General features: G+C 71.6%; 57 protein-coding genes, 1 tRNA gene, 4 pseudogenes and 1 riboswitch (1 of these 63 cut by a window edge). Of the genes and pseudogenes, 29 read left to right on the top strand and 33 right to left on the bottom strand.

Annotated elements, in window-relative coordinates:
- Positions 1–673, bottom strand: the 5' portion of a protein-coding gene (locus ACFW6P_RS24630) for an ROK family protein (RefSeq protein ID WP_386348747.1). 416 nt of this gene lie to the left of the window's left edge; 673 of the gene's 1,089 nt are visible here — the first part of the coding sequence; the start codon lies at positions 671–673; the stop codon falls past the left edge of the window.
- A 94-nt stretch (positions 674–767) separates the two neighbouring features.
- Between ACFW6P_RS24630 and ACFW6P_RS24625 the strand changes: the two genes are divergently transcribed.
- Together ACFW6P_RS24625 and ACFW6P_RS24620 are read left to right on the top strand one after the other, a co-directional pair.
- Positions 768–1,883, top strand: coding sequence for a Gfo/Idh/MocA family oxidoreductase (locus tag ACFW6P_RS24625; RefSeq protein ID WP_386348395.1), 1,116 nt, complete (start codon positions 768–770; stop codon positions 1,881–1,883).
- On the top strand, positions 1,880–2,443 hold the full coding sequence (locus ACFW6P_RS24620) for a heme-degrading domain-containing protein (protein ID WP_386348397.1): 564 nt from the start codon (positions 1,880–1,882) through the stop codon (positions 2,441–2,443). Before ACFW6P_RS24625 ends, ACFW6P_RS24620 begins: the two co-directional genes overlap by 4 nt.
- On the opposite strand, the gene ACFW6P_RS24615 is transcribed toward ACFW6P_RS24620, so the two are convergent.
- The gene (locus tag ACFW6P_RS24615; RefSeq protein ID WP_386348400.1) at positions 2,430–3,392 is read right to left on the bottom strand and encodes an NAD(P)-dependent alcohol dehydrogenase; all 963 of its coding nucleotides are present in this window, start codon (positions 3,390–3,392) and stop codon (positions 2,430–2,432) included. The two genes, ACFW6P_RS24620 and ACFW6P_RS24615, sit on opposite strands and share 14 nt — an antisense overlap.
- 109 nt (positions 3,393–3,501) lie before the next feature.
- Between ACFW6P_RS24615 and ACFW6P_RS24610 the strand changes: the two genes are divergently transcribed.
- The 4 genes and pseudogenes from ACFW6P_RS24610 to ACFW6P_RS24595 all read left to right on the top strand — a co-directional run bounded on the left by ACFW6P_RS24610 (position 3,502) and on the right by ACFW6P_RS24595 (position 9,609).
- Positions 3,502–4,182 (top strand): TetR/AcrR family transcriptional regulator, encoded by a 681-nt coding sequence (locus ACFW6P_RS24610; RefSeq protein ID WP_386348403.1) that lies wholly within the window; start codon positions 3,502–3,504, stop codon positions 4,180–4,182.
- 36 nt (positions 4,183–4,218) lie between these two features.
- Positions 4,219–5,133, top strand: a pseudogene (locus tag ACFW6P_RS24605) (beta-1,6-galactanase); the annotation flags it as partial.
- A 115-nt stretch (positions 5,134–5,248) separates the two neighbouring features.
- On the top strand, positions 5,249–6,265 hold the full coding sequence (locus ACFW6P_RS24600; RefSeq protein WP_386424798.1) for an SEC-C metal-binding domain-containing protein: 1,017 nt from the start codon (positions 5,249–5,251) through the stop codon (positions 6,263–6,265).
- A gap of 197 nt (positions 6,266–6,462) precedes the next feature.
- Positions 6,463–9,609: a DUF3427 domain-containing protein gene (locus ACFW6P_RS24595; protein WP_386424796.1), complete on the top strand. Its 3,147-nt coding sequence runs from the start codon at positions 6,463–6,465 to the stop codon at positions 9,607–9,609.
- 12 nt (positions 9,610–9,621) lie between these two features.
- Here ACFW6P_RS24595 and ACFW6P_RS24590 read toward each other — a convergent pair whose 3' ends face one another.
- Both ACFW6P_RS24590 and ACFW6P_RS24585 read right to left on the bottom strand, forming a co-directional pair.
- Entirely contained in the window at positions 9,622–9,882 is a 261-nt protein-coding gene (locus ACFW6P_RS24590) for a hypothetical protein (RefSeq protein ID WP_386348409.1), read from the bottom strand.
- Positions 9,879–10,016: a hypothetical protein gene (locus ACFW6P_RS24585; RefSeq protein ID WP_386348412.1), complete on the bottom strand. Its 138-nt coding sequence runs from the start codon at positions 10,014–10,016 to the stop codon at positions 9,879–9,881. Before ACFW6P_RS24585 ends, ACFW6P_RS24590 begins: the two co-directional genes overlap by 4 nt.
- A gap of 296 nt (positions 10,017–10,312) precedes the next feature.
- Between ACFW6P_RS24585 and ACFW6P_RS24580 the strand changes: the two genes are divergently transcribed.
- The 4 genes and pseudogenes from ACFW6P_RS24580 (at position 10,313) to ACFW6P_RS24565 (ending at position 11,489) form a co-directional block, all read left to right on the top strand.
- Positions 10,313–10,546 (top strand): GntR family transcriptional regulator, encoded by a 234-nt coding sequence (locus ACFW6P_RS24580; RefSeq protein WP_386348415.1) that lies wholly within the window; start codon positions 10,313–10,315, stop codon positions 10,544–10,546.
- Positions 10,547–10,576: 30 nt separating this feature from the next.
- A pseudogene (locus tag ACFW6P_RS24575) lies at positions 10,577–10,906 on the top strand (DUF5753 domain-containing protein); the annotation flags it as partial.
- The gene (locus ACFW6P_RS24570) at positions 10,903–11,115 is read left to right on the top strand and encodes a DUF397 domain-containing protein (RefSeq protein ID WP_386348418.1); all 213 of its coding nucleotides are present in this window, start codon (positions 10,903–10,905) and stop codon (positions 11,113–11,115) included. The pseudogene ACFW6P_RS24575 and the gene ACFW6P_RS24570, both read left to right, overlap by 4 nt.
- Positions 11,116–11,171: 56 nt before the next feature.
- Positions 11,172–11,489, top strand: coding sequence for a VOC family protein (locus ACFW6P_RS24565; RefSeq protein ID WP_386348421.1), 318 nt, complete (start codon positions 11,172–11,174; stop codon positions 11,487–11,489).
- Between the two features lie 219 nt (positions 11,490–11,708).
- On the opposite strand, the gene ACFW6P_RS24560 is transcribed toward ACFW6P_RS24565, so the two are convergent.
- Together ACFW6P_RS24560 and ACFW6P_RS24555 are read right to left on the bottom strand one after the other, a co-directional pair.
- On the bottom strand, positions 11,709–12,215 hold the full coding sequence (locus ACFW6P_RS24560) for a DUF2267 domain-containing protein (RefSeq protein WP_386424794.1): 507 nt from the start codon (positions 12,213–12,215) through the stop codon (positions 11,709–11,711).
- A 136-nt stretch (positions 12,216–12,351) separates the two neighbouring features.
- On the bottom strand, positions 12,352–12,774 hold the full coding sequence (locus ACFW6P_RS24555) for an Hsp20/alpha crystallin family protein (protein WP_386348426.1): 423 nt from the start codon (positions 12,772–12,774) through the stop codon (positions 12,352–12,354).
- A 147-nt stretch (positions 12,775–12,921) separates the two neighbouring features.
- On the opposite strand from ACFW6P_RS24555, the gene ACFW6P_RS24550 reads away from it, so the two are divergent.
- The gene (locus ACFW6P_RS24550; protein ID WP_386348428.1) at positions 12,922–13,224 is read left to right on the top strand and encodes a hypothetical protein; all 303 of its coding nucleotides are present in this window, start codon (positions 12,922–12,924) and stop codon (positions 13,222–13,224) included.
- A gap of 285 nt (positions 13,225–13,509) precedes the next feature.
- On the opposite strand, the gene ACFW6P_RS24545 is transcribed toward ACFW6P_RS24550, so the two are convergent.
- Together ACFW6P_RS24545 and ACFW6P_RS24540 are read right to left on the bottom strand one after the other, a co-directional pair.
- On the bottom strand, positions 13,510–15,030 hold the full coding sequence (locus ACFW6P_RS24545; RefSeq protein WP_386348430.1) for an MFS transporter: 1,521 nt from the start codon (positions 15,028–15,030) through the stop codon (positions 13,510–13,512).
- 276 nt (positions 15,031–15,306) lie between these two features.
- Positions 15,307–16,647 carry a DUF445 domain-containing protein gene (locus tag ACFW6P_RS24540; RefSeq protein ID WP_386348432.1) on the bottom strand — a complete coding sequence of 447 codons (1,341 nt, stop codon included), beginning with the start codon at positions 16,645–16,647 and terminating at the stop codon, positions 15,307–15,309.
- A gap of 196 nt (positions 16,648–16,843) precedes the next feature.
- Here ACFW6P_RS24540 and ACFW6P_RS24535 point away from each other — a divergent pair, with 196 nt between their 5' ends.
- Entirely contained in the window at positions 16,844–18,232 is a 1,389-nt protein-coding gene (locus ACFW6P_RS24535; RefSeq protein ID WP_386424792.1) for an SGNH/GDSL hydrolase family protein, read from the top strand.
- Positions 18,233–18,287: 55 nt separating this feature from the next.
- Here ACFW6P_RS24535 and ACFW6P_RS24530 read toward each other — a convergent pair.
- The 4 genes and pseudogenes from ACFW6P_RS24530 to ACFW6P_RS24515 all read right to left on the bottom strand — a co-directional run.
- Positions 18,288–18,971: pseudogene (locus tag ACFW6P_RS24530) on the bottom strand (DUF1707 domain-containing protein); the annotation flags it as partial.
- A 33-nt stretch (positions 18,972–19,004) separates the two neighbouring features.
- The gene (locus tag ACFW6P_RS24525) at positions 19,005–20,021 is read right to left on the bottom strand and encodes an ATP-binding cassette domain-containing protein (protein WP_386348438.1); all 1,017 of its coding nucleotides are present in this window, start codon (positions 20,019–20,021) and stop codon (positions 19,005–19,007) included.
- Between the two features lies 1 nt (position 20,022).
- On the bottom strand, positions 20,023–20,874 hold the full coding sequence (locus tag ACFW6P_RS24520) for an ABC transporter permease (protein WP_386348441.1): 852 nt from the start codon (positions 20,872–20,874) through the stop codon (positions 20,023–20,025).
- Positions 20,867–21,673 carry an ABC transporter permease gene (locus ACFW6P_RS24515; protein WP_386348444.1) on the bottom strand — a complete coding sequence of 269 codons (807 nt, stop codon included), beginning with the start codon at positions 21,671–21,673 and terminating at the stop codon, positions 20,867–20,869. Before ACFW6P_RS24515 ends, ACFW6P_RS24520 begins: the two co-directional genes overlap by 8 nt.
- A 458-nt stretch (positions 21,674–22,131) precedes the next feature.
- On the opposite strand from ACFW6P_RS24515, the gene ACFW6P_RS24510 reads away from it, so the two are divergent.
- Positions 22,132–24,540 (top strand): transglycosylase domain-containing protein, encoded by a 2,409-nt coding sequence (locus tag ACFW6P_RS24510; protein WP_386348447.1) that lies wholly within the window; start codon positions 22,132–22,134, stop codon positions 24,538–24,540.
- A 7-nt stretch (positions 24,541–24,547) separates the two neighbouring features.
- On the opposite strand, the gene ACFW6P_RS24505 is transcribed toward ACFW6P_RS24510, so the two are convergent.
- The 3 genes from ACFW6P_RS24505 to ACFW6P_RS24495 form a co-directional block, all read right to left on the bottom strand.
- Positions 24,548–24,868: a DMT family transporter gene (locus ACFW6P_RS24505; RefSeq protein ID WP_386348450.1), complete on the bottom strand. Its 321-nt coding sequence runs from the start codon at positions 24,866–24,868 to the stop codon at positions 24,548–24,550.
- Between the two features lie 28 nt (positions 24,869–24,896).
- A riboswitch (guanidine-III (ykkC-III) riboswitch) is annotated at positions 24,897–24,968 on the bottom strand.
- 49 nt (positions 24,969–25,017) lie between these two features.
- On the bottom strand, positions 25,018–25,374 hold the full coding sequence (locus ACFW6P_RS24500) for a GroES family chaperonin (protein ID WP_386348453.1): 357 nt from the start codon (positions 25,372–25,374) through the stop codon (positions 25,018–25,020).
- A 44-nt stretch (positions 25,375–25,418) separates the two neighbouring features.
- A complete protein-coding gene (locus ACFW6P_RS24495; RefSeq protein WP_386348456.1) occupies positions 25,419–25,748 on the bottom strand; it encodes a DUF3618 domain-containing protein in 330 nt (109 codons plus the stop codon).
- 95 nt (positions 25,749–25,843) lie between these two features.
- Between ACFW6P_RS24495 and bcp the strand changes: the two genes are divergently transcribed.
- The 3 genes from bcp (at position 25,844) to ACFW6P_RS24480 (ending at position 27,100) form a co-directional block, all read left to right on the top strand.
- Positions 25,844–26,311, top strand: a complete 468-nt coding sequence (gene bcp / locus ACFW6P_RS24490) for a thioredoxin-dependent thiol peroxidase (RefSeq protein WP_386348458.1) — start codon at positions 25,844–25,846, stop codon at positions 26,309–26,311.
- A 139-nt stretch (positions 26,312–26,450) separates the two neighbouring features.
- The gene (locus tag ACFW6P_RS24485; RefSeq protein WP_386424789.1) at positions 26,451–27,017 is read left to right on the top strand and encodes an HNH endonuclease signature motif containing protein; all 567 of its coding nucleotides are present in this window, start codon (positions 26,451–26,453) and stop codon (positions 27,015–27,017) included.
- Between the two features lie 7 nt (positions 27,018–27,024).
- Positions 27,025–27,100 (top strand) — tRNA-Leu (locus ACFW6P_RS24480).
- 63 nt (positions 27,101–27,163) lie between these two features.
- Here the strand turns inward: ACFW6P_RS24480 and rdgB are convergent.
- From rdgB to rph, 3 genes are all read right to left on the bottom strand, one after another.
- Positions 27,164–27,766, bottom strand: a complete 603-nt coding sequence (gene rdgB / locus ACFW6P_RS24475) for an RdgB/HAM1 family non-canonical purine NTP pyrophosphatase (protein ID WP_386348461.1) — start codon at positions 27,764–27,766, stop codon at positions 27,164–27,166.
- Positions 27,767–27,877: 111 nt separating this feature from the next.
- Entirely contained in the window at positions 27,878–28,276 is a 399-nt protein-coding gene (locus ACFW6P_RS24470) for a hypothetical protein (RefSeq protein WP_386348464.1), read from the bottom strand.
- 140 nt (positions 28,277–28,416) lie between these two features.
- Positions 28,417–29,154 carry a ribonuclease PH gene (gene rph, locus ACFW6P_RS24465; protein WP_386348467.1) on the bottom strand — a complete coding sequence of 246 codons (738 nt, stop codon included), beginning with the start codon at positions 29,152–29,154 and terminating at the stop codon, positions 28,417–28,419.
- Positions 29,155–29,229: 75 nt separating this feature from the next.
- Between rph and ACFW6P_RS24460 the strand changes: the two are divergent.
- A pseudogene (locus tag ACFW6P_RS24460) lies at positions 29,230–29,773 on the top strand (PTS transporter subunit EIIC); the annotation flags it as partial.
- Here the strand turns inward: ACFW6P_RS24460 and ACFW6P_RS24455 are convergent.
- Complete coding sequence (locus ACFW6P_RS24455; protein ID WP_386348470.1) at positions 29,722–30,474, bottom strand: MBL fold metallo-hydrolase; 753 nt, start codon at positions 30,472–30,474, stop codon at positions 29,722–29,724. The pseudogene ACFW6P_RS24460 and the gene ACFW6P_RS24455 sit on opposite strands and share 52 nt — an antisense overlap.
- 210 nt (positions 30,475–30,684) lie before the next feature.
- Here ACFW6P_RS24455 and ACFW6P_RS24450 point away from each other — a divergent pair, with 210 nt between their 5' ends.
- Complete coding sequence (locus tag ACFW6P_RS24450; RefSeq protein ID WP_386348473.1) at positions 30,685–31,128, top strand: type II toxin-antitoxin system PemK/MazF family toxin; 444 nt, start codon at positions 30,685–30,687, stop codon at positions 31,126–31,128.
- 69 nt (positions 31,129–31,197) lie between these two features.
- Here ACFW6P_RS24450 and ACFW6P_RS24445 read toward each other — a convergent pair whose 3' ends face one another.
- The 7 genes from ACFW6P_RS24445 to clpS form a co-directional block, all read right to left on the bottom strand.
- Positions 31,198–32,148 carry a PLP-dependent cysteine synthase family protein gene (locus ACFW6P_RS24445; RefSeq protein ID WP_386348475.1) on the bottom strand — a complete coding sequence of 317 codons (951 nt, stop codon included), beginning with the start codon at positions 32,146–32,148 and terminating at the stop codon, positions 31,198–31,200.
- A 6-nt stretch (positions 32,149–32,154) separates the two neighbouring features.
- The gene (locus ACFW6P_RS24440) at positions 32,155–32,487 is read right to left on the bottom strand and encodes a MoaD/ThiS family protein (protein ID WP_386348478.1); all 333 of its coding nucleotides are present in this window, start codon (positions 32,485–32,487) and stop codon (positions 32,155–32,157) included.
- A 123-nt stretch (positions 32,488–32,610) separates the two neighbouring features.
- Positions 32,611–32,706 (bottom strand): putative leader peptide, encoded by a 96-nt coding sequence (locus tag ACFW6P_RS24435; RefSeq protein WP_312025360.1) that lies wholly within the window; start codon positions 32,704–32,706, stop codon positions 32,611–32,613.
- A gap of 110 nt (positions 32,707–32,816) precedes the next feature.
- The gene (locus tag ACFW6P_RS24430) at positions 32,817–33,239 is read right to left on the bottom strand and encodes a Mov34/MPN/PAD-1 family protein (protein ID WP_386348480.1); all 423 of its coding nucleotides are present in this window, start codon (positions 33,237–33,239) and stop codon (positions 32,817–32,819) included.
- Positions 33,240–33,380: 141 nt separating this feature from the next.
- Positions 33,381–34,805 carry an amino acid permease gene (locus tag ACFW6P_RS24425; protein WP_386348483.1) on the bottom strand — a complete coding sequence of 475 codons (1,425 nt, stop codon included), beginning with the start codon at positions 34,803–34,805 and terminating at the stop codon, positions 33,381–33,383.
- 364 nt (positions 34,806–35,169) lie between these two features.
- Positions 35,170–35,778, bottom strand: coding sequence for a DUF2017 domain-containing protein (locus tag ACFW6P_RS24420; protein ID WP_386348486.1), 609 nt, complete (start codon positions 35,776–35,778; stop codon positions 35,170–35,172).
- Positions 35,779–35,810: 32 nt separating this feature from the next.
- On the bottom strand, positions 35,811–36,128 hold the full coding sequence (gene clpS / locus ACFW6P_RS24415; protein ID WP_386348489.1) for an ATP-dependent Clp protease adapter ClpS: 318 nt from the start codon (positions 36,126–36,128) through the stop codon (positions 35,811–35,813).
- A 107-nt stretch (positions 36,129–36,235) separates the two neighbouring features.
- On the opposite strand from clpS, the gene ACFW6P_RS24410 reads away from it, so the two are divergent.
- Both ACFW6P_RS24410 and ACFW6P_RS24405 read left to right on the top strand, forming a co-directional pair.
- Complete coding sequence (locus ACFW6P_RS24410) at positions 36,236–37,582, top strand: nicotinate phosphoribosyltransferase (protein ID WP_386348492.1); 1,347 nt, start codon at positions 36,236–36,238, stop codon at positions 37,580–37,582.
- A 115-nt stretch (positions 37,583–37,697) separates the two neighbouring features.
- On the top strand, positions 37,698–38,288 hold the full coding sequence (locus ACFW6P_RS24405; protein ID WP_386348494.1) for a nicotinamidase: 591 nt from the start codon (positions 37,698–37,700) through the stop codon (positions 38,286–38,288).
- A 30-nt stretch (positions 38,289–38,318) separates the two neighbouring features.
- On the opposite strand, the gene ACFW6P_RS24400 is transcribed toward ACFW6P_RS24405, so the two are convergent.
- Both ACFW6P_RS24400 and ACFW6P_RS24395 read right to left on the bottom strand, forming a co-directional pair.
- Positions 38,319–38,663, bottom strand: a complete 345-nt coding sequence (locus ACFW6P_RS24400; RefSeq protein ID WP_386348496.1) for a hypothetical protein — start codon at positions 38,661–38,663, stop codon at positions 38,319–38,321.
- 122 nt (positions 38,664–38,785) lie between these two features.
- Positions 38,786–41,134, bottom strand: a complete 2,349-nt coding sequence (locus tag ACFW6P_RS24395; protein ID WP_386348499.1) for an immune inhibitor A domain-containing protein — start codon at positions 41,132–41,134, stop codon at positions 38,786–38,788.
- A 407-nt stretch (positions 41,135–41,541) separates the two neighbouring features.
- Between ACFW6P_RS24395 and ACFW6P_RS24390 the strand changes: the two genes are divergently transcribed.
- Positions 41,542–41,814 carry a hypothetical protein gene (locus ACFW6P_RS24390; RefSeq protein WP_386348501.1) on the top strand — a complete coding sequence of 91 codons (273 nt, stop codon included), beginning with the start codon at positions 41,542–41,544 and terminating at the stop codon, positions 41,812–41,814.
- Positions 41,815–41,856: 42 nt separating this feature from the next.
- Here ACFW6P_RS24390 and ACFW6P_RS24385 read toward each other — a convergent pair whose 3' ends face one another.
- Both ACFW6P_RS24385 and ACFW6P_RS24380 read right to left on the bottom strand, forming a co-directional pair.
- Positions 41,857–42,579, bottom strand: coding sequence for an RDD family protein (locus ACFW6P_RS24385; protein ID WP_386348504.1), 723 nt, complete (start codon positions 42,577–42,579; stop codon positions 41,857–41,859).
- Between the two features lie 123 nt (positions 42,580–42,702).
- The gene (locus ACFW6P_RS24380; RefSeq protein WP_386424786.1) at positions 42,703–44,517 is read right to left on the bottom strand and encodes an RDD family protein; all 1,815 of its coding nucleotides are present in this window, start codon (positions 44,515–44,517) and stop codon (positions 42,703–42,705) included.
- Positions 44,518–44,768: 251 nt separating this feature from the next.
- On the opposite strand from ACFW6P_RS24380, the gene ACFW6P_RS24375 reads away from it, so the two are divergent.
- On the top strand, positions 44,769–45,179 hold the full coding sequence (locus ACFW6P_RS24375; RefSeq protein ID WP_386348509.1) for an SsgA family sporulation/cell division regulator: 411 nt from the start codon (positions 44,769–44,771) through the stop codon (positions 45,177–45,179).
- Positions 45,180–45,190: 11 nt separating this feature from the next.
- Here the strand turns inward: ACFW6P_RS24375 and ACFW6P_RS24370 are convergent, their stop codons facing one another.
- Positions 45,191–46,600: an FAD-binding oxidoreductase gene (locus ACFW6P_RS24370; RefSeq protein WP_386424784.1), complete on the bottom strand. Its 1,410-nt coding sequence runs from the start codon at positions 46,598–46,600 to the stop codon at positions 45,191–45,193.
- Positions 46,601–46,783: 183 nt separating this feature from the next.
- The gene (gene hppD / locus ACFW6P_RS24365; protein ID WP_386348515.1) at positions 46,784–47,929 is read right to left on the bottom strand and encodes a 4-hydroxyphenylpyruvate dioxygenase; all 1,146 of its coding nucleotides are present in this window, start codon (positions 47,927–47,929) and stop codon (positions 46,784–46,786) included.
- 123 nt (positions 47,930–48,052) lie between these two features.
- Between hppD and ACFW6P_RS24360 the strand changes: the two genes are divergently transcribed.
- The 7 genes from ACFW6P_RS24360 to ACFW6P_RS24330 are packed head-to-tail and all read left to right on the top strand — an operon-like array spanning position 48,053 to position 53,014.
- The gene (locus ACFW6P_RS24360; RefSeq protein ID WP_386348517.1) at positions 48,053–48,523 is read left to right on the top strand and encodes an Lrp/AsnC family transcriptional regulator; all 471 of its coding nucleotides are present in this window, start codon (positions 48,053–48,055) and stop codon (positions 48,521–48,523) included.
- A 17-nt stretch (positions 48,524–48,540) separates the two neighbouring features.
- Positions 48,541–49,188 (top strand): ABC transporter permease, encoded by a 648-nt coding sequence (locus ACFW6P_RS24355; protein ID WP_386348519.1) that lies wholly within the window; start codon positions 48,541–48,543, stop codon positions 49,186–49,188.
- Positions 49,181–50,443 (top strand): betaine/proline/choline family ABC transporter ATP-binding protein, encoded by a 1,263-nt coding sequence (locus tag ACFW6P_RS24350; RefSeq protein WP_386424781.1) that lies wholly within the window; start codon positions 49,181–49,183, stop codon positions 50,441–50,443. The genes ACFW6P_RS24355 and ACFW6P_RS24350 overlap by 8 nt, the downstream gene beginning before the upstream one ends.
- A complete protein-coding gene (locus ACFW6P_RS24345; protein ID WP_386424778.1) occupies positions 50,440–51,240 on the top strand; it encodes an ABC transporter permease in 801 nt (266 codons plus the stop codon). The genes ACFW6P_RS24350 and ACFW6P_RS24345 overlap by 4 nt, the downstream gene beginning before the upstream one ends.
- The gene (locus tag ACFW6P_RS24340; RefSeq protein ID WP_386424776.1) at positions 51,237–52,202 is read left to right on the top strand and encodes a glycine betaine ABC transporter substrate-binding protein; all 966 of its coding nucleotides are present in this window, start codon (positions 51,237–51,239) and stop codon (positions 52,200–52,202) included. Before ACFW6P_RS24345 ends, ACFW6P_RS24340 begins: the two co-directional genes overlap by 4 nt.
- Before the next feature lie 55 nt (positions 52,203–52,257).
- Positions 52,258–52,842, top strand: a complete 585-nt coding sequence (locus ACFW6P_RS24335) for an ArsR/SmtB family transcription factor (protein ID WP_386424773.1) — start codon at positions 52,258–52,260, stop codon at positions 52,840–52,842.
- Between the two features lies 1 nt (position 52,843).
- Positions 52,844–53,014: a hypothetical protein gene (locus ACFW6P_RS24330; protein ID WP_386424771.1), complete on the top strand. Its 171-nt coding sequence runs from the start codon at positions 52,844–52,846 to the stop codon at positions 53,012–53,014.
- Here the strand turns inward: ACFW6P_RS24330 and ACFW6P_RS24325 are convergent.
- The gene (locus tag ACFW6P_RS24325) at positions 53,011–53,802 is read right to left on the bottom strand and encodes a S16 family serine protease (protein WP_386424769.1); all 792 of its coding nucleotides are present in this window, start codon (positions 53,800–53,802) and stop codon (positions 53,011–53,013) included. The two genes, ACFW6P_RS24330 and ACFW6P_RS24325, sit on opposite strands and share 4 nt — an antisense overlap.
- Positions 53,803–54,010: the final 208 nt, after the last annotated feature.

Here is a 54,010-nt window from a genome sequence, read left to right as displayed (position 1 = left end):
GTCCGGCCCCCAGCCCCGTGCCGAGGTGCAGGTAGGCGAAGGAGCCGCCCTCACCCCCGGCGGCCAGGCCCAGCGCGGCGGCGTTGGTGTCCTTGTCGACGACGACCGGCACCCCCAGCCGCCCCGCCAGGGCCTCGCGCAGCGGAAAGCCGTCCCACTCGGGGAAACCGGTCACCCGGTGCAGCACACCGCGGGCGTGGTCGAGCGGACCGGGCAGGGCGACCCCCACGCCGAGCAGCGCACCGGCGCCGGCGCCGGGCAGCACCCGGCCCACCTCAGCGGTCACCGCGCCCAGCACGGCCTCCGCCCCCGCTCCCAGGTCCACCCCGGTCCGCCGCTCCGCCACCACGGCTCCGTGCAGGTCCGCGAGCACGACCCGCAGCTCGTCCCGGTCCAGGTGGACGCCCACCGCGTGCCGGGCCTCGGGGACCAGCCGCAGCACCGTCCGGGGCTTGCCGCCCGTGGAGGCCCGGCGTCCCGCCTCCGCCGCGAGACCGTCCTCCCGCAGCCGGGTGGTGATCTTGCTGACGGCCTGCGGGGTGAGCCCGGTCCGCTCGGCGAGTTCGAGCCGGCTGATGCCGTCGGCCCCGGCCGTGCGCAGCAGGTCGAGGACCAGCGCGGTGTTGTGGCTGCGCAGGGCGAGCAGGTTCGCCCCGGCCCCCGTACCGCGCATGCCCGCCCCTGTGCCCGTACCATCGTTCGCCCTGTTCACGCCGCCATTGTCCCCGGCGCTTGCACTTTGGCAACAGCGTTGCGAAAGTGGGGCCATGACTGGCACACCCCTCGGCACGCCCGGCACGCCGGGCACGTCCGGCACCCCCGGCTCGTCCCTCCGCGTCGGCCTCGTCGGCTACGGCCTGGCCGGCTCCGTCTTCCACGCCCCGCTGATCGCCGCCACCGAGGGCCTCGTCCTCGACACGGTGGTCACCTCGAACCCGGAACGGCGGCAGCAGGCCCGTGCCGAGTTCCCGGACGTACGTCTCGCCGGCACACCGGACGAGCTGTTCGAGCGGGCCGGCGAGCTGGACCTGATCGTCGTGGCGTCGCCGAACAGGACGCACGTGCCGCTCGCGACCACCGCCCTCGAGGCCGGTCTGCCGGTCGTGGTCGACAAGCCCGTGGCGGGCACGGCCGCCGAGGCCCGCGAGCTCGCCGCCCTCGCCGAGGAGCGCGAACTGCTGCTGTCGGTCTTCCAGAACCGCCGCTGGGACAACGACTTCCTCACCCTGCGCAAGCTGCTGTCCGAGGGCGAGCTGGGCGACGTCCTGCGCTTCGAGTCCCGCTTCGAGCGGTGGCGCCCCCGGCCCAAGGGCGGCTGGCGGGAGTCCGGCGACCCCGCGGAGATCGGAGGCCTGCTCTACGATCTCGGCAGCCATGTCGTCGACCAGGCGCTGGTCCTGTTCGGCCCGGCGGCCTCCGTGTACGCGGAGACGGACATCCGGCGCCCGGGCGCCGCGACGGACGACGACACCTTCATCGCGATCACCCACACGGGCGGCGTCCGCTCCCACCTCTACGTCTCCGCGACCACCGCCCAGCTCGGCCCCCGCTTCCGCGTCCTCGGCTCGCGCGCGGGCTACGTCAAGCACGGCCTCGACCCGCAGGAGGCGGCGCTGCGGGAGGGCGCGCGCCCCGGACCCGGCTGGGGCGTGGAGCCCGAGTCGCTGTGGGGCCGCGTGGGCTCCGGCGAGTCCCCGGTGACGGGTGGCGGCCGCGCCGAACCGACCCTCCCGGGCGACTATCCGGCCTACTATGCGGCCGTGGCGAGGGCCCTGCTGGAGGGCGCCCCGAACCCGGTGACCGCACGCGAGGCGGCCGCCGCCCTGGACGTCCTGGAAGCCGCCCGCCGCTCCGCCCGCGAGAAGACGACGGTGACCCTGTGACCCCCGAGAGCAACCCCTCCCACAGCCAGGAACCCACCCCGAAGTTCCACCCGGAGCTCACCCCGAGCCTGGAGGAGCTGGAACGGCAGGAACGGCGGCTGGTGTTCCGCCGGTTCACCCACGACGACGCCTGGGCGCTCGGCTCGCTGCTCGTCGAGATGGCCCGGGAGCGGCAGGCCCCGGTCGCCGTCGACATCCACCGCGCCGGCCAGCAGCTGTTCCACGCGGCGCTGCCCGGCTCCTCCCCGGACAACGACGCCTGGATCACGCGCAAGCGCCGGGTCGTCGAACGCTACGGCTCCGCCTCCTACCTGGTCGGCGCCCGCTTCCGCGCCAAGGGCACGACGTTCGAGGACTCCTCGCGGCTCGACCCCGGCACGTACGCGGCGCACGGCGGCTCCTTCCCGGTCACCGTCGAGGGCGTGGGCGTGATCGGCGCGGTGACGGTGTCCGGGCTGCCGCAACTGCAGGACCACCGGCTCGTGGTGGAGGCGCTGGAGCGGTTCCTGAACGGCCAGAAGGCTCGTGAAGATCTTGGTGAGCCTTCTAGCCGACCCTGACCACGCACTTGCCCCGCACCCCGCCCGCCTCCAGCGCCCGGTGTGCGGCCGCCGTCTCTTCCAGCGGGAAGACCGTGTCCACTGCCGGCCGCAGCTTCCCCTCCGTCACCTGGCGGGCGAGGTCGTCGAAGAGCGCACGTTTGGGGTTGAGACTGAAGAAGCGCACCCGGCCGCGTCCGTGGACGGCGCTGGCCGCGATGTAGCCCAGCGAGGCGGCGGGGCGCGTCAGATCGAAGGTGATGGTGACCATTCGTCCGCCGGGCTTCAGCATCCGCCGTACGGTACGCAGGTCGGTGCCCGCCGTGTCGAGGACCACGTCGAACAATCCAAGTTCCGCAGGGGACACGGTCCGGTGGTCGGCGGCGTGGTGGGCACCGAGCGTACGGACGAAGTCGAGGTTGGCAGCGCGGGCCAGGGCCGTGACCTCGGCGCCGTACGCCTGTCCGAGCTGGACGGCGGCATTGCCGACACCGCCGGCCGCGCCCCGTACGAGCAGCCGTTCGCCGGGGCTCAGTGCGGCCTTGTCGCGGAGAGCCGTGATGGCCGTGGTGGCCACCGGCAGCGCGGCGGCGGCCACGAGGTCGAGCCCGTCCGGGACCCGGCCGAGCCGCTCGGGCCGTACCGTCACGTACTCTGCGGCACTACCGAATCCGGAGCGGCCCAGGACGCCCCACACCCGGTCGCCGACCGCTACGCCAGTCGCGCCGGTGCCGAGTGCGGCGATTTCGCCAGTGAAGTCCAGCCCGATGCGCTGCGGGAACCTCCGGCCGGTGATGAGGCGGAACCGACCGGAACGGGCGGCCAGTTCGGCGCCGTTCACGCTGAACGCGTGCACCCGCACGAGGACCTCGCCGGGTGCCGGCCCGGGGCGTGGCACCCGGCCCACGTACAGCACCTCGGGGCCGCCGAAGCGGTCGAACAGTACGGCTCTCATCGTGCGGTCGTCCATCGTCTGCGTTCTCACCTTCGCCAGCAGTGGCCTTGCGGGGGATCGTGGCGCCGAGCGTAGGCTGGCAAACGGACGAGATCGTCCAGTTGACCGGAGGTGAGAGACAGCGGTGGGGGAATCCTCTCGGATCGCGGGGCAGGACAGTCTGCGGGCGGACGCCCGGCGCAACCGGCGGCGCATCCTCTCGGCTGCCCGCCTGGTTTTCGCCGAGCACGGCATCGACGCGCCCATGGCGGCCGTGGCCCGGCGGGCGGGGGTCGGCGTGGCGACGCTGTACCGGCGTTTCCCGACGCGGGACGCCCTGGTGCGGGCCACGTTCGCGCACCAGATGGACACCTGTGCTCGGGCGCTCACCGAGGCGCTGGCCGACCCCGATCCGTGGCGGGGCTTCCAGCGGCTGGTCGAGACGGTCTGCGAACTGCAACGGGAGGAACGCGGCTTCCCGGCCGCGTTCGTCGCGGCCTTTCCGGACAGCACGCGAGAGCACGCGCGAGTACAGGAACAGGCCGAGCGGGACTTCATGGCCCTGGTCCGCAGGGCTCAGGCGGCGGGCGCGCTGCGGGCCGACTTCCACCCCTCCGACCTTGCCGTAGCCCTGTTGTCCCACTGCGGTCTGGTCACGGCACTGCCGGATGACCGTGCGGCGTCCCGGCGTCTGGTCGCGTATCTGCTGCAGTCGTTCCGCGCCGATGCGGCCCATGGAACGCTGCCGGCGCCGAGCGCGCTGTCGCTGCGCAGTCTTCCGCTCGCGGCCCACGGCTCCCAGGGACAGCGGTCCCCCGGAGCCTGATACGAAGCGGCGCCAGAGCATCTGGCCCGCGCTGCTCGCCGGCACGCCTCCCACCTCGCGGCGACGGCCCTGTACGCGCGGAACGACTGGGGCGTGGACTTCGCGACGGTCGACCCCTTCAACGAGCCGGCCTCCACGTGGTGGACGGCCACCGGCACCCAGGAAGGCTGGCACATGGACCCGCCGGTCCAGGCGGCCGTACTGCCGCACCTGCGCGACGAACTGGACAAGCGCGGCCTGACCGGCATCCGGATCTCCGCCCCGGACGAGACGAACTACGACACGGCCCGCCCGACCTGGGCGTCCTTCGACGCGTCCACCAAGGCCCTGGTGTCCCAGGTCAACGTGCACGGCTACCAGGGCTCGGGCGGCCGCCGCGACCTCCTGTACGCGGACGTCGTGACGCCCTCCCGCAAGAAGCTGTGGAACTCCGAGACCGGCGACCGCGACGGCACGGGCCTGACCACGGCGTCCAACCTCTGCTACGACTTCCGCTGGCTGCACCCCCCGGCCTGGTGCTACTGGCAGGTCATGGACCCGTCGACGGGCTACGCGATGATCGCCTACGACGCGGGCACCCTCCAGCCGACCACCGTCCAGACCAAGCACTACGTACTGGCCCAGTTCAGCCGCCACATCCGCCCCGGCATGACGATCCTGGACACCGGGGCGAGCCACACGGTGGCGGCGTACGAGGCGTCGACGCGCCGCCTGGTGATCGTGGCGGTCAACACGTCCGCCTCCCCCCGGACCCTCACCCTCGACCTCTCCCGCTTCCCGACGGCGACGGGCGGCTCCGGGGGCGTCGTGCCGCGCTGGAACACGGTGACGACAGGAGGCGGCGGCCTCTGCACGGCCCACACCGACATCCGCCTGTCCGGCACGTCGGTGAGCGTCCCGTTCGCGGCGAAGTCGGTCCAGACTCTCCAGGTGGACGGCGTGACGATCTGAGACTGCGGTGATCGCGGACGGATCGCGAAGCCCTGGTGACGAGCGTGGGAACGGGCGGGTGGTCCGGCCCGCGCATCTCTCACGCTCGTCACCTCCCGGCAGTACGGTGTCACCCATGCGCCCCGACACGCCTGCCGAAAACGTCGACCACACCGCCGAGGCGGCACGCCTGGAGCGGACCGCCGGCCTGTACCCCGAGGACGCCGAGGCCCTGCTGCTGCGGGCGGCGGCCCATCTGGAACTCTCCGGCGACCGCCCCACCGCGACCAAGCTCTACGACCGCCTCCTGTCCTCCCCCGAAGGCCTCGACCACCCCCACCTGGTACGGGCCCTCAAGGCCTCGAACCTCTGGGAGTACGGCCACGAGGCCGAGGCCAGGGCGATCATCGACGGCGTCCGGGCGGCGGCCCCGCGGGACCCGGCCCCCTGGGTGATCGTGGCCGAGTCCCTGGAGTCGCACGACGAGCTGGAAGCGGCGCACGACACCTTCACGGAGGCCGTACGCCACCTCCTGACCGACGTGCCGCGGCCCCCGCAGCCGACCCACCCCCTCCTCTTGGGCCGCCACCGGGTCCGCCGCATGCTGGGCCGCGCCCACGACGAGTGGGACGCCCTGGCCGACTCGGTCCACCACCTGCCGGTCTCCCTGGACGAGCTCCACGACCCGAAGCGCGTCTGGTCCCTCGGCTCGGAGAACCCGGCGGAACTGGAAGCGGAGATCCTCCGCCTCCGCGCGGAACTGGGCGCCTACCGCGAGGCCCTCTCCCGCCCGTTCCCGGTGGCGATGCTCCACTGGCCGGCACAGGAGCTGACGGAACTCCTGGAGGCGTACCCGGCCCTCTCCGAGGAGTACCCGTCCCACGCCGACCACCTGGCCTCGATAGAGCGTTCCCTGCGCGAACTCTCCGCCTCGGGCACACCCAACCTCGGCATCGTCACCGGCACGGTCCCGTCCTACGAGGCCTTCGCGGCCTCGGAGGGTTCCTCCCCGGGCGACCCGACGCTCCTTCCGCAGTACGCGACGACGCTGGCGGCGAGGGGCCGGGCAGTGGCGTGGCCGCCGCAGGAGGGGGCGGGGTGCTGGTGCGGGTCGGGGCGGGCTTATGGGGAGTGTCACGGGGGCAGCGCCTGAGCCTGGACGACCAGCCTCAGGCGCCATCCGCCTCCGCCACGCTTCACCGGGCCGCTCACTTCGTGGGCGGCCCCCCGGCAGCCACCGGGCCACGTCTTCCCGTACCGCCCTCGCGTGTCAGCGGTTGCTGTTACAACTGATCCCTGTCGCCGAAGGCGATCGTGCGCGCACGAAACCGCAAAGCAGGGGGAGCAGGCGTGGCGGAAGCAAGGGACGGGTCGCAGCCGATCGCGGGTCTCTACGAGAAGCTGATCACCAGCGACGTCCAGCGGGACTTGGAGGCGCTCACGGCCGCCGGCTGGAAGGCCGTCGACGCCGAGGTCACCCCGCAGTCCGCCCCGCACGTACTGGCCCGCCACATCAGCGAAGCCGTCAGCCGGAGACTGAGCGAGCTGCGTCCCGAAGATCGAGTCGCGGTGGCGAACCGTGTCCTCGCGTCCCTGGCGGCCGACGCACCCGATCGCAGCGAGACGGCGACCGCGAGCACCGTCGTCGAAGGCCCTCGACAACTTCTGGCACTCGCCCGGCAGGAAGCCCCGGGGGTTTACGCACTGCGCCCCCTCACTCCGCTGTCCGAGACGTCACTGATCACGAACTCCCCGGAAGACGTCAGCCTCGGAGCAGAACTCAGGGCGGAGCTTGCCACCGCCGACCGCATCGACCTGCTCTGCGCGTTCGTGAAGTGGCACGGCATACGCGTCCTCGATGACGCACTGCGCGCCGCGAAGGAACGGGGGGTGCCGATCCGTGTCATCACGACCACCTACATCGGCGCGACCGACCGCCACGCTCTCGACCGCCTCGTTCGCGACTTCGGCGCCACGGTCAAAGTCAACTACGAGATCCGCTCCACTCGGCTGCACGCGAAAGCCTGGCTCTTCAGGCGCCACTCCGGCTTCGACACGGCGTACGTCGGCAGTTCCAACCTCTCGAAGGCCGCCCTGCTCGACGGCTTGGAGTGGAACGTCCGTCTCTCCTCCGTCGCCACACCGGCCGTACTGAACAAGTTCGAGGCGACCTTCGACGCGTACTGGAGTGACTCCACGTTCGAGACGTACGACCCCGACCGCCACAGCGAGCGCTTGGATCAAGCGCTGGCTCAGGCGAGCGGCAGCACCTCCACCACCGACTTGAAGATCAGCCTCTCGGGGCTGGAGGTACGTCCCTTCCCCTACCAGCAGGACATGCTGGACCGCCTCCGGGTGGAGCGCGAGCTGCGGGGGCGCGACCGCAACCTGCTGGTCGCAGCCACCGGCACGGGCAAGACCGTCATGGCGGCCCTGGACTACAAGAGCCTGTCCAAGAACTACGACGACCGCCGGCCGACGTTGCTGTTCGTCGCACACCGCAAGGAGATTCTCAAGCAGTCCCTGCGCACGTACCGGGAGGTGCTAGACGACCCCTCGTTCGGTGAGCTGCTCCACGGCGGCGCGGACCCGCACGCCTGGAGCCACGTCTTCGCCAGCGTCCAGTCACTCAACGTCCGGCGTCTTGAGGAACTGGCTCCCGACCACTTCGACATCGTCGTCATCGACGAGTTCCACCATGCCACGGCGACCACTTATCGCCGGGTCATCGACCACTTCGAGCCCAGGCAACTGCTCGGCCTGACCGCGACGCCCGAGCGGATGGACGGGCTCAATGTCCAAGACGAGTTCTTCGACGGCCGTATAGCCGCCGAGATGCGCCTGTGGGAGGCGCTTGAGAACGACCTGCTGTGCCCCTTCCACTACTTCGGCATTCCTGACGGCACGGACCTGACGAACCTCACCTGGCAGCGGGGCGCCTACGCAGACCAGGAGCTCGGGAATCTCTACACGGGCAACGAGGCACGCGCGCGCATCGTCGTGAAGCAGATCCGCGACAAGGTCTCCCGGCCCGGGGCGATGCGCGCCCTGGGCTTCTGTGTGGACAAGAGGCACGCCCGCTTCATGGCGGACTTCTTCCGAAGGGCCGGCTTCCAGGCCACCGCGCTCACCAGCGACTCCCCTGCCCCGGAACGGGCTCAAGCCCTCACCGACCTGAAGAGGGGCAAGCTGCAGGTCATCTTCTCCGTGGACCTCTTCAACGAAGGCCTGGACATCCCCGAGGTCGACACGCTCCTTCTCCTGCGTCCCACCAGCAGCGCCACGGTCTTCCTCCAGCAACTCGGGCGCGGGCTGAGGCGTACGGAGACCAAGCCCGTGCTCACCGTCCTCGACTTCATCGGGCAGCACCGAGCGGAGTTCCGCTTCGAGGAGCAGTTCCGGGCCATAACGAACCTCTCCAGGAACCGGCTCGTCGATCACATGGAGCGTGACTTTCCCCTTCTGCCCCCGGGGTGCCAGATCATCCTGGAGGGCAAGGCCAAGAACCTGGTGCTCGACAACGTCCGCACCCAGCTGAGCGCGAACGTCAGGTCCCTGGCCGCCGAGGTCAAGGCCTACGCCACACCGCAACTTACGGCCTACCTGCGCGAGAGCCGCAGGGAGATCAAAGAGCTGTACAGGAGCGGCCACTCCTGGACGTCTGTCCTGCGGCGAGCCGGGTTCATCACAGCGGCCGCTCCCCCCGGGGAATCGGACCTCCTCAAGCGGGTCCACGCGTTCCTGCACGTCGATGATCCCGGCCGGGCGAACGCGTACCTGGGTCTCCTGGCCGACGACGCACCCCGCTACGAGGACCTGGATCCCACGGAACAGGGCTACGCGCGGATGCTCTTCTTCAACCTGTGGGACAACGCAGGCGGCTTCACCAGCTACCAGCAAGGCCTCGACGCGCTCAGAGAGCAGCCCGCCGTCCGCGACGAGCTCCGCCAAGTGCTGTCCTATGTCATCGACCAGGCGGATCACTTCCCGCTTCCTCTCTCCGGCCCGCACAGCCAGCTCCCACTGAAGGTGCACTGCTCCTACAACCGCTCCGAGGTCCTGGCAGCCCTCGGTGTGGCGCGCTTCGGCGGTCAGATGCCCAGAACCTTCGCGCAGGGCGTCCAGTGGGTAGAGGACCTCCGGACTGACGCCCTCCTGATCACCCAGGAGAAGAACGAGAAGGACTTCTCGCCCACCGTCCGGTACAAGGACTACGCGCTGAGCCCCACGCTCCTGCACTGGGAGTCGCAGAGCGGAACGGCGGCGGACTCCCCAACGGGCTTGCGCTACCGGCACCACGCTGAGCGGGGCAGCCACGTCCTGCTCTTCATGCGCCGTTACAAGTACACCGACATCGGCAGGTCCCAGCCGTGGATGCTGCTGGGACCTGCCACCTACAAGGACCACACCGGCAGCAGGCCGATGGCGATCACCTGGCGCCTGCAGCACGCGCTACCGGCCGATGTGTGGTCGTATGCGGCCATCGCTGCCGGATGACGCCCGGGGCCTCTACGCCAGCCGTTCGCCGCGAAGCTCAGCGACGTTCAGCGCGTCCGTCAGGCATTCCGCCGTCCGGCGCAGCATGAACCAACACTCGTCCGCCGTGAGTTGGGGGCCGTCAAGCATGGCGCGCACAAGCCCCAGGACGACGGTGCCCGACTCAAGCAATTCGTTCTCGATTGCATCGCTCATCGCGGCGACCAGTCCGCCCGGCTGGCAATAACCCGTTCGTCCCTCGGCGCTGAGCGGCATACGGCGAAGCCCGGTCATGCCGACACCCCCAGGGAGTCGACGCCCATGGTGACGACTGCTGCCGCCGCTCGTCGGTCGAGCTGCCGTTCCCGCTGCCGCTCGAAGGCGACGAGATGGGGCCGGACGAGGGGAAGTAGGTCAGCTTCGATCACGTCGGCCGGGTGGGGCGCCCTGGGGGCATGCAGCGGACGGAGGGCACGGTGGGCGTCGAGGGCAGACGCAGGGCGGCGCTTCCCCCGGGCAGGCAGGAAGTAGCTCAGAAGTGCGGCCAGTAGGCTTCGCATTGGGTCGACTCCTGTTCAGTCGGCTCAGCCCCAGGTGTCGACCCTTGCCCGGTCGCCCTGGGGCGTTTTCGTTTCCGGCGGGTGCCGGGTGAGCCAGACTAGCCTACCTTGCTATAGCTCGCTATCACTAGCCGCACCTCACCACAGCGCGCAGCATTGATCTTGTGGACTTGGACCCGACCCGCGCGAAGTGGGTGCAGATCAGCGCTGAGCTTGAGCGGCGCATCGCCGCCGGGGCGTATCCGGCGGGGTCGAAGCTGCCCGGCATCCTGGCGTTGTGCGCCGAGTTCGGCGTCGCCCAGGTGACGGCGCGGAAGGCGCTGGCTGATCTGCGTGAGCGCGGCCTGATCCGCACCGAGAACGGCATTGGGTCGTTCGTCACGGACGGCGCCAACTAGCCTGCCTAATGGGCTAGATGGAGGACTAGGCTGCGCCATGCCATCGGCGACCGGACTCTGATGCGTGAGCAACTGGAACGGCTCCGGGACACTGCCGATCTGCCGAGTGTGACCTTGCAGGTCCTCCCCTTCGACTCAGGGACCTGCCCGACCACGGGTTCGTTCACCATGCTGGGCTTCCCGGCACCGGAGGATCCGGACATCGTGTATCGGGACGGCATCACCGATGTCGTGTACCTGGAAGGCGAGCATCATGTGCGTGAGTACACGAGGGCGTTCGACGGTCTGCGAGCGGCAGCCCTGAGTCCTCAACGCTCGGCCCTGTTGATCGAGTCGATCTCGAAGGATTACGCCCGGTGATATCTCCTGAGTCCGGCGGCAGCCGTCCGCTGTGGTTCACGTCGTCCTACAGCAACGGCGCGGGGGGTGAGTGCGTCGAGTGTGCGCTCGCCGACGACAGCGCTCTCGTCCGCGACTCGAAGGCGGCGGAGACGGAGGGGCAGGTGATGGCGGTGAGCGGCGATGCGTGGCGCTCCTTCGTCCAGACCGTCAAGCACGTCGGTGCGTAGAGGCCACACAGGCGAGGCTCGGCGTGTGCGCCCGCGCCCACGGTGGACAGGGATTCATGTACAGCTGCCCGCGTGCCACACCTTCGTTCCAGGAGCCTGCGCCAGACCGTCGCGGCCTTGGGAGTCCGGGCACGACCTCCACCCTTCACACCGCCTCAGGGGCCGCTCACCATCGACTCGGCCGGTCAGCCAAGAACGGCCTCCAGTTCGACGTGAGCGACACAGGCCGCACCCGCTTGGCGGAAGTCGAACGAGCCGTATCCCTGAGCGCCCGCATCCTGACCGACCGCACCCGCCCGGACGGCAGGGGGTGGGTGGGGAGGGCTGACCCGGAGGGGAACGAGATCTGTGTGGAGCGGGGGAAGCGGGGCTGAACGCCGGTTGTGCAAGCCGGGGTCTTCTTTCCTCATCGCCGATTCCCGATTCCTCGGAGAATCCGGGGGACGCGGGTGTCCTGTCGACCGACTTCCCGGTCTCGGGCTGGCGCGGGTCCTGGAGTCAACGCCCCGGGCGACGGTGCGACGGCCACCAGCGGTTCACACGTGTGCTTCACCGTGCTCACCGCGGGTGGCCGCCGTACGCCGGGGAGGGAGCTACGACCCCGGGCTCAGGTCCGCCCGGCCGAACAGGAGGGCGTAGCCGGGCGGGAGTTGGGCGAGGACGCGGGTCACCAGGTCGTCGCCGACGAGGGGCGGCAGCACGCTGAGGACGGAGCTGACGTCCCAGCGGGCCGTGGCGGGGGTGGCTCCCTCGATGCGGGCCGCGACGGAGTCGACGAACTCCGCGGCGGTCAGCCGGCGCGTGGCCGGGATCTGGGAGGCGACCACCTGGGCGGCCTCCTCGGGCAGGGCGCGGGCCAGGTCGACCCGTTCGTCGCCGATGACGTGACCGCCCAGGGCGGACAGGACGGTACGGGTGATCCGCTCGGCCTCGGCCCTGGTGGGGTACCGGCCCGATTCCCGTACCGCGTCGACCAGCCGGGTCCAGGCGCCGTCGTGGCCGTCGTGGCCGTCGTCGCCTGGGTGGGGTGGCGGGGTGGGGATCAGGGTCTTCGGGGCCGTGGGTGTCGTCGTCACACCGGGCTCCGTCGTCACGCTCATCTGCGGGTCTTCCTCCGATCCGGTCCTGCCTCGCGCCGCCGGGCTCCTGCTCCGGGGGCGCGAGGCGCGGGTGGGTGCTGCGGGCCGTCCCGCGCGGGGACGTCGCCGGGACGGCCGTGGTGCGTGGGCGGGCGGGTCAGTCGCTGATCTGCTGGCGCGTGTCGCCGCCCGAGATCCGGATGCGGCGCGGCTTGGCCTGCTCGGCCACCGGGATGCGCAGGGTCAGGACGCCGGCCTCGTAGGAGGCGTGGATGCGCTCGGCGTCCAGGGTGTCAGCGAGGAAGAGCTGGCGGGTGAAGGTGCCGGTGGGGCGCTCGGCGACCAGCGATTCCGCGCCCTCGGGGGCGGGGGACCTGCGCTCGGCCCGCACGTTCAGGACGTTGCGCTCGACGTCCAGCTCGATCGACTCGGGGTCGATGCCGGGGAGGTCGAAGTGCACGAAGAAGTCGTCACCGGAGCGGTAGGCGTCCATCGGCATGGCCGAGGGGCGGCCGTCGGGGCCGAAGACCTGCCGGGTGGGTCGGTCGAGTTCACGGAAGGCGTCCGTGCGCATGAGCATCACGGGTCACTCCTCTCCTCGGACGCTGTGTGCGATGCCCTACGGTCTGCGTCTTCTTATATAGCTCGGGGGAGGAAAGTTGACAAGCTCGGGCTCAGGTTGGGTGGGTTAGCCTCGTGCTCTCGTCGGCGTGCTCAGGAGGCAGAGATGGCTAAGGTTCCCAGCGCGGTGGTGGCCGCGAGCGGGCTCGTGGGCGGGTACGGTGTGGCCCGCTGGACCAGGCAGCGGCCGCTCGGCGGGGCCGTGCTCGCCGTGGCAGGGGTGGCGGCCGCCCGGCAGTGGCGGGAGCGGGCCGGTGGGGTGGCGGCGGGGGCGCTGTCGGCCGCGTACGTCGCCGCGTTCGCCGGGTCGCATCCGCTGGCGAAGAAGGTGGGGGCCTGGCCCGCCGTGTTCGGGGTGGCCGGGGCCGTGGGGCTCGTCTCGTGGGTGGTGGCCGACCGGCGGGGCTGACCCGGGCGCCGGGTTCCCGCGTCCTCTCACGTCCCCCGAACGCGAGAACCCGGCCCTGTCATCAGGGCCGGGTTCTTGATCGGAGCGCCGGGCAGGCCTTGCACCTGCATTTCCCCACAGGAAGTGGGGCGTCTTTCCTTGGACCACCAACGCATCGTCCGTCTGCCGGAGTTCGGCGTGTGGGCGCAGATCGACTATAGCGCAGGTTCCGGGGCCGTCGGCCACCCGGCCGAGGAGCGGGTGGGCGGCCGCCCCGCCGCCCACCCGCTCGGCCGGTGCCGGCTCTCAGGCCGTCGCCTCGCCGGTCCCGGGCCCCTGGGAACCGCTGCCGCGGACGCCGGCCTTGGCCTTGCTCGCGGCCGCCGTGAGCGGCTTGGCGATGTCCTCCAGGGAGCGGCGTTCCGCCTTGACCGCGAGGAGCGCCGCGACCAGGCCGGCCAGGCACATCAGGGCCGCGCCGATCTGGAAGGCGAGGGCCGTGTCGCCGGCCTTGCCGGTGCCCGTGAGGTCGGCGAAGAGCAGCGGGCCGCTGATGCCGCCTGCCGCGGTGCCGATGGCGTAGAAGAAGGCGATGGACATGGCGCGGGTCTCCATCGGGAAGACCTCGGAGACCGTCAGGTAGGCGCTGGAGGCGCCGGCCGAGGCGAAGAAGAGGACCACGCACCAGCACGCCGTCAGGGTGGTGGCGGTGAGCGAGCCCTGGTCGAAGAGCCAGGCCGTGCCGAACAGGAGCAGACCGGACAGCAGGTAGGTGCCGGAGATCATGATGCGGCGGCCGACCGTGTCGAAGAGCTTGCCCAGCAGCAGCGGGCCGAAGAAGTTGCCCAGGGCGATGACGGCGAAGTAGTAGCCGGTGCTGCCGCTCGGGACGTCGTAGAACGTCGTGAGGATGGCGCCGAAGCCGAAGGTGATCGCGTTGTAGAGGAAGGCCTGGCCGATGAAGAGCGAGAAGCCGAGGATCGCGCGCCTGCGGTAGTCGGAGAAGACCGTGCGGCCGATCTCCAGGAAGGACACGCTGCGGCGCTGCCTGATGGTGATCTCGCCCTCGGCGGGCGGCAGCGGCTTGCCGCTCTGCCGCTCGATCTGCTGTTCGATCCCGGAGACGATGCGTTCGGCCTCGTCGTCCCGGCCGTGGATGAGCAGCCAGCGGGGGCTCTCCGGGACGTGCCGCCGGACCAGGAGGATCACGAAGGACAGGACGGCGCCCAGGGCGAAGGTCAGGCGCCAGCCGACGTTCGCCGCGAAGAGGTCGGTGTCCAGGGCGACGATCGACAGCAGCGAGCCGCCCACGGCGCCCAGCCAGAAGCTGCCGTTGATCATGAGGTCGACGCGGCCGCGGTACTCCTTGGGGATCAGTTCGTCGATCGCGGAGTTGATGGCCGCGTACTCGCCGCCGATGCCGAAGCCGGTGAGGAAGCGGAAGAGGAGGAACCACCAGGTGTCGAAGGCGACCGCGGTGAGGGCGGTGGCGCCGAGGTACACCGCGAGGGTGATCATGAAGAGTTTTTTGCGCCCCCATGTGTCGGTGAGGCGGCCCCAGAACAGGGCTCCGGCGCAGGCCCCCGCCACGTAGAGGGCGGCTGCCAGGCCGGTGACCTCATCGGAGGTGATGGGCAGCCCGCTGCCGGGTTCCGACAGGCGGCTGGCGATGTTGCCGACGACGGTCACTTCGAGACCGTCGAGGATCCACACGGTGCCGAGACCGATGACGATCGTCCAGTGCCAGCGCGACCACGGGAGGCGGTCGAGGCGTGCGGGGATGTCGGTCGTCACGGTTCGGCCGGTCTCGGCGTGGGCGGTGGTCATGGGCTCCCTCCTCAGCGAGCGGAACCCGAGTCGGGTGCCCTGGACCGGCTAGTTCACGCCCCGCGCGCGCCCGGCCGGCGCGAGGGTCCCAGCACCGCCCGCACACCCTCCCCGCCCGGCCCGCGCGAGGATCCCGGCACCACCCACACACCCTCCCCGCGCACTCCCCGCCCGGCCCGCGCGAGGGTCCCGGCACCGCCCGCACACCCTCCCCGCGCACTCCGCACACTCCGTGCGGCCCCGGCGCCGCTCCCGGGCCGTTGCGGCGCCCGCCCGTCACGCGCCGAGCGCGTGCGACAGCGTGTAGATCAGCAGGCCGGCCAGCGAGCCGACCACCGTGCCGTTGATGCGGATGAACTGCAGGTCGCGGCCGATGTTGGCCTCGATCTTCCGGGTGGTGTGCTCGGCGTCCCAGCTCGCCACCGTGTCCGTGATCAGGGAGGTGATCTCCTTGCGGTAGGTGGTGACGACGTAGACGGCCGCGCCCTCCACCCACCGGTCGACCTTGTCCTGCACCTTGCGCTCGGCCGCCATCCGGGAGCCCAGGGACAGCAGGGAGGCCCGCACGCGCAGCCGCAGCTCGCTGCGCTCGTCCTCCGCCGCGGCGACGATCATGGACCGTACGGCCGTCCAGGCGCTGGCGATCAGGTCCTGGACCTCGCCGCGGCCCAGTACGTCGCCCTTGAGCCGCTCGACACGGGCGCGGGTGTCGGTGTCGGACTGCAGGTCGGAGGCGAAGTCGGTGAGGAAGCGGTCGAGGGCGCCGCGCGCGGGGTGGGCGGGCATGTCGCGCATCTCGGTGACGAAGCGCAGCAGCTCTTTGTAGACCCGTTCGCCGACCTTCTTGTCGACGAACCTCGGCGTCCAGCCGGGGGCGCCGCCCTGGACGGCGTCCATCACGGAGTCGCCGTGCAGTACCAGCCAGTCGTGGGCGCGGGCGACGACGAGGTCGACGACCCGTTTGTGGCCGCCGTCGGCGACGACCTTCTCCAGCATCTTGCCGATGCCGGGGCCGATCTCCTGGGTGTTGGCCCGGCGGGTGATGGCCTCGCCCACGACCGCTTGGACGTCGGAGTCGCGCAGGACGGTCAGGGCGCCGCGCAGGGCGGTGGACAGCTCGGCGGTCACCCGGTCGGCGTGCTCGGGCACGGCGAGCCAGGCGCCGAGCCGGGAGGCGATGCCGACGGCGCGCAGCCGCTGGCGCACGACGTCCTCGGAGAGGAAGTTCTCGCCGACGAACTCGCCCAGGGAGACGCCGAGCTGGTCCTTCTTGGTCGGGATGATCGCGGTGTGCGGGATGGGGATGCCGAGGGGATGGCGGAAGAGGGCGGTGACGGCGAACCAGTCGGCGAGCGCGCCGACCATGCCGGCCTCGGAGGCGGCGGCCACATAGCCCGCCCAGGCGCCCGCGCCGGAGTTCTGGGCCACCTTGGCGAGCACGTAGACCAGGGCCACGAACAGCAGCAGGCCCGTGGCGGTGAGCTTCATACGGCGTACGCCGCGCTGCTTCTCCTCGTCCGCCGGGCTGAAGGTCGTCATCGCGCGGTTCACCGCGGCGCCCGGGCGGGCATACTGGCCGCCGGCGCCGGTCTTCTGTTCCACTTTCGTCCGTTCCATCCGCTCCACCCGTTCGGTGATCCCGCACACATTGTCCCTTCCTGACCGACTCCTGGAACGGATCAGGAGTTCCCGGCGTCTGTCGGGAGGGAGTGTGTGCCACGGCGTCGTGTGAGCTCCCCCCCGGTCCATGACGCATCATGGGCACATCAGATCGGAGCCTTGGGCTCCCATCGCCCGAGGAGAACCGAACAGCATGACCCGAGGACGTGACGGGGGTGTCGGGCCCGCCGCGCAGCAGCAGGAGTCCACCGCCCCCCTCAGGCACCGCGCCCTCCTGGCCGTGGCCGTCGCAGCGATCGTGGCCCTTTCCACCGTCCTGTACATCGGCGTGGCGCCCGAGCACGGCGTCCGGGCGCGCGGCACCGCCGGCGACGGCCGCGCTCCCCACAACCCGGCCGCCCCCGCCTCCACCGGCACATGGGTCGGCACCTGGTCCACCTCCCCTTCGGGCGGCGAGCCCGGCACCGAGACGACCGGCATGGCGGACCGCTCGGTACGCAACGTCGTCCACACCAGCGTCGGGGGGACGAGTGCCCGCGTGACGCTGTCCAATCTCTACGGCCGGTCGCCGCTGAGCATCACGGGCGCGTCCATCGCCGTCGCCGCGGGCGGCGGCACGCCGGCCGCCGTTCCGGACACCCTGCGGCAGCTGACCTTCAACGGCGGCCCCGCGGTCGTGATCCCTCCGGGGCGCCAGGTGATGAGCGACGCCGTGCGCATCGCCGTCCCGCACGACGCGGACGTCCTGATCACCACGTACACGCCGGCCGGCAGCGGCGCGGTGACCTACCACCGGCACGCCCGGCAGACCTCCTACGCCGCCCAGGGCGACCACACGCGGGACACGACGGGCGCGCCGTACACCGAGCGCAGCGGGGCCTGGCGCTACCTGACCGCGCTGGACGTGCTGAGCAACGAGTCCGAGGGGACCGTCGTCGTCCTCGGCGACTCGCTGACCGACGGCATCACCTCGACCTCGGGCGCCAACGCCCGCTGGACCGACGTGCTCTCCGCCCGGCTGCGCTCGGAGATCGCCGCCGGGCGGGACCTGCCGCGCTACAGCGTCGTCAACCAGGGCATCAGCGGCAACCAGGTCCTGGCGGACGGGCTGGGCCGCCCCGCGGACAACCCCAGCGGGCTGAACCGCTTCGGGCGGGACGTGCTGGAACGCACGAACGTCAAGGTCGTCGTCATCGACCTCGGTGTGAACGACATCCTGCGCAACCCGCGCCTGGCCGACCCGCAGGCGATCCTGACAGGCCTGCGCACGATGGTCGGGCAGGCCCACGCGCGGGGCCTGAAGGTGGTCGGCGCGACCCTGATGCCGTTCCACGGCCACCGCGGCTACACCGACGCGCGCGAGTCGGTCCGCCAGACGATCAACGCCGAGATCAGGGCGGGCCGGGTCTTCGACGCGGTGGCCGACTTCGACCGGGCGCTGCGCGACCCCTACGACCCGCGGCGGCTGCGGCCCGACTACGACTCCGGCGACCACCTGCACCCCAGTGACAAGGGATACGCCCGGATGGCGGAGTCCTTCGACCTGGAGACGCTGAAGGGGTCGGCGCCGGCGAAGCTGTAGGGCGCCGCCACCGGACGGCACGCCTGCCGGCAGGCAGGGGGCGTCCTCAGTCGGTCTCCGGCCGCTCGGCCCCCCGCTCCAGCTTCTGCCGGCGGCGCTCCTCGCGGATCCGCTGCTTCTGCGCCCGCGTCAGCTTGCGCTGGACCCCGACGCCGCCCCAGAACGCGAAGCCCTTCACGATCACCCGGGGAGCGCCCGGATCCCCCGGCACGCCCTCCTCACGGTGGTCGAAGCCGCCCATGATCCCGATGCCGCGCACGACGACCTCGACGCCCGGCGGGACGATCACGTCCACCCCGCCCATGATCGCGACGGCGTTGATCCGGACCTCGCGGTCCGCGAAGTTCGCCTCGCGCAGGTCGATCTCCCCGCCGCCCCAGAAGGCGAAGCAGGTGAACCGCCGCGGCATCGTCCAGCGCCCCTTGCGCTGGAAGCCGGACATCACGGCCACGGCCCACGTCGAGGAGCCCTCGCCGCCGACGATCCGGTCCGGCCAGTCCGGCCCGGCGGACGGGTCCTTGCGCAGCGAGACCACCGGGGCGGTGACGCCCTCGGCGGGCAGGTCCCGGGTGAGCGGCGCCAGTTCCCCGTACGTCCGCGCCCTGTACGTCGCGTCCAGCCGCTCCTCGAACTCCGCCATGTCGAGACGGCCCTCCGCGAGCGCGTCCCGCAGGACCCCCGCGACCCGTTCACGATCGGCGTCGGAGGCACGGAGGTCCGGGACTGCGTCGTCGGTCATACACAGCAGCCTACGAGTTCACCCCGCCGCGGGCTACGAGATAGGCCGTTCGGCCCGCCCCGGCGGGGGTTCGGGGGCGTCCGCGAGGGAGTGCAGCATGTTCGCGATCACGGCCTCGATGTCCGGCTCCCGCACCGACAGGTCCACCAGCGGGTACCGGGCCGCGATCCGCGCCACCAGCGGCGCCGCCGACTGCGCCGCCGGGAACGCCAGCCACTGCCGGGGCCCCTCCACCCGGACGACCCGCGCGGGCGCCGGCGCCTCGATGGGCGGCAGCTCCCGCTCCAGGTCCACGACCAGGGTGCGCTCGCCCTCCCCCGCCTCGTGCAGCCCGGCGAGCGCCCCGTCGTAGACCAGGCGCCCGTGGTCGATGACCATCACCCGCGAGCACAACTGCTCGATGTCCTGCAGGTCGTGCGTGGTCAGCAGCACCGTCGTGCCGTGCTCGGCGTTCAACTCCCTCAGGAACGACCGCACCTTGGACTTCGAGACGACGTCCAGCCCGATGGTCGGCTCGTCCAGGTACAGCACCTCCGGGTCGTGCAGCAGCGCCGCCACGATGTCGCCGCGCATCCGCTGCCCGAGGGAGAGCTGACGGACCGGCACGTCCAGCAGGGGCCCCAGGTCGAGGAGTTGGACCAGCCGGTCCAGGTTCTCGCGGTAGCGGGCGTCCGGGATGCGGTACATGCGGTGCATCAGCCGGTAGGAGTCGACCAGCGGCAGGTCCCACCACAGGGTCGTGCGCTGCCCGAACACCACCCCGATGCGGTGCGCGAGGCGGGTCCGCTCACGGGAGGGGTCGATGCCCGCCACCCGCACCCGGCCCGCGCTCGGCGTGAGGATGCCGGTCAGCATCTTGATCGTGGTGGACTTGCCGGCGCCGTTCGGGCCGATGTAGCCGACCATCTCGCCGCGCTCCACCCGGAACGAGATCGCGTCGACGGCCCGCACCCGGCGCCGCTCCCGCCGCATGAAGCCCGTCCTGCGGCGCACGTCGAAGACCTTCTCGACCCCGTCGAGCTCGATGAACCCGCTCTCCGAACCGGTCAACTCAACTCCCCGTACTCCGATACGAACGAAGTCCCGCCCGCCACGCGACCCCCGCCAGCGCGCAGCAGACCACCGCCACCGCCGGCGACGCGAACGCCACCCACCCGGGCAGGTCCAGCGGATACGGCCGCCCCAGCACATAGGACGCCGGCAGCCAGTTGACGAAGGCCAGCGGCAGTACGAACGTCACCCCGCGCACCAGGTCCCGCCCGAACACGGCCGGCGGGTACTGCAGCAGCGTCGTCCCGCCGTAGGTGAACGCGTTCTGCACCTCCGAGGCGTCCTGCGCCACGAACTGGAACGCCGCCCCCGCCACGAACACCGAGCAGAAGATCGCCCCACCGGCCAGCACCATCACCGGCATCAGCAGCAGCTTCGGCGCCGTCCAGTCGATGTCCAGCGCCAGCAGCGCGTACCCCAGCACCAGCGAGCCCTGCGTGACCCGGCCCAGGCGGCGCAGGGCGAAACGGTCGGCGGCCACCTGAGCCAGCACCGGCGCGGGCCGCACCAGCAGCGTGTCCAGCGTGCCGTCGCGCACCCGCCGCCCCAGCCGCTCCATCGACCCCAGCAGCAGGTCGGCCAGCCCGAACGCCACACTCGACAGGCCGTACAGGAAGGCGATCTCCGGCAGCGAGAAGCCGCCGAGCGCGTCGACGCCGGAGAACATCAGGAGGATCGCGGCGAAGTCCAGCCCCGCCACCGCGAAGTTGGTGAACGTCGTCAGCGCGAAGGAGGTCCGGTAGGCCATCGTGGAGCGGATCCACATCGCGGCGATCAGCCCGTAGGCCCGCAGCCCCTCCCGCACGCCGCCGGGCCGGACGGTCCCGGCCCGCTCCCACCGGGTGTCAGCCACCCTGCACCACCACCCGCCGCGTCGCCGCCGACTGCAGCAGCCGCCCGGCCGCCAGCAGCGCCACCGCCCAGGCCGCCTGGAAGGCGTACGTGCCCAGCGGGTCGGCCTCACCGAGCAGGACGTCGGCCGGGGCCTGCAGCACCGACGACCAGGGCAGCACCCGCACGACGTCGCCGAAGGCGCCCGGGAAGACGTTCAGCGGCAGCATCATCCCCGAGCAGAACCAGCCGACGAACCACGAGATCTGGACCATCCCGGTGCCGTCGATCAGCCAGAACGCCGACAGCGCCACCAGGTACCGCAGGGCGAACCCGACCACCCAGGCCAGCGTCACCGCCACCAGGAACGCCGCCCACGCCGTCACCTCCCCGGGCAGCGCCAGCGGGAAGAGCAGCGCCCCGAACACGAAGGGCGGCACCCCCCGCGCGAACAGCTCGAACAGCGCCCGGCCCCCGTCGGCCGCCATCCACCACAGCTGCGGATCGGCGGGCCGGTACAGATCGACGGCGACATCACCCGTACGGATGCGCTCCATCAACTCGTCCTCGAAACCGCCGCCGCTGATGCCGAGCGTCTTGAACAGCCCCTGGCAGATCCACACATAGGTGATCGCCTGCGCCTGGTCGTACCCCCCGAGGTCCGGTCTCTCGTCCCACAGCGCGAGGTACGTGTACGCCAGGATCAGGCCGAAGACCGTGTTGGTGAACACCCCCGCCAGCACGGCCGCCCGATAGGTCGCGTACCGCCGGAAGCCCCCCGCCGCGACGGCCGCGTACAACCGTCCGGAACCCACATCCACCGCCCTTCCCGCCGCCTGCACCGAAGCGCAGGAGCGTAGTGGCCCAGCGATCGCGCCCGCCACGGGATTTCGCGCCGTTCCGGGACGCCGCGGGGCGAGCCCGCACCGGGCCAGACGGTACGATCCGAGGGGTCCGCGCGGGCCGAGGCGCCCGCGGCCGGGCGAGCGGCGTGGCGGCGGAACCGGCCGGGACGGCGGTGAGGGAGCCCTCGCGTCGGACCGGGTCCCCCTCCGTGCGCATGCCGCGCGGGCGAGATCGTGAGGCGGGCGGAGGTGTACGGCAGCGCGCTTCACCCCGCGCCCGCGTGCCCGCCCGCGCCGCCCGCCCCACGCCTCACGACACGGCCCTCGATCAGGGAACTGATCACCGGATGGGACAGTCTTCATCTCCGGGGCACACGAGCGAGCAGAGCCGTACGGGAACGACGTACGACGCGAAACAGGAGTCCGTGCACGACATGAGTGACGAGCCTCAGCCGCAGCAGCCGCAACCGCGCTGGGCGCCGAGTACACCGCAGGCGGACGCCGACGGCGACCCGGGCACGCCCGAGGGCACGACGGCCGGCACACCGAAGCGGACCGGCTGGCGCCGGATCATCCCGACGTGGCGCATGACGCTGGGCGGATTCCTCGTCGTCCTCCTGCTGCTGGCCGGCGGCCTCGTCCTGGGCTACTCGCTGGTGAAGATCCCGCCCGCCAACGCGCTCGCCACCCAGCAGGCCAACGTCTACCTGTACGCGGACGGCTCCGTCATCGCCCGCGACGGCGAGGTCAACCGGGAGAACGTCACCCTGCCGCAGATCTCCAAGGACGCCCAGCACGCGATCCTGGCCGCCGAGGACCGCGACTTCTACGGCGAGTCCGCCGTCGACCCCAAGGCCATGGTCCGCGCCGCCTGGAACACCGCCCTCGGCAGGGGCAAGCAGTCCGGCTCCACCATCACCCAGCAGTACGTGAAGAACTACTACCTGCGCCAGGAGCAGACGGTCACCCGCAAGGCCAAGGAGTTCTTCATCGCGATCAAGCTGGACCGCGAGGTGAGCAAGGACCACATCCTCGAGGGCTACCTCAACACCAGCTACTTCGGCCGCAACGCCTACGGCATCCAGGCCGCCGCCCAGGCCTACTACGGCATGGACGCCAAGGACCTCGACCCGGCCCGCGCCGCCTACCTCGCCGCCCTCGTCAACGCGCCCAGCCAGTACGACGTCGTCGCCCACCCCGAGAACCGCAAGGCCGCCGAGTCCCGCTGGAACTACGTCCTGGACGGCATGGTCACCAAGGGCTGGCTCAGCGAGTCGAAGCGGGCCGGCATGACGTTCCCCATGCCGAAGGAGTCCACCCTCTCCACGGGCATGTCCGGGCAGCGCGGCTACATCGTGCGGATCGTCAGGGACTACCTCACCGACAACAAGATCATCGACGGGAGCGAGCTCGACGCCGGCGGCTACCGCATCACGACCACCCTGCAGAAGGGCAAGCAGGACGCGTTCGTGAAGGCCGTGAACGACAAGCTGATGTCCAGGCTCGACAAGAAGAAGAACAAGGTCGACACCTACGTCCGCGCGGGCGGCGCCGCCGTCGACCCGAAGACCGGCAAGGTCGTCGCGATGTACAACGGCATCGACTACGTCAAGCAGTACACCCCCAACGCCACCCGCCGGGACTTCCAGGTCGGCTCCACCTTCAAGCCGTTCGTCTTCACCGCGGCCGTCGAGAACCACTCGGAGACCCAGGACGGCCGCGTCATCACCCCGAGCACGATCTACGACGGCACCAACAAGCGCCCGGTCCAGGGCTGGAGCGGCCAGCCCTACGCCCCCGAGAACGAGGACCAGCGCTCCTACGGCGACATCACCGTCACCGAGGCCACCGACAGCTCCGTGAACTCGGTGTACGCGCAGATGGCCGCCGACGTCGGCCCGCAGAAGGTCAAGGAGACCGCGATCGACCTCGGCGTCCCGGCCTCCACGCCCGACCTCGCCGACGGCCCCGCCATCGCGCTCGGCACGGCCACCGCCAGCGTCCTGGACATGGCCGAGGCCTACGCCACCCTCGCCAACCACGGCCGGCACGGCACCTACACGATCGTCGAGAAGGTCTCCAAGGCCGGCACCCCGGTCGACCTGCCCGAGCGGCGCACCCGGCAGGCCGTGAGCCGCGAGGCCGCCGACACCACCACCTCGATGCTGCAGAGCGTCGTCCGGAACGGCACCGCCTCCGCCGCGCAGGCCGCCGGCCGCCCCGTCGCCGGCAAGACCGGCACCGCCGAGGAGGACACCGCCGCCTGGTTCGCCGGCTACACCCCCGACCTCGCCACGGTCGTCTCCGTCATGGGCCAGGACCCCGTCACCGCCGCGCACAAGTCGCTGTACGGCGCGATGGGCCTGCCGCGCATCAACGGCGGCGGCGCGCCCGCGGAGATCTGGACGCAGTTCACCCAGGACGCGCTCAAGGGCAAGCCCGCCGAGGAGTTCGACCTGCGCATCCAGCCGGGCGCCGGCGCCTCGCAGGCCCCCGCCACCGAGAACCCGGCCGAACCGACCACCGGCGCCACGGACGACGGCGACGACACCACCGGCGGCGAGGAGACCGGCACCCAGACGCCCGAGCAGACCCCGAGCGCCCCCGAGGGACAGACCGGGGGGCAGACCGTCGGCGGCACCACCACCGGGGGCACCACCGGCGGCGAGCCCCCCACCGGCGGCAGCACGACGGACGGCGGCACCACCGACGGCGGCACGACGGACGGGGGCACCACCGACGGCGGCACGACCACGGGCGGCGACACCACCGACGGCGGCACGACCGGCGGACCGACCGGCCCCGGCTGGGGCGTCGTCCCGCAGGGCGCGCGCCGCGAGTAGACCGGCGTCAGTGACCCGAGGTCGCCTTCAGCCCCACCACGGCGACCAACAGCAGGCACACGAAGAAGATCCGGGCGGCGGTCGCCGGCTCCCCCAGCACCGCCATGCCGAACACCGCCGCCCCGGCCGCGCCGATCCCCACCCACACGCCGTACGCGGTACCGATGGGCAGGCTCTTGGCGGCCTGCGACAGCAGCAGCATGCTGGCGACGATGCCGGCGCCGGTGAGCACACTGGGAAGCGGGCGGGTGAAGCCGTCGGTGTACTTCATGCCGACGGACCAGCCGACCTCGAGCAGACCGGCGACGACGAGCAGAACCCAGGCCATGGCACCTCCGGGAAACGGGCTGACGGTGGGTGCGTCGTCTTTGCCTTGGTCCCGGTACGGCGCGTCTCGTCGGGATCCTCCACGCTGGCCAGAGGACGGCGAAGGGGCGGGTGACGCTGGTCACCGGCCCCTTCGCCTGCCCTGAGGACCTACAGATACAGGCCCGTGGAGTCCTCCGACCCCTCGAACCGGTCGGCGGCCACGGCGTGCAGGTCGCGCTCGCGCATGAGCACGTACGCGGTGCCCCGCACCTCCACCTCGGCGCGGTCCTCCGGGTCGAACAGAACCCGGTCGCCCGGCTCCACCGTCCGCACGTTCTGCCCCACCGCGACGACCTCGGCCCAGGCGAGCCGCCGGCCGACCGCCGCCGTGGCGGGGATCAGGATGCCGCCGCCGGAACGCCGCTCGCCCTCGCTGGTGTCCTGCCGCACGAGGACGCGGTCGTGGAGCATCCGGATGGGGAGCTTGTCGGGATGGTTGCTGTTCTCGTTTCTCTTGGCGCTCACGCCCTGAAACCTACCTGTCTTCCCCGCGAACGTGACCGGCCGGGTCAGCGCTTGCGCCGCCGCGTACCGACCGCGAGCAGCCCGACCAGACCGACCACGACGAGCGCGACCGGCACGACCCGCTCCAGCCGGGGCGAGCCGTCCTCGTCCACGAACCGGGCGCGTACGTCGGTGACCGCCCGGTTGACCCCTACGTACGCCCGCCCGAGCGTGTGGTCGATGTTCGACGCGACCCTGGCCTTCGCGTCCCCGACGATGGTCTTCGGGTGCACCCGCACCCCGATCTCGTCGAGGGTCTCGGCCAGGGTCGCGCGGCGGCGCTTGATGTCCGCCTCGATCTGCGCCGGGGTCCTGGTGTCCGCCGTGTCCGCCACCGTGTCGCCTCCGAAGTCGGTGTGAAGCCTGTGCCGGACAGTCTGTCAGCTCCACCGCTCATCGCACGGTCAGGACCCCCGGTTACGCTGTGACGATGAGCGAGCGACTCCAGCCGGGGGACGTGGCCCCCGCCTTCACCCTGCCCGACGCCGACGGCCATGAGGTGTCCCTCTCGGACCACAAGGGCCGCAAGGTCATCGTCTACTTCTACCCGGCCGCCCTCACCCCCGGGTGCACGAAGCAGGCCTGCGACTTCACGGACAACCTGGAGGTGCTGGCGGGCGCGGGCTACGACGTCATCGGCATCTCCCCCGACAAGCCGGAGAAGCTGGCCAGATTCCGCGACAAGGAATCCCTCGAGGTCACCCTCCTCGCCGACCCGGACAAGCAGGTCCTGGAGTCGTACGGCGCGTTCGGCGAGAAGAAGCTCTACGGCAAGACGGTCGTGGGCGTCATCCGCTCCACGGTGATCGTCGACGAGGAGGGCAAGGTCGAACGGGCCCTGTACAACGTCAAGGCGACGGGGCACGTCGCGAAGATCATCAAGGACCTGGGGATCTGAGGCCCTTCTCCGCGCCCCCTCGAACGGCTCGCACCGGAACGCCCCCGGCGCGGGCCGTTCCGCATTCCCTGCGTGACGGTCCGATAAGCGGTTCGTTACTCCGTACGAGATCGCGAACGGGTGGTCGAGAACGGGGGCGATGATGAGGGCCAGGTACACGCGCGAGGTGCTGGAAGAAGCAGCACGGGTGACAGCGAACTGGGACGACGCCGCTCGATGGTGCGGGGGTACACCCACACCTGGCAGCAGACGCCATCTGCGCCGGAGGACGGCCGAAGCCGGGGTGGACGTCTCCCACTTCCCGACCCGGTGGTCACGCCGGGCGAAGGTCAGAGGCAGCATCGAGTTCTACGGCTTGTCGGCCGACCACTTCACCGGGCAGGGCCATTTCCGGGGCACGACCTCCCCGCGTCGTAGGTCCGCGGCCGAGATCCTGGTGAGGCGCCCTCCTGGTTCTCCGCGCACGCCGACGATGCTCCTCAGGCGGGCACTCGACGACCTCGGCGTGCCCCATGTCTGCGGCGCGTGCGGCACTGGGGAAAGCTGGCAGGGCAGGAGACTCGTGCTGGAGATCGACCACATCGACGGCGATCGGCTGGACAACCGGATCGAGAACCTGCGGTACCTCTGCCCCTCCTGTCACGGTCAGACGCGGACCCACTCGCGACCTCGCCGCGCCGCCACCGCTCTCGGCCCAGTACAGTAACCGCGACGGGTCCGTACCCCAGCTGGCCAAGAGGGCGCCGGTTTAGGTCCGGTGTGTCGTGGGTTCGAGTCCCACCGGGCCCACGCCGACGGGGGCGCGGCACCGTCGCGGTGCCGCGCCCCTCGTCGTACGCGGGTTCACTCCCCTCAGCCCAACAGCTCCCGCACCACCGGCACCAGTGCCCGGAACGCCTGGCCCCGGTGGCTGATCGCGTTCTTCTCCTGGGGGGTCAGTTCCGCGCAGGTGCGGGTTTCGCCGTCCGGCTGGAGGATCGGGTCATAGCCGAAGCCGCCCGTCCCGGCGGGCTTGTGGCGCAGGGTGCCCCGGAGTTGGCCCTCGACCACGCGCTCCGTGCCGTCGGGCAGGGCCAGGGCCGCGGCGCAGGCGAAGTGGGCGCCTCGGTGCTCCTCCGCGATGTCGGCGAGCTGCGCGAGGAGGAGGTCGAGGTTGGCCTTGTCGTCGCCGTGGCGGCCGGCCCAGCGGGCGGAGAAGATGCCGGGGGCGCCGTTGAGGACGTCCACGCAGAGGCCGGAGTCGTCGGCGACGGCCGGCAGGCCCGTCGCCCGGGCGAGGGCGTGGGCCTTCAGCAGGGCGTTCTCCGCGAAGGTGACGCCGGTTTCCCTGACGTCGGGGATGTCCGGGCGGGCGTCGGCGCCGATGAGCTCGTGGGGCAGTCCGGCTTCGGCGATGATCGCGCGGAGTTCGGTGATCTTCCCGGCGTTGCGGGTGGCGAGGATCAGGCGGGTCATGGCCACCAGAGTATGGCCCTCGTGCCGCCGGGTCCGCGCCCCCTCGAGGGGGCGCGGGGATCCGGGCGGGACGAGCCGGACGGGCCGGCCGTCGGTCCCGCGCGCGCCGCGTTACGGCGTGCAGACCTTCGTCAGTTCGCCCGCCGCGTCCGTGACGGGGCTGATGTCGGGCGTCTCGTCGCCGTTCTCGATGGCCGTGCGGACGTTGCCGACGGCCTTGCCGAGGTCGTCGACGGCCTTGCTGACGTCCGCGTTGTCGGTCCTGTCGCCGATGTCGGTGAGGTTCTTGTCGATGGAGTCGAGGGACTCGTCGAGCCGGGTCGGGTCGCCGGCGGCGTTGTCCACGGCTTGCTGGAGTTCCGTCACGCTGTCGGCGATGGCGTCGGCGGTCTGGACACAGTCCAGCGCCTTGTCGACGGCGGCGCAGCCGGTGGTGAGTCCGGCGGTGAGCGCGACGGCCGCCAGGGTGGCGGCGACGGCTGCGGTGCGGCGTCGGCGGCTCGCGGCCATGGAGCGGTCCCTCTCGTTCGGTGGGCCGGTCGGGCCCGTGGCTGGCCGGGCGCACAGGGATGAGCCGTGCGCCCGTACTCCTTCAGACGCGTGGGTGCTCGGCACGGTTGCCCTGGCCGAGCACGTGTCTCGGGCGTCCTTTACCGGTCGAGGACGAAGTCGAGCGCGGTGCGCTGGTGGGCGGCGAGTTCGGTGCAGCCGGCGACGGCGAGGTCGAGCAGGGAGTTGAGCTCGTCGCGGGCGAAGGGCTCGGCCTCGGCCGTGCCCTGGACCTCGACGAAGCGGCCGTCGCCGGTGCAGACGACGTTCATGTCGGTGTCGGCCTTGACGTCCTCCTCGTAGCAGAGGTCGAGGAGGGGGACGCCGCCGACGATGCCGACGGAGACGGCCGAGACGGTGCCGGTCAGGGGCTGGCGGCCGGCCTTGACGAGCTTCTTGCGCTGGGCCCAGGCGACGGCGTCGGCGAGGGCGACGTAGGCGCCGGTGATGGCCGCGGTGCGGGTGCCGCCGTCGGCCTGGAGGACGTCGCAGTCGAGGACGATGGTGTTCTCGCCGAGGGCCTTGTAGTCGATGACGGCGCGCAGCGAGCGGCCGATGAGGCGGCTGATCTCGTGGGTGCGGCCGCCGATGCGGCCCCGGACGGATTCGCGGTCGCCGCGGGTGTTGGTGGAGCGGGGCAGCATGGAGTACTCGGCGGTGACCCAGCCTTCGCCGCTGCCCTTGCGCCAGCGCGGGACGCCTTCGGTGACGGAGGCGGTGCAGAAGACCTTGGTGTCGCCGAAGGAGACGAGGACGGAGCCCTCGGCGTGCTTGCTCCAGCCGCGCTCGATGGTGATGGGGCGGAGCTGCTGGGGGGTGCGGCCGTCGATTCGAGACATGCCGCTGAGCCTATCCGCACCTGCGGAAGGGGCCCCTCTCCGGTGGGGAAAGGGGTCTCAGAGGGTGAAGCAGCCGGCTTCCTCCCGATCATGATGGTCGCCCTGCCGGCCGCCTGCCTGGCGATCGTCCACTGCGCCCGCCCCGAGCGCCGCAAGGTCGTCGGCGGCATGATGTTCTCCCTCGCGCTGGCCTCGTTCGTCACCGGTGTCACCGAGCCGATCGAGTTCACGTTCATGTGCGTCGCGCCGGTGCTGCACGCGATCCACGCGCTGCTCACGGGTGTGTCGATGGCGTTGACGTGGGCCCTGGGGATGAAGGACGGCTTCGGCTTCTCGGCCGGCGCGGTGGACTTCTTGGGGTCTGGCCCTGGTGGGCCTGTGCTTCGCGGCGGTCTACAACGCGGTGTTCCGCTTCGCGATCACCGGGTTCGACCTGCCGACGCCGGGCCGCGAGTCCGACGAGGAACTCGCCGAGCTGCGGAAGGCGGAGGCGAAGCAGCCCGCTGATGCGCGAGGGCCCCGGAACCGGTCCTCGGGTTCAAGGGGTCGTCGCGCATCAGCGCCCGGTCAGATCTCGTACGTGCGGCGCGGCGCGGCGAGCTCGACCGGACCGTCGTAGACCGCGCGGGCGTCGTCCAGGTTGACCTGGGGGTCCGTCCACGGCGGGATGTGGGTGAGCAACAGGCGCCGGGCGCCGGCCCGGGCGGCGGTCTCTCCCGCCTCGCGGCCGTTGAGGTGCAGGTCGGGGATGTTCTCCTTGCCGTGCGTGAAGGCCGCCTCGCACAGGAACAGGTCGGCGTCCCGGGCGAGTTCGTCCAGGACGGGGCTCACGCCGGTGTCACCGGAGTACGTCAGGACCTTGCCGTCGTGCTCGATGCGGATGCCGTACGCCTCCACGGGGTGGGCCACCCGCTCGGTGTGCACCGTGAAGGGGCCGATGTCGAACGTGGACGGCTTGACCGTGTGGAAGTCGAAGACCTCGCTCATGGAGGAGGCGGTGGGGGTGTCCGCGTAGGCGGTGGTCAGCCGGTGTTCCGTGCCTTCGGGTCCGTGGACGGGCAGCGGAGCGCAGCGGCCGCCGTCGTGGCGGTAGTAGCGCGCGACGAAGTACGCGCACATGTCGATGCAGTGGTCGGCGTGCAGGTGGCTGAGGAAGATCGCGTCGAGGTCGTAGAGACCGCAGTGGCGCTGCAGCTCGCCCAGGGCACCGTTGCCCATGTCGAGAAGCAGCCGGAAGCCGTCGGCCTCGACGAGGTAGCTCGAGCAGGCCGATTCCGCGGACGGGAACGACCCCGAGCAGCCGACGACGGTGAGCTTCATGAAGCAGAAACCTCCGCTGGCGGGAATGTCTGTGAGGGGCGTCGGGGGTCGTGCGGTCCGTCGAGCGTAAGGCGCAAAACCTCCGGTAGCTCCTCCGCCAAGGCCCGTTGTGGGCGAACTCACCTGTGGTGTCACCGGTTCGGCTGGCAGGCCGGGCGCGATCCTCGCGGGGACGGCGCGTGGGGGTCGGTGCGCCGGTACCGTCTCAGTATGGACACGTCCTGGTGGCTGGCGCTCGCCGCGGTGGTACTGCTCGCGCTCGTGGCCACGCTCGTCGACGGCTGGGGCCGGGGGCACCGCCCTCTGGAGCGGCGCGGCCGTGCGCCGGCGGCCGCGGTGGCGGGGCGGCCGGAGCCCGCGGAGATCTGGTGGGCGGACGTGCCCCACGAGGATTCCCCCCGGACGAAGGACCGGCCGTGCCTGGTGCTGGCGGTGCGCGGGGAGCGCGCGACGGTCGCCAGGATCACGACCCGGTTCCGGCACGGGCGCACGGGTGTGATCCCGCTGCCCCCGGGCTCGGTCGGGGACGCGCGGGGCCGTGCGAGCTTCCTGGAGACGGACGAGTTGCGCGAGGTCCCGGTGTGGGGCCTCCGCCGGCGGGTCGGGGTGGTGGATCCGGCGCTGTGGGACCAGGTGCGCTACCTGGCGGGCTGAGGCGGTCGACGCGAAGGGCCGGAGTCGTGGCTCCGGCCCTTCGGTGTGTCCTTGCGTCCTTGCGGCCCCTCACGCCCAGAGCTGGCCCTGGAGCGTGTCGATGGCCTCTTCCGTCGTGGCCGCCGTGTAGACGCCCGTCGACAGGTACTTCCAGCCGCCGTCGGCGACGACGAAGACGATGTCGGCCGTCTCGCCGGCCTTCACGGCCTTCTTGCCGACGCCGATCGCGGCGTGCAGCGCGGCGCCGGTGGAGACGCCGGCGAAGATGCCCTCCTGCTGGAGCAGCTCGCGGGTGCGGGTGACCGCGTCCGCGGAGCCCACCGAGAAGCGGGTGGTGAGCACGGAGGCGTCGTACAGCTCGGGCACGAACCCCTCGTCGAGGTTGCGCAGGCCGTAGACCAGGTCGTCGTAGCGGGGTTCGGCGGCGACGATCTTCACGTGCGGCTTGTGCTCGCGCAGGTAGCGGCCGACGCCCATGAGGGTGCCGGTGGTGCCGAGGCCGGCCACGAAGTGGGTGATTGACGGCAGGTCGGCGAGGATCTCCGGGCCGGTGGTGGCGTAGTGGGCGCCCGCGTTGTCCGGGTTGCCGTACTGGTAGAGCATCACCCAGTCCGGGTGCTCGGCCGAGAGCTCCTTGGCGACCCGTACGGCGGTGTTGGAGCCGCCGGCGGCCGGGGAGGAGATGATCTCGGCGCCCCACATGGCCAGCAGGTCCCGGCGTTCCTGCGAGGTGTTCTCCGGCATCACGCACACGATGCGGTAGCCCTTGAGCCTGGCCGCCATCGCCAGGGAGATGCCGGTGTTGCCGGAGGTCGGCTCCAGGATCGTGCAGCCCGGGGTGAGGCGGCCGTCCTTCTCCGCCTGCTCGATCATGTGCAGGGCCGGGCGGTCCTTGACCGAGCCGGTGGGGTTGCGGTCCTCCAGCTTCGCCCAGATCCGGACGTCGGCGGACGGCGACAGCCGCGGCAGGCGCACCAGAGGGGTGTTGCCCACCGCGGCCAGGGGTGAGTCGTAGCGCATGGGTGATCAGACCATTCCCGCCCGCCGCCCGACCGCCACCCCGGCCGGACGCGGCTTCGCCGCGGCAGAACCTCCTGCCACGGCCGGCAGGATCGTGACGTTGTCGCCGTCCGACAGCTTGGTGTCGATGCCGTCGAGGAAGCGCACGTCCTCGTCGTTCAGGTAGACGTTGACGAAGCGGCGCAGCTGCCCGCCGTCCACGATGCGCGCCTCGATGCCCGCGTGCCGGGTCTCGAGGTCGCTGAAGAGCTCGGCGAGGGTGTCCCCCTTGCCCTCCACCGTCTTCTGGCCGTCGGTGTAGGTGCGGAGGATGGTCGGGATGCGGACCTCGATGGCCATGGCTCGGGGCTCCTGTCGGAAGGTGTCGTCGGGTGGCGGCGTGCGGCGGCGCGGGCGTGCGTGGTGGTACGCAGGTGAAGCGGTTCGCCGCGGCTCACGGCCGTACGGCGGCAGGGTGCCGCGTCAACAGATGGCGCTGGCGAGCCTGCACAGGTCGACGTGCAGCCGCGCCACGAGCAGCATGCCCGGCGTCTTTTCGCTCACGTCATGGAGAACCATGCGGTCATCGTATCGATTCCCGGCCGGGCTCCCCGAATGTGATCCCATATACCGGACGCATTTCATCCGCATGGCGAGATGTTCACGGAGAGGACGAGTTCAGGCCGTGGTCAGTACGCCTCCACGATCCGGACCTCCTCCTCCGTGACCTCGCCCTCGACGATGCGGAAGGAGCGGAACTGGAACAGGCCGGCGCCGTCGGTGTCGGCGGTGGAGACCAGGACGTAGTGGGCGCCGGGCTCGTTGGCGTAGGAGATGTCGGTGCGCGAGGGGTAGGCCTCGGTGGCCGTGTGGGAGTGGTAGATCACCACCGGCTCCTCGTCCCGGTCGTCCATCTCGCGGTAGAGCTTGAGCAGGTCGCCGGAGTCGAACTCGTAGAACGTGGGCGACATGGCCGCGTTCAGCATGGGGATGAAGCGCTCGGGGCGGTCCGAGCCCGCCGGGCCGGCGATGACGCCGCACGCCTCGTCGGGATGGTCCTTGCGCGCGTGGACGACGATCTGGTCGACGAGGGCCTGGGTGATGGTCAGCATGCTCGTCAGGATAAGCAGAGGGCCGTTCCGTACCGTCTGCTGGTACGGAACGGCCCACATGCCGGACGCCCTGAGCGGCAGCCGCGGGGCGTGCCACGAGTACTCCCCGCGGCCGGGCGTCCTGGTGGGGCGGCGGGCCGGTCAGCCGACCTTCTCGAGCTCCGCGTCGCGGCGCTCGGCGATCCGCGGGTTGCGGCTCTTGAGGACCGTCCAGCCGACGCCGAGGGCGACGGCCCAGCCGGCCGCGACGTACAGGCAGACCCGCGCGTCCTTGTCGTAGGCGATCATGCAGGTCACGCCGATGAGGAAGAGGAGCGCGACCCGGCTGGAGAGCGCTCCGCCGGGAGCGGGGAAGGACGAGGCGCGCAGCCGGCCGGCGTCGACCGCGGCGCGGTAGCGGATGTGGCTGACGAGGATCATCATCCAGGTCCAGATGCCGGCCGCGGTGGCGACGGAGGTGACGTAGAGGAACGCCTTCTCCGGGACGACGTAGTTGAGGACGACGCCGATGCCCATGAGCGCCACGGACACCGTGATGCCGACGGCCGGGGTCTTGCGGGCGTTGAGCTTGCCGAAGGCCTGCGGGGCCTCGCTGTTGGCGGCCAGGCCGCGCAGCATCCGCCCGGTCGAGTACATGCCCGAGTTGCAGGACGACAGGGCCGCGGTGAGCACCACGAAGTTGACGATGCCCGCGGCGAGCGGGATGCCGATCTCGCCGAAGGCGTGGACGAAGGGGCTCTCGCCGGCGGAGAACTCGGTCCACTTGACGACGGAGAGGATGACCAGCAGCGCGCCGACGTAGAAGACGATGATGCGCCAGGGCAGGGTGTTGATGGCCTTGGGCAGGGTCTTCTCGGGGTTCTCGGACTCGCCCGCGGTGACGCCGACGAGCTCGACGGCGAGGTAGGCGAACATGACGCCCTGGAGCGTCATCAGGCTGGAGCCGATGCCGTTCGGGAAGAAGCCGTCGTGCGACCAGAGGTGGGAGACGGCGGCGGTGTCACCGGCGTCGGAGAAACCGAGGGTGAGCACGCCGAGGCCGATGACGATCATGCCGATGATGGCCGTGACCTTGACCATCGAGAACCAGAACTCGACCTCGCCGAAGAGCTTGACGGAGATCAGGTTGACGCCGAAGAGCACCACCAGGAAGACCAGGGCGCTGACCCACTGGGGGATCTCCGGGAACCAGAAGTGGATGTAGATCGCGGCGGCCGTGAGCTCGGCCATGCCGGTGACCACCCACATGAGCCAGTACGTCCAGCCCGTGACGAAGCCGAAGAACGGGCCGAGGAACTCGCGGGCGTACTCGGCGAAGGAGCCGGAGACGGGGCGGTAGAGGAGCAGTTCGCCCAGGGCCCGCATGATGAGGAAGATGACGACGCCCGCGAGGGCGTACATGAGGATGATGCTGGGGCCGGCCTTGGCGATGTTCGCCCCGGCCCCCATGAACAGGCCGACGCCGATGGCGCCGCCGATGGCGATCATCTGGACCTGGCGGCTGCCGAGTCCGCGCTCGTACCCCTCTTCGGGGACGGTTTCCGATTCGACCTGCGCTGAGGTCATGTGTGGTGCGCCTTTCTCCATGCCGACCCGGACCTTTCGTCGGCCTCGGACCGGGTCTCGATCCCCCCGGATGATGGAGTTGAGCGAACTGCACGAGCCCGCTCGTGCCTGGCCGGCGGTTGCCGGCTCGGTGGCGCACCCGGCCGAACATTCGGGTGGTGTTCGCCGGGCGGTCGTGAAGATCTATCACGGCCGCACGGCGGATCGGGACGCAAAATGTGGCGCACCGCACAGGAAGAAGCAGACAAAGCGCAATCGGAGTACCCATAGGACACGGGCACTCTTGGGGGGATCGTTACCCGGATTTGAGCGTCCGCTGAGCGAACACGAACCGGTCATGAGGCGGGTACGGAACCTGCACAGATCACGGCATAAGGGTTGCGACCAGGGTCTCCTGCAGTCCGCCGAGCCAGAGGTAGGCCATCACCATCGGCTTGCGCGGGTCCTCGTCCGGCAGGCGGTACAGCAGGTCGCCGTCCTCCTCGTCGGTGATCTCCAGACGCGCGCCGATCGCGAGCCGCAGGTCGTTCAGGGCGCCCAGCCACTGCTGCGACTCCTGCGGCGACAGCTTCAGCACGGCCCCGCCCTCACCGGCCGAGGCGGAGGAGAGGGCGTCCAGGGAGCGGACCACCGCGACGGCGTTGCCGCGCTTGCCGGCGCGCAGGTCGTTCTCGGTGTAGCGGCGGAACTCGGCGGAGTGCGCCCGCTGTTCCTCGGCGTCCCGGGGCGAGGCGGGCTGCCCGGGGCCACCGTAGGCGTCCGGGAACAGGCGCCGCAGGACCGGGTCGGCGGGCGGCTCGCTCGGGCCCTCCGCGAACAGCTCGGCGAGCGGGTCCTCGGGGGCGTCCGCGGCCGGGCCCGGTCCGATGAGCTCCAGGAGCTGGACGGCCAGCGACCGGATGATGGAGATCTCGACGTCGTCGAGGGCGACGGCCGCGCCGCCGCCGGGAAGCGGTTCGAAGGTTCCGGGCATGAACGCCTTTTCGCTGCTGGGCGGGGTGCTGGCTACTTGCGGTCCTGCTGGAGGGTGGCCCACAGGCCGTAGCCGTGCATGGCCTGCACGTCGCGTTCCATCTCCTCGCGGGTGCCGCTGGAGACGACCGCCCGGCCCTTGTGGTGGACGTCGAGCATGAGCTCGGTGGCCTTGTCCTTGGAGTAGCCGAAGTACGTCTGGAAGACGTACGTCACGTAGCTCATGAGGTTGACCGGGTCGTTGTGGACGATGGTGACCCAGGGGACGTCGGGCTCGGGTACGGCGAAGACCTCCTCCGCCGACTCGGTGCGTTCGATCTCCAGGGGCGCGGGTGACGTCACAGTGCCCATGCTGCCACCCGAGGGGGGTGGTCGCACAAACGGGCCTGGCCACAGGACGATCTCGCGCCGCGGGACTGCAATCGTCAGATTGACGAAATGGGGGTAGGCTCACCGTCATGAACACAGCGGACCTTGGGCTGCCGGTGGATGTCCCCTCGACGGCGCTCTTCACGGACCAGTACGAGCTGACGATGCTGCGGGGCGCGCTGACGTCGGGCACGGCCGAGCGGCGGAGCGTGTTCGAGGTCTTCACCCGGCGGCTGCCGGACGGGCGTCGCTACGGCGTCGTGGCGGGCACCGGGCGGGTGCTGGACGCGGTGGAGAACTTCCGCTTCGACGCGGACGTCCTCGGCTTCCTGCGCGAGCGGGAGATCGTCGACGAGGAGACCCTCCAGTGGCTCGCCGGCTACCGGTTCACCGGTGACGTCTGGGGCTACCCCGAGGGCGAGGTGTACTTCCCGGGCTCGCCGATCATGCGGGTCGAGGGCACCTTCGCCGAGTGCGTGCTGCTGGAGACGGTGATCCTGTCGATCCTCAACCACGACTCGGCGATCGCCGCGGCCGCCTCCCGCATGTCCGCGGCCGCCGGCGACCGGCCGCTGATCGAGATGGGCGCCCGGCGCACCCACGAGCTGGCGGCGGTGGCGGCCTCCCGCGCCGCCTACGTCGGCGGCTTCTCGACCACCTCCGACCTGGCCGCCGGCTTCCGCTACGGCATCCCCACCGTCGGCACCTCCGCGCACGCCTTCACCCTGCTGCACGACAGCGAGCGGGACGCCTTCCAGGCGCAGGTGAACACGCTGGGCCGGGGCACGACGCTGCTGGTGGACACCTATGACGTCGCCGAGGCGGTCCGCACGGCCGTGGAGGTCGCCGGCCCGGAGCTGGGCGCGGTGCGGATCGACTCCGGCGACCTGCTGCTGGTCGCGCACCGGGTGCGGCAGCAGCTGGACGAGCTGGGGGCGCGGGACACGAAGATCGTCGTGACCTCCGACCTGGACGAGTACGCCATCGCCTCGCTGGCGGCGGCGCCCGTGGACGCGTACGGCGTCGGCACGCAGCTGGTGACGGGCTCCGGCCACCCCACCTCCTCGATGGTCTACAAGCTGGTCGCCCGGGCCGATTCCACCGATCCGAAGGCGCCGCTGGTGCCGGTGGCGAAGAAGGCCACCGGCGGCAAGACGTCCGTCGGCGGCCGCAAGTGGGCCGCGCGGCGGCTGGACTCCCACGGGGTCGCCGAGGCCGAGGTGATCGGCACCGGGCCGGTGCCGGCTCGGCTCGCCGACCGGCAGCTGCCGGTGGAGCTGGTCAAGGGCGGCGAGGTGGTGGCGCGCGAACCCCTGGACGCGGCGCGGGACCGGCACGCGGCGGCGCGCGCCGGGCTGCCGATGTCGGCGACCCAGCTCTCGCGCGGCGAGCCGGTCCTTCCCACGGAGTACCTGCACCCGGCCTCGGGTAGCTAATGGCGGTGTGCCGCGATGCCCCGACCCGTGCCCCCTCCCGCCCGCAGCTCCCCGTCCCCGGGCTCGGTCGCACCACGGCCGGGCTCGCCGACCTCATAGCCGAAGGACACCGACCATGCGCCGCGCCTTGATCGTCGTAGACGTGCAGAACGACTTCTGTGAGGGGGGCAGCCTCGCGGTGACCGGTGGTGCCGACGTGGCGGCCGCCGTCACCGAGCTGATCGGGCAGGCCGCCGGGTCCGGCTACCAGCACGTGGTGGCCACCCGCGACCACCACATCGCGCCCGGCGGCCACTTCTCCACCCACCCCGACTTCGTCCGCTCCTGGCCCGCGCACTGCGTCGCCGGCACGGAGGGCGTCGGCTTCCACCCGAACTTCGCCCCCGCGGTCGCCTCGGGGTCGATCGATGCGGTGTTCGACAAGGGGGCCTACGCGGCGGCGTACAGCGGCTTCGAGGGGACCGACGAGAACAGCACGCCCCTCGCCGAGTGGCTGCGCGCCCGCGAGGTCACCGAGGTGGACGTGGTCGGCATCGCCACCGACCACTGCGTCCGGGCGACGGCCCTGGACGCCGCCCGGGAGGGTTTCCGCACACGGGTCCTGCTGGACCTGACCGCGGGAGTGGCCGCCGAGACCACCGAGCGGGCCCTGGAGGAGTTGCGGGAGGGGGGCGTGGAGCTCACCGGCGAGCCGGTCGTCCGTTAGGTCGGCCGGCAGCCCGGCCGCGTCCCGCGGTCAGGTCCGGGCCGCGGGGCGTCCGAGGAGGGCTCTGATCGGGCGCCACAGTTCCTGGGGGAGGTCCGGGGCGCCCGCGACAGCGTTGTCGGGGGCCGTGCGCCATATCAGGCCGTCGGGGTGGTGCAGGACGGCCGTGACCTCGTCGGGGGTCGGCGGGGAGGCGTTGCCGCGTAGGTAGACCGACCGCAGACCGAGGTTGCGGAGCCTGGTCAGGGCCCGGGCGCGGTTCACGGAGTGGACGAGGACGCGGACGGCGCCGGGGCCGTGGGCGGCGGGGCTGGGCAGGTTCAGTGCCACCACCACCCTGCCGTTCGGCAGCTTGCAGAAGCCTCCTGCGGCCATGCGCTCAACCCCCCGTGTCGGTCGGTGTCAATAAGAGAGCCACAGGACGCACCTAAACACGGATCGGCGGTGACCCGCCAGTGGGTCACCGCCGATCACGTTCTGACCTGGAAGGATGCGGATTACCTACCCGCGGGGCCGACCTCCAGCTCGATCGTCGAGCCGTCCTTGGCCTCCTTGAGGATCTTGATCTTCGTGTTGGTGTCAGTGATCTTGACGCCCGCGGTGGGGTTCGACTCGTCGTAGTAGTCGTTCGTGCGGTCGTTGAAGACCGACACGCCCTTCGACCCCGGGATGTACTTCGCCACGTCGCCCTTGTGCAGTGTCATGCCGTCGGTGCGGTAGCGGCTGAAGGGCGAGTCGTAGGACTGGATGCGGTTGCGCATCAGCGTGCCGTCGGCCCACTTCAGCGCGTCCGGGTGCGAATCGATCGGCAGGACCAGACCGGTGCCCTGGTGCTGGCTGGTGTTGTTGTCCGCCTGGGAGGTGTCCCACTTCCAGATCAACAGGCCGTTCTGGTACGCGTAGTGCTCGACCCAGTCCGGGCGCTCGGTGAAGCCGAAGTTGTACGGGCCGACCTTGAGCGTCTTGTCGTACGACACGTACTGCCGGTTCTCGGCGATGTAGTACTGCGCGTAGTCCTTGGTGAAGGACGCGCCGATGCGGGAGAAGCCGGTGGCCTTCCACGCGTCGTCCGCGGTCTCGGCGTCGTCCGTGAAGACGGGCGCGCCGTCGGCGGTCACCGTGATGGCGTCGGCCGCGAAGCCCTTCTGGGCCACGCCGCCGTCGGTCTGGTAGCGGAAACGCAGGTCGATCTTCTTGCCGGCGTAGGCGTCGAGCGAGAAGGCGAGCTTCTCGTAGCCGTCGATCGTGCCGGTGAGGGCCGGCTTGTCGCTGCCGTCGCGCGGGATCGGCCGGCCGTCCACCGTGCCGTCGAGGGCGGTCCAGTTGGCGCCGCCGTCGGTCGAGACCTCGGTGTAGAGGTAGTCGTAGTTGGCCTCGATGTCGTACCAGCCGTCGAGGGTCAGCTCGGCCTTCGCCTTGCCGGTGAGGTCCACCGAACGCGTCAGCGTGTTCTTGAGGTTGTCACCGCTGCCGCTCCACCACTGCGTCGCGCCCTCGGCGGGCGTGACGATCTCGGTGGTGACCGCCTTCTTGGGCAGATCGACGACCAGGGCCTGCTTGTGCTTGGTGTTGTACTCGGCGACGCCCAGCTTGTGCCAGGAGTTCACGCCGGCCTTGGCCCGGTCGTAGTTCAGCCAGCCCAGCTGCAGCTTGTCCCAGGCGGTCATGTCGCCGGGCAGGTCGCCGATCTCGTTCCTGCCTGTGCCCAGCCAGGAGCCGGACGACATCAGCGTCCAGAAACCGGTGGAGTTCTCGCCGTCGTTGGTGTCGTAGTGGTCCGGCAGGCCGAGGTCGTGGCCGTACTCGTGGGCGTAGACGCCGAGACCGCCGTTCTCCGGCTGAATGGTGTAGTCGCCGACCCAGATGCCGGTGTCGCCGATCTTCGCACCGCCGAGCTTGTTGTTCTCGGGGCCGGTGGCGCCGGCGTCGGTGCCGAAGGCGTACCAGCGGTGCGCCCAGATCGCGTCCTCACCCTGCGCGCCGCCGCCCGCGGACTCGTCCTCGCCGGCGTGCACGATCTGGAAGTGGTCGATGTAGCCGTCGGGCTCGTCGAAGTCGCCGTCGCCGTCGTGGTCGTAGCGGTCCCACTGGTCGTACTCGGCGAGCTCGGTCCTGATTCGCGCGTCGGTCTTCCCAGCCGCCTTCTGCTGGGCGACCCAGGCGCTCACGCCGTCCGCGACCGCGTACCAGGCGCAGTTGTCGGGTTCGCACTTGTTGGAGCCGTAACGGGCTTCGTTGTAGGGCACCTTGACCCAGTCGGAGACCTCACCCTCGACCGAGTAGCGGCCCGAGGACTGCTTCTCGAAGTACGTCTTGACCGAGTCGACGCCCTTGCCCGAGCCGAAGTACAGATCCCGGAAGTAGTCCCGGTCGTAGTCGGCGCGCCAGGCGGTGGAGTTGTCCTTCTTGCGGTCCGGCTTGGGTATCTGGTTGTGCAGCGGGCCCGCGGTGCCGCCGTAGCGGGTGTCGATCTTGTCGCCGAACTCGACCAGGATGGTGAAGATCTTGTCGGTCTTCTCGCGGCCGAGTTCGACGTACTTGCTGTCGCCCTTCTTGCTCTTGAGCTGGACGACCTTCGAACCGTCACGATTCTTGATCTTGGTCTTGCCGGACAGGACCTGCTGCAGGGCCTCCTGACGCTGCGCCTCCTGCGTCTTGGACAGCGGGCCTGCGAGGTTGTGCTCGTCACCGTGGCGGTCCGCCGGGTCGTGCCGGTCCACGGTGGTCGACCGGGGGGCCGAGGTGTCGTCGGCCACCGCGTAGGTGGAGGCGGTGGCGGTGGCGGTGGCCGCCGCGAGCGCCACACCGATGGCGGCCGCTCTGAACGTCCGGGTTCTACTGGTCACTTGAGGTCCTCCCCCGCGTTCGAGCGCGCGGGAGGAAGGGATCCTGGGCCAGGTGCGGTCCGCGCGCGTGATCAACGCGTGTAGTCAAGTGACGTCATTTGACTAGAGGTTCATCAGAAAAGACAGATCTTGACTTGGACAGGTCAATTGCACTATGCGGAGTCGGCGTTCGTTTTGCGGACAACCACCGAAATGCCCGTCCGGCAGTGGGCGCGTGCACATGTCCACTCCGTGGACACCGTGAATCCGTGCGCCCCCCGTGCACCGCCCTTGTCGGTTAGGTCACGCTTACCGCTCGTTCCGCTCGGGCACGCTGCCGGTTAGAGTCGCTTGGCGGAACGCCCGGAAGCCGGCGGAACGCCAGGCCGACGCCCCCCGTGGACCCCCACTTCGAGGACATGATGGCCATGCCCCGTCCGACCGCCGCACAGCTCGCCTACGGTTCGTGCACCGTGATCTTCTCGGCCCTCGCCATGCTGCTGCTGTCCGGGACGAGTTCGGGTCCGGCCATCGCCGTCGTCGCCGTCGCGGCGCTCGCCCTCGGGCTGCTGGTCGCCATGACGGTCCCCCGGCCCGGCATGCGCCCGGCGCCGGTGGAGCGGCCCGCTCCCCTGGAGCCGGTGCGGGCGCCCGTCGCCGCTTCGGCCCCCGAGCAGGTGCGGGAGCGGGCGGCCTCCTGACCGCCCTTCGGCCGTGCGAGGGCCGCTCGCCCCTCGTGCCCCTCAGTTCGTGCTGACGACGACCGTCTTGGCCGCCTTGTCGTGCAGGCCCTGCTTGTAGGGGCGGTCGAAGAAGCTCCAGCCGCCCGCGATCGCGGTCCAGACGCAGGCGCAGCAGAAGGCGAACGGGATCCAGAGCACCGCCGCACGCGCCAGCGCGGTCGGCACGGAGGGTGTGGCGCCGTTGTCCAGGTTGGCCACGCGCAGGTTCAGCAGCCTCTTGCCGAGGGTCTGGCCGGAGGTGGCGATCAGGGCGGTGTCGTAGGCGATGTAGAGCACGGCGGCGACCGTCGACTGCCAGAAGGACTTGCTGATCTGGATGCGGTCGGTGTTGACGCTGTACTCGCTGACGCCGACGCCCCAGGTCAGCAGCCAGACGACGACACCGACCAGGATCATGTCGATGATGCGGGCGAGCGTGCGTTTGCCGCTGTCGGCGAGCGGCGGCATGCCGGCGAGGGGGTCGGCGGGGGAGGACCCACCGCCGTAGGGGCCACCGCCCGGGGGCTCGCCGTACGGGCCGCCGCCGCCCGGGGGCCCGTAGGGGCCGCCTCCCGGACCCGAGGGGCCGCCCGGACCGCCCTGGCCACCGCCCGGGTACGGCGGCGGCTCGTTGCCGTGGGGCGCGCCCGCTCCCTCGTGCGGTGGTCCGTCCGGGGGGCGCTTCCTGAACGGGTCGTCCTCGGGCGGCTGCTGACCGGAGCCGGGGGGCGGTTCACTGCTCATGGCCCGAGTCGACCGCGAAGCCCCGGGCTCCGCATCCGGCAGACGCCCGTCCGAGGTACGCGTCTCACCCGTCCCGCGGCGCGATACGCCGTCGCCCCGCGGCAGGCGTACGGCGCCTGCCGCTCAGCCCGCCACGAAGGTGTGCGCGGCCTTGTCGTGCCAGCACTGGCGCCACGGCCGGTCGAAGAGGCACCAGGCGACGCCGACGACCCCGACGACGAGGAGTCCGGGCACGCTGTAGACCAGCCAGCGCCGCAGGGCCGCGCCGAAGCCGGGGGCATCGTGGCCCTCGATGTCCCGCACGTCGAGCCCCATCAGCTTCTTGCCGAGGGTGCGGCCCCACTTGGCGGTGGGCAGCACCTCAGACACGACGCCGACGAGCAGCAGGACGGCCAGCACGATGCCCAGGTACGTCGACGTGGTCCCGTCGAGCAGCCAGACCGTGACGGTCTCGCCCGACAGCCTGGCCGCCTCGATCTTCTCGTTGACGTGGTCGACGGCCCTGGTGCCGAGAGGGACGGCCGCCGCGGCGGTGACGCCCAGCACGACGACGGTGTCCACGAGCCGGGCCGCCAGCCGCTTGCCGAGCCCGGCGGGACGGGCCGCGGCCTGGCGCCGGGCGGCCGCCTGGAACACGTCGTCGACCGGCGGCTTCCAGGGGGCGACGGGCTGCTCGTCGCCCCCGCCCGCCCCGGCGAGCCGGTGCACCTGCTGCGCCCAGGACGACTGGCCGCCGCCGGGGCCGGGGCTGAGGGGGGTGGAGGCGGGGGCGGCGGGCTGGGAGGTGCCGGGCCCCGGCCCGGCCGACTGCGGCGGGACGGCCGGGGACGACGGGGGTCCGGACAAGGCCGTCGAAGCGGCTGCGGCGGCCTGGGCGGACGCCTGGACACCGGCTGCCGCGGCCCCGGCCTGCCCGGCTGCGGCGCGTGCGGCGGCGGCCTTCCCGGCGCCGAAGCCGGGCCGGTTCACGCCGTCGGCGGAGCCCGTCGCACCGCCCTGTGCGCTGAACGCGGGCCCTGACGGAGGGCTTCCGGGTCCGCCCGCCGCGGCCTGACCGCCGAAGGCGGGCCCCGCCGGGGCGCTGACCGGGCCGGCCGCGTCCGCCGCGCCGAAGGCCGGGGCGCCGGGGTGGGGTGCGGAGGCCGCGGAACCGCCCTGCGCCGCGGGCCCGGACGCTCCCGGCCCGCCGCCCTGACCCGCCGCCGCGGTGCCCGGGCCTGCTGCGGCACCGGAGGTACGCGGCGGCACCGCACGGAACGTCATCGTGCCGTCGTCGGGAGCGTCGGCCGCGGGTGCCTTCCCGGCCCCGGGCGTCCCGGCCGGGCGGCGGAACACGAAGGTGCCGCCCTCCGGCGCCGCTCCCGCCTGCTGGCCGGCCGGAGGCGCCGACGCCGCCGTGCCGTCGGTACGGGCGGACTCGCCGGCCGGCCCCCGGTCCGTGAGCGGAACCCTCGGGTCGGCACCCGGCAGCGCCGCGCCCCGGTCGCCCTGCGCGCCCTGCGGCACGCCCCACGACACGCGGCGGTCCTGGTCGCCGCCGAAGCCCGACTGGCGGGAACGGTCGACGCCCCAGGCGGCGGCCGGTTCGGGACGGCTGCCGTGCTGGGCGCCGGCGGCGGCCGGCTCTCCGGCCGAGTCCCCGGCCGGGTCCTCGACCGGGTCCTCGTCGAAGAAGTGCGGGCCGGTCGCCTCGACCGAGGCGACCGAGGCGCCGGAGGCCGGGCCGGAGGAGCCGGCGGGGGCGGCGGGGGCGGCGGGCCGCTCCGTCCCCGCCCCGGGCGGTGGCGCGAGCGACTCGCCGTCCTTGGGCGCCGGACGGCTCGTGCCCGGTACCCAGGCGGCACCGTTCCAGTACCGGACGTATCCAGGAATGGACGGGTCCGGGTAATACCCTTCGCGGGGCCTGTCGTCACCGGGTGCCGGGGTTGGGGCGCTCATGTCCGTCGTCCCGTATCTGCTCGGGGGCCAAATGGGGGCCTCCACATCTATCAGACGAGGGCACGCCGTACCGCAGCTCCCGCCGGACCCGCCCCTTTCGAGCACCGATGTGCTACAGCCCCGCGGCGCGCCAGGTCCCGCCTCCGGCCGCGAAAAAAGTGGGTGAAGGCGCGTAATGGCGCCGCCCGCGCACGGTCTCTTCTTCTGACCGGCCCTCACAGGGCCGGCGGACAGGGGAAGGAAGGACCGCCATGCACACCGTCGTGGAGCGCGAACTGGAGTTGATGCTCGTCCTGTCGCCGGAGCACAGGGTCCCGGTGCCGGCCCGGCTCGGGTACGTCACCGCCGATCCGTACGCCGTGCACGTCACCTTCCACATCACCTCGGAGCAGCCGGTGCACTGGACGTTCGCACGGGACCTGCTCGTGGAGGGCGTGTTCCGGCCGTGCGGGCAGGGGGACGTGCGGGTGTGGCCGGCGAAGACCGGGGGACGCGGTGTCGTGCTGATGGAGCTGAGCTCACCGGACGGGAACGCCCTGCTGGAGGCTCGGGCGGCGCAGGTGTCGGCCTGGCTGGAGCGCACGCTGCGCGTGGTCCCGCCGGGGACGGAGGGTGAGCAGCTCGGGCTGGACGACGCGCTGGCCCAGCTGTTCGCCCGGTGAGGGCGCCGGCGTCAGAAGAGCTTGCCGGGGTTGAGGATGTTCAGCGGGTCGAAGGCCTGCTTCACGGCCCGCTGCATCTCCATCCCGACGGGCCCGATCTCGCGTGCCAGCCACTCCTTCTTCAGGACGCCGACGCCGTGCTCGCCGGTGATGGTGCCGCCGAGTTCCAGACCGAGGGCCATGATCTCGTCGAAGGACTCGCGGGCGCGCCGGGACTCGTCCGCGTCCGCGGGGTCGAAGCAGACCGTCGGGTGGGTGTTGCCGTCCCCCGCGTGGGCGACGACCCCGATGGTGAGCCCGTACTTCCCGGCGATCCGGTCGACGCCGTCGAGCATGTCGGCGAGCCGGGAGCGCGGCACGCACACGTCGTCGATCATCGTCACGCCCGTGACCGCCTCCAGCGCGGTGAGCGACAGGCGCCGCGCCTGGAGGAGCAGTTCGGACTCGGCCGGGTCCTCGGCGGGGACGACCCGGGTGGCGCCGGCGGCCTCGCACAGCGCGCCGACGGCGGCGAGGTCGGCGGCCGGGGCGGTGGTGTCGAACGCGGCCAGGAGCAGCGCCTCGGTGGTCTCGGGCAGGCCCATCCGCGCCATGGCGTTCACGGCCCTGACCGTCGTGCGGTCCATGAGTTCCAGGAGTGAGGGGACGTGGCCGTCCTCCATGATCCGGCACACCGCGTCGCAGGCGGCGGCGGAGGAGGCGAACTCGGCGGCCAGCACCAGCTGTCCGGGCGGCTTGGGGCGCAGCGCGAGCACGGCCCGTACGACGATGCCGAGGGAGCCCTCGGAGCCGACGAACAGCCGGGTCAGGTCGTAGCCGGCGACGCCCTTGGCGGTGCGGCGGCCGGTGGACATGAGCCGCCCGTCGGCGAGCACCACGTCCAGTCCGAGGACGTACTCGGCGGTGACCCCGTACTTCACGCAGCACAGGCCGCCGGAGGCCGTGCCGATGTTGCCGCCGACGGTGCACGTCTCCCAGCTGGAGGGGTCCGGCGGGTAGGACAGGCCGTGGGCGCCGACGGCCCGTGACAGGGCGGCGTTGACGACGCCGGGTTCGACGACGGCGATGCGGTCGACGGGGTCGATCTCCAGGATGCGGTCCATCCTGGTCAGGGAGAGCACGATGCAGCCGTCGGAGGCGTTGGCGGCGCCGGACAGTCCGGTGCGGGCGCCCTGGGGGACGACGGGGACGCGCAGCGCGGTGGCGGTGCGCATCACGTGCTGGACCTGTTCGGTCGTACGGGGCAGCACGACGGCGGCGGGGGCCCCGGCCGGGCAGAAGCTGGCCATGTCGTGGGCGTAGGAGGCGGTGACGTCGGGGTCGGTGAGGACCGCCTCGGCGGGGAGGCCGCCGAGCAGCAGGTCGACGAGGTCGCCGGTCGTCGCGGTGTCCTCGGAGCGGGGCGCTTCGCTACGGCTCATGATCACAGGGTCGCACCCGGGACCACCGGTGTGAACCCCGCCGGAGGCGGCCTTCGTCCACCCGGGCGGGGCGTCGGCACGGGGTGAGCCGCCGGGCACGGGCGTGCCGGGGACGGGCGCGTGGGAGGTCGTGCGGGTGCCCCGTGACACCCGCACGGCCTGATGGGGGGCGGCCCCTTCGCGTCAGAGGTTGCCGCGGCGCTCCTGCTCGCGCTCGATCGCCTCGAACAGGGCCTTGAAGTTGCCCTTGCCGAAGCCCATCGAGCCGTGGCGCTCGATGATCTCGAAGAAGACGGTCGGGCGGTCCTGGACCGGCTTGGTGAAGATCTGCAGCAGGTAGCCGTCCTCGTCGCGGTCGGCGAGGATCCTCAGCTCGCGCAGGGTGTCGATCGGGACGCGGGTCTCACCGACCCACTCCCCCAGCGTGTCGTAGTAGGAGTCGGGCGTGTCGAGGAACTCGACACCGGCCGCGCGCATCGTGCGGACCGTCTGCACGATGTCGTTGGTGTTGAGCGCGATGTGCTGGACACCGGCCCCGCCGTAGAACTCCAGGTACTCGTCGATCTGGGACTTCTTCTTGGCGACGGCCGGTTCGTTGATCGGGAACTTGACCTTGAGGGTGCCGTCCGCGACGACCTTCGACATCAGCGCGCTGTACTCGGTGGCGATGTCGTCGCCCACGAACTCCTTCATGTTCGTGAAGCCCATGACCTTGTTGTAGAAGCCGACCCACTCGTTCATGCGCCCGAGCTCGACGTTGCCGACGCAGTGGTCGATCGCCTGGAAGGTGCGCTTCGCGGGCGGTGCGACGATCGGCTGGGCGGCGACGTAGCCGGGCAGGTACGGGCCGTCGTAGCCGGAGCGGTCCACGAGGGTGTGGCGGGTCTCGCCGTAGGTGGCGACGGCGGCCAGCACGACCGTGCCGTGCTCGTCCTTGACCTCGTACGGCTCGGCGACCGAGCGGGCGCCGTGCTCCAGGGCGTAGGCGTACGCGGCGCGCGCGTCCGGCACCTCGATGGCGAGGTCGACGACACCGTCGCCGTGTTCGGCCACGTGCCGGGCGAGGAAGCGGCCCCAGTCGGTGGCGGGCTTGATGACCGAGGTGAGGACGAACCGCGCGGAGCCGTTCTCCAGTACGTAGCTCGCGGTCTCGCGGCTGCCGTTCTCCGGTCCGGAGTAGGCGACCAGCTGCATGCCGAAGGCGGTGGAGTAGTAGTGCGCCGCCTGCTTGGCGTTGCCCACGGCGAAGACGACCGCGTCCATTCCCTTGACCGGGAAGGGGTCGGCCTGCCGTGCGGTGTCGGGAGTGTGGTGTGTGGTCTGCGTCATGGCCGCAGGGTCTCCCCGCTCTGCAAGATGTGCAATAGTTCGCGTTTCCGCTGGGCAATATGTTCAGCAATACGGTCGCACCATCGGCCTTTCTGTACATGATGACCACCTCGGGAGGCCACTGTGGCGATCGATCATCTGGACGGCCGGATCATCCTGCTGCTGGCGCGGGAGCCGCGGATCGGGGTGCTGGAGATGTCGCGGCGGCTGGGCGTGGCCCGGGGCACCGCGCAGGCCCGGCTGGACCGGCTTCAGTCGAACGGAGTCATCCGCGGATTCGGTCCCCAGGTGGACCCGGCGGCGCTCGGCTACCCGGTCACGGCGTTCGCCACGCTGCAGATCCGGCAGGGGCAAGGGGCCGACGTACGGGCGCACTTGGCGTCCGTGCCCGAGGTGCTGGAGCTGCACACCACCACCGGCAGCGGGGACATGCTGTGCCGGCTGGTGGCCCGCTCGAACGCCGATCTCCAGCGTGTGATCGACCGGGTCGTCGGTTTTGATGGCATCGTCCGGGCCTCCACGGCGATCGTCATGGAGAACCCCGTTCCGCTGCGGATCATCCCGCTCGTGGAGCAGGCCGCGGAGGAGACGTGACGTAGGGGTGAGCGCGTGTGAACTTCTGGGAGTACCTGGTCAACCGGCACCAGCAACTGCTCACGGACGCCTACCAGCACGCCAGCGCCGTGTTCCAGTGCATGGTCGTGGCGACCGTGATCGGGGTGCTGATCGGGGTGGCCACGTACCGCAGCGAGTGGGCGGGGAACCTCGCCACCACCACGACCGCCACCGTCCTGACCGTGCCGGCGCTCGCGCTGGTCGGCCTGCTCATCCCGATCGTGGGTCTGGGCTTGCCCCCGACGGTGATCGCGCTGACCCTGTACGGGCTGCTGCCGGTCGTCCGCAACGCGATCGTGGGCCTGCGCGGGGTCGATCCTTCGCTGGTGGACGCGGCCGACGGCATCGGGATGTCCCGGCCGGCCCGGCTGCTGCGGGTCGAGCTGCCGCTGGCCTGGCCGCCGATCCTCACCGGGATCCGGGTGGCGACCCAGATGCTGATGGGCATCGCGGCCATCGCCGCCTACGCCTCCGGCCCCGGCCTCGGCAACGTCATCTTCCGCGGCCTGGCCTCACTGGGCAGCGCCAACGCGCTCAACCAGGTCCTCGCGGGCACGCTCGGGATCATCATCCTCGCGCTGCTGTTCGACGCCGCGTACGTCCTGATCGGGCGGCTGACCGTTCCGAGGGGGATCCGTGCCTGAGACCGGCGGCCACCACGGGGCCTCGATCGAACTGGAGAGCCTGACCAAGCGGTTCCCGGGCAGTGCGCGGCCGGCCGTGGACGACGTGAGCATGGAGATCAAGGCGGGCGAGGTCGTCGTCCTCGTCGGCCCGTCGGGCTGCGGGAAGTCGACCACGCTGCGGATGATCAACCGCCTGATCGAGCCGACCGGCGGCCGTATCCGCATGGGCGGCGAGGACGTCACCGACATGCACCCGGTGAGGCTGCGCCGCAAGGTCGGCTACGCGATCCAGTCGGCCGGGCTCTTCCCGCACATGACGGTCGCGCAGAACATCGGCCTCGTCCCGAAGATGATCGGCTGGCCGAAGGGCCGGATCAGGGAGCGGACGGAGGAACTGCTCGACCTCGTCGGCCTGGACCCCGGCGAGTTCCGGGGCCGCTATCCGCGCCAGCTCTCCGGCGGGCAGCAGCAGCGGGTGGGCGTGGCCCGGGCGCTGGCGGCCGATCCCCCGGTGCTGCTGATGGACGAGCCGTTCGGCGCGGTCGACCCGATCACCCGGGACCACCTCCAGGACGAGCTGATCCGGCTGCAGCACGAGCTGCACAAGACCATCGTCTTCGTCACCCACGACTTCGACGAGGCGATCAAGATCGGCGACCGGATCGCGGTGCTGCGCGAGCGCTCGCACATCGCCCAGTTCGACACCCCCGAGGCGATCCTGACCAACCCGGCGGACGACTTCGTCTCCGGGTTCGTGGGCGCCGGGGCGGCGCTGAAGCGGCTGAACCTGACCCGCGTGCGGGACGTGGAGATCACCGACTACCCGACGGTCTCTGTCGACGACCCGCTGCAGCGGATCTTCGACCGGCTGCGGGCCGGCGGCACCGACGAGGTCCTGCTGCTCGACCGGCGCGGCCGTCCCCGCACGTGGCTGCGGCGCGGCGACCTGATGCGGGCGCGGGGCTCGCTGGCCCGGGCGGGGACGCCGGTGCACGACACCGTCACCCGGGACGCGACCCTGCGGGACGCGCTCGAGGCGGTGCTCACCGACAGCGCGGGGCGCGTCGTGGTGACGGGGCGGCGCGGCGAGTACACGGGCGTCGTCGACGTCGGGACGCTCATGAAGTCCGTGCACGAACTGCTGGAGGCGGACCGGCTCGACGCGATGGAGCAGCGGCACGAACTGGAGTCGCTGCGGGGGACCCAGGCCTCGGCGGAGCGGGAGGGCGGAGCGGAGGGCGTGGCGGGTGTGGGCCTGGGAGGGGAGCGGTGACGGCCGCGGAGGTCGAGGAGCGGGCCGAGCCGGCCGGGGAGGCGGCCCGGCCGCAGCGTCCGCCCACCCGCGCCACCTGGCAGAAGCTGACGGTGCTGCCCCTGTCCCTGGTGGCGGTGCTGCTCGCCACCTGGCTGTGGTTCCGGCAGGCCGACCTGGACGCGCTCACCCGCAACGCCCTGTCCGGGGGCCAGGTCTCCAAGGCGCTGTGGCAGCACATCCAGCTGACCGTGATCTCCACGTTCCTCGTGCTCGTCATCGCGATCCCGCTGGGCGTCCTGCTGACCCGGGGGTCATTCCGCAGGGCCACCCCGGTGGCGATGGCGTTCGCCAACATGGGCCAGGCGACCCCCGCGATCGGCCTGCTGGCCCTCCTGGTCATCTGGCTGGGCATCGGCCGCCGGGCCGCCCTGATCGGCATGGTCCTCTACGCCGTCCTGCCGGTGCTCTCCAACACGATCACCGGCCTGAAGGCGAACGACCCGACCCTGCTGGAGGCGGGCCGGGGCATCGGCATGTCCCCGACGGGGGTGCTGACGCGGGTCGAACTGCCACTGGCCGTCCCGCTGATCCTGGCGGGCGTGCGCACGGCCCTCGTGCTGAACGTCGGTACGGCGACGCTGGCGGTCTTCGGCGGGGGCGGCGGCCTCGGCGTCCTGATCACCTCGGGCATCACCAACCAGCGGATGCCGGTGCTGGTGCTGGGATCGGTCCTCACGGTGGTGCTGGCGCTGCTGGTGGACTGGCTGGCGTCCCTGGCGGAACTGCTGCTGCGGCCCCGGGGGTTGCAGACATGAGAGCCCCGGCGGTGCTGACGGCGGCGGCGCTGCTGACGGCGGCCTCCGGCTGCGGTCTGGCCAGCGGCTCCCCCATGGCCGACGACGTGCGGCCCGGGTCGATCGGCCGGGGCGAGCCGCTGAAGGGCGCGTCCCTGACGGTGACGTCCAAGTCGTTCACCGAGGGCCTCGTCCTCGGCGCGATCATGGGCATCGCCCTGGAGGCGGCCGGGGCGAAGGTGCTCGACCGCACGGGCATCCAGGGGTCCATCGGCAGCCGCGAGGCGGTGCGCAAGGGCGACGCGGACGGCGGGTACGAGTACACCGGCACGGCCTGGATCACGTACCTCGGGCACAGCAAGCCGATCGTCGACCCGCGGGAGCAGTGGGAGGCGGTGCGGGAGGAGGACGCGGGGAACGGCCTGGCCTGGCTGCCGCCCTCGCGGCTCGACAACACCTACGCCCTGGCGATGAACCGGCACAACGCGCGGACGTACGGCACGAGGACGATGTCGGACGTGGCCGCACTGGCGAAGTCCGACCCGGGCGCGGTGAAGCTGTGCGTGGAGGTGGAGTTCACGAACCGGGCGGACGGGCTGCCCGGCATGCAGAAGGCCTACGGCATGAACCTGCCGTCACGGAACATCACGCAGATGGACACCGGGATCATCTACACCCAGACCGCGAAGGGGAGTTGCCCGTACGGAGAGGTGTTCACCACGGACGGACGCATCAAGTCCATGGACCTCGTGGTGATGGACGACGACAAGAAGTTCTTCCCCAACTACAACGCCGCGCCGATGATCAACGCGAGGACGCTGGAGGAGTGGCCGGCGATGGCGGACGTGCTGAACCCGGTGACGGCGAGGCTGGACAACGCGGTGGCGCAGGACCTCAACGCGAGGGTGGACGTCGACGGGCAGGACCCGCACCAGGTGGCGCTGGACTGGATGGTGGAGGAGGGGTTCGTCGAGGAGGGATAGGGAGAGTTGCAAAGCTACTCTTGCAAAGATCTCTTTGCAAGAGTAGCTTTGCATCGTGACCGATTCCCCGGAACCCCATGTACGGCAACTCGACACCCGGTCCCTGCGCGGACTCGCCCATCCCCTGCGCATGCGGCTGCTGGACGCCCTGCGCTTCGGCGGCCCGGCCACGGCTTCCCAACTGGCGGCGAAGCTCGGCGAGTCGAGCGGCGCCACCAGCTACCACCTGCGCCAGCTCGCGGAGTACGGCTTCGTCGAGGACGCCCCCGAGCGGGGCAAGGGGCGCGAGCGGTGGTGGAGGGCGGCCCAGCGCGGCCTCCGCTTCGACGACTCCCTGCTGACCGACCCGGACCCGGCCGTGCGCGGGGCGGCGGACCTCTATCTGCACGAGGTCGCCACCACGCAGACCCGGGACCTGGCGACCTGGCTGGGCAACCGCGACACCCGGCCCGGGGAGTGGAGCCGTGTCTGGGACATGAGTAGCTGGACGCTGCGCCTGACACCCGCACTGACGCAGGAACTCCTCGAGAAGATGCACGCGCTGGTCGAGAGCTACCGCGACCGGGCGGCCGACGAGGACACCCCCGGGGCCGAGCAGGTCCGCTTCCACACCCACGCCTTCCCGATCAGGACGGACTGAGATGCACCCCGACATCCACCTCGCCCTGCACCACGCCCGCGCCGCGGAACTCCGCGCCGGGGCCCCGCCCCGCCCGGCCCGCCGTCACGGTCTCCGCACGCGCCTGGGCTGGACCCTCGTCGAGGTCGGACTGAGGCTGGCCACCCGGCCCCGGCCCCTGCCCGCCCACTAGCAGCTCGGCACGGACCCCTTGCCCGTCTCCAGGGCCACCAGGGAACTCACCGTGCTCTTCAGCGTGGTGACGGGGATCAGCCGCAGTCCCTTCGGGAGCTCGGCGCGCGCGTCCGAGCACTCCGCCTTCGGCACCAGGAACGCCGTGGCGCCGTCCCGCCGCGCGGCCTGCGTCTTGAGCGAGACACCGCCCACGGCACCGACCTTCCCGTCCCCGTCGATCGTGCCGGTGCCGGCGATGACCCGGCCGCCGGTGAGGTCGCCGCCGGTGACGTCGCCGTCGAGCTTGTCGACGATCCCCAGGGAGAACAGCAGCCCCGCGCTCGGCCCGCCCACGTCCGCGAGCTTCAGATCGACCTCGACGTCCCGCGCGTCCAGGCCGAGGTAGTCCAGCGCGGCCTGTGTGGCCGCGTCCTGGGACTCCTTCATCTGCTTCTCGTTGTACCGCTCGATCTCCTTGACGCTGTCCCCGCTCGGGTAGAGCGCGTCGCGCGGCATGACCGCCTCGTCGGTGCGGAACCAGCTGTCGACCACGTCGGGCAGCGAGACCCGGGTGTCGGGCGAGGTCGCCATGATCGTCGTCATCCGCAGCTCACCCCGGGTGTCGCGGATCGGCGCCCCCGAGATGGTGATCACCGGTGTGCCCTTGTGCGCGCCGAGCACGTTCGCCGTCTCGCCCGGCTGCGCCACCGAGAACGGCAGCGGCGCGAACACGGCCGTGGCGAGCAGGGCCACGACGGGCAGGGCGCAGAGGGCGAGGGCCTGGGGGCGCGTGAGGCGAGAGAACACGGGGTCAATCTAACGCGGGGCCCCGACCCGGCCGGGGCCAGGGCGCCCGCGGGCGAGGAGGCCCGGCGGCGACGGCGGCCCAGGACGAGGGCGCCCGGGGGCGAGGAGGGGACCCGGGGCAAGGAGGCCCGGCGGCGACAGCGGCCCCGGCGGCGAGGGGACCCGGGGCAAGAAAGCCCGGCGGCGACAGCGGCCCCGGGGCGAGGGG

The sequence above is a fragment of the Streptomyces sp. NPDC058741 genome, from assembly GCF_042746715.1.
Lineage (GTDB): Bacteria > Actinomycetota > Actinomycetes > Streptomycetales > Streptomycetaceae > Streptomyces.
Note: the sequence above shows the minus strand (reverse complement) of the source record. Positions and strands in the feature narration are given on the sequence as shown.

Coding starts and splice junctions, on each gene's coding strand:
- ACFW6P_RS24330 (WP_386424771.1), top strand. CDS start 52,844: ATGCACCCCGACATCCACCTCGCCCTGCACCACGCCCGCGCCGCGGAA.
- ACFW6P_RS24510 (WP_386348447.1), top strand. CDS start 22,132: ATGAGTGACGAGCCTCAGCCGCAGCAGCCGCAACCGCGCTGGGCGCCG.
- ACFW6P_RS24390 (WP_386348501.1), top strand. CDS start 41,542: ATGCCCCGTCCGACCGCCGCACAGCTCGCCTACGGTTCGTGCACCGTG.
- ACFW6P_RS24375 (WP_386348509.1), top strand. CDS start 44,769: ATGCACACCGTCGTGGAGCGCGAACTGGAGTTGATGCTCGTCCTGTCG.
- ACFW6P_RS24430 (WP_386348480.1), bottom strand. CDS start 33,239: ATGCTGACCATCACCCAGGCCCTCGTCGACCAGATCGTCGTCCACGCG.
- ACFW6P_RS24450 (WP_386348473.1), top strand. CDS start 30,685: ATGGACACGTCCTGGTGGCTGGCGCTCGCCGCGGTGGTACTGCTCGCG.
- ACFW6P_RS24435 (WP_312025360.1), bottom strand. CDS start 32,706: ATGGTTCTCCATGACGTGAGCGAAAAGACGCCGGGCATGCTGCTCGTG.
- hppD (WP_386348515.1), bottom strand. CDS start 47,929: ATGACGCAGACCACACACCACACTCCCGACACCGCACGGCAGGCCGAC.
- bcp (WP_386348458.1), top strand. CDS start 25,844: ATGAGCGAGCGACTCCAGCCGGGGGACGTGGCCCCCGCCTTCACCCTG.
- rdgB (WP_386348461.1), bottom strand. CDS start 27,766: ATGACCCGCCTGATCCTCGCCACCCGCAACGCCGGGAAGATCACCGAA.
- rph (WP_386348467.1), bottom strand. CDS start 29,154: ATGTCTCGAATCGACGGCCGCACCCCCCAGCAGCTCCGCCCCATCACC.
- ACFW6P_RS24455 (WP_386348470.1), bottom strand. CDS start 30,474: ATGAAGCTCACCGTCGTCGGCTGCTCGGGGTCGTTCCCGTCCGCGGAA.
- clpS (WP_386348489.1), bottom strand. CDS start 36,128: ATGGGCACTGTGACGTCACCCGCGCCCCTGGAGATCGAACGCACCGAG.
- ACFW6P_RS24555 (WP_386348426.1), bottom strand. CDS start 12,774: ATGCTCATGCGCACGGACGCCTTCCGTGAACTCGACCGACCCACCCGG.
- ACFW6P_RS24380 (WP_386424786.1), bottom strand. CDS start 44,517: ATGAGCGCCCCAACCCCGGCACCCGGTGACGACAGGCCCCGCGAAGGG.
- ACFW6P_RS24470 (WP_386348464.1), bottom strand. CDS start 28,276: ATGGCCGCGAGCCGCCGACGCCGCACCGCAGCCGTCGCCGCCACCCTG.
- ACFW6P_RS24410 (WP_386348492.1), top strand. CDS start 36,236: ATGAACACAGCGGACCTTGGGCTGCCGGTGGATGTCCCCTCGACGGCG.
- ACFW6P_RS24400 (WP_386348496.1), bottom strand. CDS start 38,663: ATGGCCGCAGGAGGCTTCTGCAAGCTGCCGAACGGCAGGGTGGTGGTG.
- ACFW6P_RS24425 (WP_386348483.1), bottom strand. CDS start 34,805: ATGACCTCAGCGCAGGTCGAATCGGAAACCGTCCCCGAAGAGGGGTAC.
- ACFW6P_RS24545 (WP_386348430.1), bottom strand. CDS start 15,030: ATGACCACCGCCCACGCCGAGACCGGCCGAACCGTGACGACCGACATC.
- ACFW6P_RS24560 (WP_386424794.1), bottom strand. CDS start 12,215: ATGAGCGTGACGACGGAGCCCGGTGTGACGACGACACCCACGGCCCCG.
- ACFW6P_RS24540 (WP_386348432.1), bottom strand. CDS start 16,647: ATGGAACGGACGAAAGTGGAACAGAAGACCGGCGCCGGCGGCCAGTAT.
- ACFW6P_RS24385 (WP_386348504.1), bottom strand. CDS start 42,579: ATGAGCAGTGAACCGCCCCCCGGCTCCGGTCAGCAGCCGCCCGAGGAC.
- ACFW6P_RS24615 (WP_386348400.1), bottom strand. CDS start 3,392: ATGGACGACCGCACGATGAGAGCCGTACTGTTCGACCGCTTCGGCGGC.
- ACFW6P_RS24485 (WP_386424789.1), top strand. CDS start 26,451: ATGATGAGGGCCAGGTACACGCGCGAGGTGCTGGAAGAAGCAGCACGG.
- ACFW6P_RS24590 (WP_386348409.1), bottom strand. CDS start 9,882: ATGACCGGGCTTCGCCGTATGCCGCTCAGCGCCGAGGGACGAACGGGT.
- ACFW6P_RS24550 (WP_386348428.1), top strand. CDS start 12,922: ATGGCTAAGGTTCCCAGCGCGGTGGTGGCCGCGAGCGGGCTCGTGGGC.
- ACFW6P_RS24440 (WP_386348478.1), bottom strand. CDS start 32,487: ATGGCCATCGAGGTCCGCATCCCGACCATCCTCCGCACCTACACCGAC.
- ACFW6P_RS24370 (WP_386424784.1), bottom strand. CDS start 46,600: ATGAGCCGTAGCGAAGCGCCCCGCTCCGAGGACACCGCGACGACCGGC.
- ACFW6P_RS24565 (WP_386348421.1), top strand. CDS start 11,172: ATGTACAGCTGCCCGCGTGCCACACCTTCGTTCCAGGAGCCTGCGCCA.
- ACFW6P_RS24625 (WP_386348395.1), top strand. CDS start 768: ATGACTGGCACACCCCTCGGCACGCCCGGCACGCCGGGCACGTCCGGC.
- ACFW6P_RS24535 (WP_386424792.1), top strand. CDS start 16,844: ATGACCCGAGGACGTGACGGGGGTGTCGGGCCCGCCGCGCAGCAGCAG.
- ACFW6P_RS24505 (WP_386348450.1), bottom strand. CDS start 24,868: ATGGCCTGGGTTCTGCTCGTCGTCGCCGGTCTGCTCGAGGTCGGCTGG.
- ACFW6P_RS24340 (WP_386424776.1), top strand. CDS start 51,237: ATGAGAGCCCCGGCGGTGCTGACGGCGGCGGCGCTGCTGACGGCGGCC.
- ACFW6P_RS24405 (WP_386348494.1), top strand. CDS start 37,698: ATGCGCCGCGCCTTGATCGTCGTAGACGTGCAGAACGACTTCTGTGAG.
- ACFW6P_RS24420 (WP_386348486.1), bottom strand. CDS start 35,778: ATGCCCGGAACCTTCGAACCGCTTCCCGGCGGCGGCGCGGCCGTCGCC.
- ACFW6P_RS24445 (WP_386348475.1), bottom strand. CDS start 32,148: ATGCGCTACGACTCACCCCTGGCCGCGGTGGGCAACACCCCTCTGGTG.
- ACFW6P_RS24600 (WP_386424798.1), top strand. CDS start 5,249: ATGCGCCCCGACACGCCTGCCGAAAACGTCGACCACACCGCCGAGGCG.